Origin of the sequence: Streptomyces sp. NPDC053541, assembly GCF_044544705.1 — a bacterium.
Taxonomy (GTDB): Bacteria; Actinomycetota; Actinomycetes; order Streptomycetales; family Streptomycetaceae; genus Streptomyces.
In genome coordinates this window covers 246,711-300,156 of the sequence record NZ_JBITXM010000012.1, presented here as the reverse complement: position 1 = coordinate 300,156, position 53,446 = coordinate 246,711, and the positions used below count along the sequence as shown (strand labels likewise).

General features: G+C 69.5%; 63 protein-coding genes, 1 tRNA gene and 2 pseudogenes (2 of these 66 only partly in view). 37 read left to right on the top strand and 29 right to left on the bottom strand.

Annotated elements, in window-relative coordinates; translation table 11 throughout:
- The 5 genes from ACIGW2_RS30090 to ACIGW2_RS30070 all read left to right on the top strand — a co-directional run.
- Positions 1-504 carry the 3' end of a peptidoglycan-binding protein gene (locus tag ACIGW2_RS30090; RefSeq protein ID WP_399847090.1) on the top strand. It extends 534 nt beyond the left edge of the window, so only the last 504 of its 1,038 coding nucleotides appear in the window; the start codon falls outside the window, past its left edge; the stop codon is at positions 502-504.
- Positions 505-680: 176 nt separating this feature from the next.
- Positions 681-1,352 (top strand): HAD family hydrolase, encoded by a 672-nt coding sequence (locus ACIGW2_RS30085; RefSeq protein WP_391654359.1) that lies wholly within the window; start codon positions 681-683, stop codon positions 1,350-1,352.
- A gap of 479 nt (positions 1,353-1,831) precedes the next feature.
- A complete protein-coding gene (locus tag ACIGW2_RS30080; RefSeq protein WP_399847089.1) occupies positions 1,832-2,482 on the top strand; it encodes an HNH endonuclease family protein in 651 nt (216 codons plus the stop codon).
- 137 nt (positions 2,483-2,619) lie between these two features.
- Positions 2,620-3,090: a DoxX family protein gene (locus tag ACIGW2_RS30075; protein WP_399847088.1), complete on the top strand. Its 471-nt coding sequence runs from the start codon at positions 2,620-2,622 to the stop codon at positions 3,088-3,090.
- Between the two features lie 94 nt (positions 3,091-3,184).
- Positions 3,185-3,859 carry a DedA family protein gene (locus tag ACIGW2_RS30070; RefSeq protein WP_399847087.1) on the top strand — a complete coding sequence of 225 codons (675 nt, stop codon included), beginning with the start codon at positions 3,185-3,187 and terminating at the stop codon, positions 3,857-3,859.
- A gap of 55 nt (positions 3,860-3,914) precedes the next feature.
- On the opposite strand, the pseudogene ACIGW2_RS30065 reads toward ACIGW2_RS30070, so the two are convergent.
- Positions 3,915-4,121: pseudogene (locus tag ACIGW2_RS30065) on the bottom strand (DUF2277 domain-containing protein); the annotation flags it as partial.
- A 52-nt stretch (positions 4,122-4,173) separates the two neighbouring features.
- The gene (locus ACIGW2_RS30060; RefSeq protein ID WP_361587717.1) at positions 4,174-4,395 is read right to left on the bottom strand and encodes a hypothetical protein; all 222 of its coding nucleotides are present in this window, start codon (positions 4,393-4,395) and stop codon (positions 4,174-4,176) included.
- 389 nt (positions 4,396-4,784) lie between these two features.
- Between ACIGW2_RS30060 and ACIGW2_RS30055 the strand changes: the two genes are divergently transcribed.
- Together ACIGW2_RS30055 and ACIGW2_RS30050 are read left to right on the top strand one after the other, a co-directional pair.
- A complete protein-coding gene (locus tag ACIGW2_RS30055; RefSeq protein ID WP_361587719.1) occupies positions 4,785-5,549 on the top strand; it encodes a GntR family transcriptional regulator in 765 nt (254 codons plus the stop codon).
- A gap of 72 nt (positions 5,550-5,621) precedes the next feature.
- Positions 5,622-6,167: a hypothetical protein gene (locus ACIGW2_RS30050; RefSeq protein ID WP_391654356.1), complete on the top strand. Its 546-nt coding sequence runs from the start codon at positions 5,622-5,624 to the stop codon at positions 6,165-6,167.
- Between the two features lie 24 nt (positions 6,168-6,191).
- Here ACIGW2_RS30050 and ACIGW2_RS30045 read toward each other — a convergent pair whose 3' ends face one another.
- Positions 6,192-6,752 carry a DUF4231 domain-containing protein gene (locus ACIGW2_RS30045; RefSeq protein WP_391654355.1) on the bottom strand — a complete coding sequence of 187 codons (561 nt, stop codon included), beginning with the start codon at positions 6,750-6,752 and terminating at the stop codon, positions 6,192-6,194.
- 71 nt (positions 6,753-6,823) lie between these two features.
- Here ACIGW2_RS30045 and ACIGW2_RS30040 point away from each other — a divergent pair, with 71 nt between their 5' ends.
- On the top strand, positions 6,824-7,552 hold the full coding sequence (locus ACIGW2_RS30040) for a DUF4253 domain-containing protein (RefSeq protein ID WP_399847086.1): 729 nt from the start codon (positions 6,824-6,826) through the stop codon (positions 7,550-7,552).
- Here ACIGW2_RS30040 and ACIGW2_RS30035 read toward each other — a convergent pair.
- Positions 7,549-7,998 (bottom strand): hypothetical protein, encoded by a 450-nt coding sequence (locus ACIGW2_RS30035; protein ID WP_399847085.1) that lies wholly within the window; start codon positions 7,996-7,998, stop codon positions 7,549-7,551. The genes ACIGW2_RS30040 and ACIGW2_RS30035 overlap by 4 nt on opposite strands.
- A gap of 283 nt (positions 7,999-8,281) precedes the next feature.
- Between ACIGW2_RS30035 and ACIGW2_RS30030 the strand changes: the two genes are divergently transcribed.
- The gene (locus ACIGW2_RS30030) at positions 8,282-8,755 is read left to right on the top strand and encodes a DUF4240 domain-containing protein (RefSeq protein ID WP_391654352.1); all 474 of its coding nucleotides are present in this window, start codon (positions 8,282-8,284) and stop codon (positions 8,753-8,755) included.
- 68 nt (positions 8,756-8,823) lie between these two features.
- On the opposite strand, the gene ACIGW2_RS30025 is transcribed toward ACIGW2_RS30030, so the two are convergent.
- The 4 genes from ACIGW2_RS30025 to ACIGW2_RS30010 form a co-directional block, all read right to left on the bottom strand.
- Positions 8,824-9,168: a DUF6578 domain-containing protein gene (locus ACIGW2_RS30025; RefSeq protein WP_399847084.1), complete on the bottom strand. Its 345-nt coding sequence runs from the start codon at positions 9,166-9,168 to the stop codon at positions 8,824-8,826.
- A 125-nt stretch (positions 9,169-9,293) separates the two neighbouring features.
- Positions 9,294-9,584 (bottom strand): hypothetical protein, encoded by a 291-nt coding sequence (locus ACIGW2_RS30020; protein WP_399847083.1) that lies wholly within the window; start codon positions 9,582-9,584, stop codon positions 9,294-9,296.
- Positions 9,585-9,926: 342 nt separating this feature from the next.
- Entirely contained in the window at positions 9,927-10,988 is a 1,062-nt protein-coding gene (locus ACIGW2_RS30015; protein WP_399847082.1) for an HNH endonuclease, read from the bottom strand.
- Between the two features lie 284 nt (positions 10,989-11,272).
- Entirely contained in the window at positions 11,273-11,911 is a 639-nt protein-coding gene (locus ACIGW2_RS30010) for a hypothetical protein (RefSeq protein WP_399847081.1), read from the bottom strand.
- A gap of 752 nt (positions 11,912-12,663) precedes the next feature.
- On the opposite strand from ACIGW2_RS30010, the gene ACIGW2_RS30005 reads away from it, so the two are divergent.
- Entirely contained in the window at positions 12,664-12,933 is a 270-nt protein-coding gene (locus ACIGW2_RS30005; RefSeq protein ID WP_399847079.1) for a hypothetical protein, read from the top strand.
- 196 nt (positions 12,934-13,129) lie between these two features.
- On the opposite strand, the gene ACIGW2_RS30000 is transcribed toward ACIGW2_RS30005, so the two are convergent.
- Positions 13,130-13,543, bottom strand: coding sequence for an Imm10 family immunity protein (locus tag ACIGW2_RS30000; protein WP_399847078.1), 414 nt, complete (start codon positions 13,541-13,543; stop codon positions 13,130-13,132).
- Between the two features lie 77 nt (positions 13,544-13,620).
- Between ACIGW2_RS30000 and ACIGW2_RS29995 the strand changes: the two genes are divergently transcribed.
- The 3 genes from ACIGW2_RS29995 (at position 13,621) to ACIGW2_RS29985 (ending at position 15,875) form a co-directional block, all read left to right on the top strand.
- Entirely contained in the window at positions 13,621-13,830 is a 210-nt protein-coding gene (locus ACIGW2_RS29995) for an excisionase family DNA-binding protein (RefSeq protein ID WP_399847077.1), read from the top strand.
- Positions 13,830-14,969, top strand: coding sequence for a tyrosine-type recombinase/integrase (locus tag ACIGW2_RS29990; protein ID WP_399847076.1), 1,140 nt, complete (start codon positions 13,830-13,832; stop codon positions 14,967-14,969). The genes ACIGW2_RS29995 and ACIGW2_RS29990 overlap by 1 nt, the downstream gene beginning before the upstream one ends.
- Before the next feature lie 348 nt (positions 14,970-15,317).
- Positions 15,318-15,875 (top strand): hypothetical protein, encoded by a 558-nt coding sequence (locus ACIGW2_RS29985; protein ID WP_399847074.1) that lies wholly within the window; start codon positions 15,318-15,320, stop codon positions 15,873-15,875.
- A 52-nt stretch (positions 15,876-15,927) separates the two neighbouring features.
- Here the strand turns inward: ACIGW2_RS29985 and ACIGW2_RS29980 are convergent, their stop codons facing one another.
- Positions 15,928-16,683: a GntR family transcriptional regulator gene (locus ACIGW2_RS29980; protein ID WP_399847072.1), complete on the bottom strand. Its 756-nt coding sequence runs from the start codon at positions 16,681-16,683 to the stop codon at positions 15,928-15,930.
- Positions 16,684-16,760: 77 nt separating this feature from the next.
- Between ACIGW2_RS29980 and ACIGW2_RS29975 the strand changes: the two genes are divergently transcribed.
- The 8 genes from ACIGW2_RS29975 to ACIGW2_RS29940 all read left to right on the top strand — a co-directional run bounded on the left by ACIGW2_RS29975 (position 16,761) and on the right by ACIGW2_RS29940 (position 22,880).
- Positions 16,761-17,039 (top strand): hypothetical protein, encoded by a 279-nt coding sequence (locus ACIGW2_RS29975; protein ID WP_399847070.1) that lies wholly within the window; start codon positions 16,761-16,763, stop codon positions 17,037-17,039.
- 12 nt (positions 17,040-17,051) lie between these two features.
- Positions 17,052-17,348 (top strand): hypothetical protein, encoded by a 297-nt coding sequence (locus ACIGW2_RS29970; RefSeq protein WP_399847069.1) that lies wholly within the window; start codon positions 17,052-17,054, stop codon positions 17,346-17,348.
- 196 nt (positions 17,349-17,544) lie between these two features.
- On the top strand, positions 17,545-17,808 hold the full coding sequence (locus ACIGW2_RS29965; RefSeq protein WP_319013736.1) for a hypothetical protein: 264 nt from the start codon (positions 17,545-17,547) through the stop codon (positions 17,806-17,808).
- On the top strand, positions 17,765-18,472 hold the full coding sequence (locus ACIGW2_RS29960; protein WP_399847068.1) for a GntR family transcriptional regulator: 708 nt from the start codon (positions 17,765-17,767) through the stop codon (positions 18,470-18,472). Before ACIGW2_RS29965 ends, ACIGW2_RS29960 begins: the two co-directional genes overlap by 44 nt.
- Positions 18,469-18,816, top strand: a complete 348-nt coding sequence (locus ACIGW2_RS29955; protein WP_399847066.1) for a hypothetical protein — start codon at positions 18,469-18,471, stop codon at positions 18,814-18,816. Before ACIGW2_RS29960 ends, ACIGW2_RS29955 begins: the two co-directional genes overlap by 4 nt.
- A gap of 193 nt (positions 18,817-19,009) precedes the next feature.
- Positions 19,010-20,389, top strand: a complete 1,380-nt coding sequence (locus ACIGW2_RS29950; RefSeq protein WP_399847064.1) for a hypothetical protein — start codon at positions 19,010-19,012, stop codon at positions 20,387-20,389.
- Positions 20,386-20,958, top strand: a complete 573-nt coding sequence (locus ACIGW2_RS29945; RefSeq protein ID WP_399847063.1) for a hypothetical protein — start codon at positions 20,386-20,388, stop codon at positions 20,956-20,958. Before ACIGW2_RS29950 ends, ACIGW2_RS29945 begins: the two co-directional genes overlap by 4 nt.
- Complete coding sequence (locus ACIGW2_RS29940; protein WP_399847062.1) at positions 20,955-22,880, top strand: AAA family ATPase; 1,926 nt, start codon at positions 20,955-20,957, stop codon at positions 22,878-22,880. The genes ACIGW2_RS29945 and ACIGW2_RS29940 overlap by 4 nt, the downstream gene beginning before the upstream one ends.
- A 117-nt stretch (positions 22,881-22,997) precedes the next feature.
- Here the strand turns inward: ACIGW2_RS29940 and ACIGW2_RS29935 are convergent, their stop codons facing one another.
- The 3 genes from ACIGW2_RS29935 to ACIGW2_RS29925 form a co-directional block, all read right to left on the bottom strand.
- Entirely contained in the window at positions 22,998-23,813 is an 816-nt protein-coding gene (locus ACIGW2_RS29935) for a hypothetical protein (protein WP_399847061.1), read from the bottom strand.
- 534 nt (positions 23,814-24,347) lie between these two features.
- Positions 24,348-24,701 (bottom strand): hypothetical protein, encoded by a 354-nt coding sequence (locus ACIGW2_RS29930; RefSeq protein WP_399847060.1) that lies wholly within the window; start codon positions 24,699-24,701, stop codon positions 24,348-24,350.
- Entirely contained in the window at positions 24,698-25,168 is a 471-nt protein-coding gene (locus ACIGW2_RS29925; protein ID WP_399847058.1) for an NUDIX hydrolase, read from the bottom strand. Before ACIGW2_RS29925 ends, ACIGW2_RS29930 begins: the two co-directional genes overlap by 4 nt.
- Here ACIGW2_RS29925 and ACIGW2_RS29920 point away from each other — a divergent pair, their 5' ends adjacent.
- From ACIGW2_RS29920 to ACIGW2_RS29890, 7 genes are all read left to right on the top strand, one after another.
- Entirely contained in the window at positions 25,169-25,966 is a 798-nt protein-coding gene (locus ACIGW2_RS29920; RefSeq protein ID WP_399847057.1) for a GntR family transcriptional regulator, read from the top strand.
- A gap of 138 nt (positions 25,967-26,104) precedes the next feature.
- Positions 26,105-26,449 (top strand): hypothetical protein, encoded by a 345-nt coding sequence (locus tag ACIGW2_RS29915; protein ID WP_030688073.1) that lies wholly within the window; start codon positions 26,105-26,107, stop codon positions 26,447-26,449.
- Positions 26,450-26,452: 3 nt separating this feature from the next.
- The gene (locus ACIGW2_RS29910) at positions 26,453-27,808 is read left to right on the top strand and encodes an FtsK/SpoIIIE domain-containing protein (protein ID WP_399847055.1); all 1,356 of its coding nucleotides are present in this window, start codon (positions 26,453-26,455) and stop codon (positions 27,806-27,808) included.
- 83 nt (positions 27,809-27,891) lie between these two features.
- Complete coding sequence (locus ACIGW2_RS29905) at positions 27,892-28,587, top strand: DUF2637 domain-containing protein (protein WP_399847054.1); 696 nt, start codon at positions 27,892-27,894, stop codon at positions 28,585-28,587.
- Between the two features lie 14 nt (positions 28,588-28,601).
- Positions 28,602-28,793: a mobile element transfer protein gene (locus ACIGW2_RS29900; RefSeq protein WP_053647146.1), complete on the top strand. Its 192-nt coding sequence runs from the start codon at positions 28,602-28,604 to the stop codon at positions 28,791-28,793.
- Between the two features lie 19 nt (positions 28,794-28,812).
- Complete coding sequence (locus ACIGW2_RS29895) at positions 28,813-28,971, top strand: hypothetical protein (protein ID WP_190103575.1); 159 nt, start codon at positions 28,813-28,815, stop codon at positions 28,969-28,971.
- An 11-nt stretch (positions 28,972-28,982) separates the two neighbouring features.
- Positions 28,983-29,324, top strand: a complete 342-nt coding sequence (locus ACIGW2_RS29890; protein WP_399847053.1) for a SpdD-like protein — start codon at positions 28,983-28,985, stop codon at positions 29,322-29,324.
- Here ACIGW2_RS29890 and ACIGW2_RS29885 read toward each other — a convergent pair.
- On the bottom strand, positions 29,321-29,638 hold the full coding sequence (locus tag ACIGW2_RS29885; protein WP_399847051.1) for an Imm51 family immunity protein: 318 nt from the start codon (positions 29,636-29,638) through the stop codon (positions 29,321-29,323). The two genes, ACIGW2_RS29890 and ACIGW2_RS29885, sit on opposite strands and share 4 nt — an antisense overlap.
- A 193-nt stretch (positions 29,639-29,831) precedes the next feature.
- Here ACIGW2_RS29885 and repSA point away from each other — a divergent pair, with 193 nt between their 5' ends.
- The 3 genes from repSA to ACIGW2_RS29870 are packed head-to-tail and all read left to right on the top strand — an operon-like array spanning position 29,832 to position 32,565.
- Positions 29,832-31,229, top strand: coding sequence for a replication initiator protein RepSA (gene repSA, locus ACIGW2_RS29880; RefSeq protein ID WP_399847050.1), 1,398 nt, complete (start codon positions 29,832-29,834; stop codon positions 31,227-31,229).
- Positions 31,226-31,414 carry an AlpA family transcriptional regulator gene (locus ACIGW2_RS29875; protein ID WP_030688058.1) on the top strand — a complete coding sequence of 63 codons (189 nt, stop codon included), beginning with the start codon at positions 31,226-31,228 and terminating at the stop codon, positions 31,412-31,414. Before repSA ends, ACIGW2_RS29875 begins: the two co-directional genes overlap by 4 nt.
- On the top strand, positions 31,414-32,565 hold the full coding sequence (locus tag ACIGW2_RS29870) for a tyrosine-type recombinase/integrase (RefSeq protein ID WP_399847048.1): 1,152 nt from the start codon (positions 31,414-31,416) through the stop codon (positions 32,563-32,565). Before ACIGW2_RS29875 ends, ACIGW2_RS29870 begins: the two co-directional genes overlap by 1 nt.
- Here the strand turns inward: ACIGW2_RS29870 and ACIGW2_RS29865 are convergent.
- Together ACIGW2_RS29865 and ACIGW2_RS29860 are read right to left on the bottom strand one after the other, a co-directional pair.
- Entirely contained in the window at positions 32,543-32,839 is a 297-nt protein-coding gene (locus ACIGW2_RS29865) for a hypothetical protein (RefSeq protein WP_399847047.1), read from the bottom strand. The genes ACIGW2_RS29870 and ACIGW2_RS29865 overlap by 23 nt on opposite strands.
- 456 nt (positions 32,840-33,295) lie before the next feature.
- Positions 33,296-33,370: transfer RNA gene (locus tag ACIGW2_RS29860), tRNA-Val, on the bottom strand.
- Positions 33,371-33,499: 129 nt separating this feature from the next.
- On the opposite strand from ACIGW2_RS29860, the gene ACIGW2_RS29855 reads away from it, so the two are divergent.
- Positions 33,500-34,852: a hypothetical protein gene (locus ACIGW2_RS29855; RefSeq protein WP_399847046.1), complete on the top strand. Its 1,353-nt coding sequence runs from the start codon at positions 33,500-33,502 to the stop codon at positions 34,850-34,852.
- Positions 34,853-34,875: 23 nt separating this feature from the next.
- Complete coding sequence (locus ACIGW2_RS29850; RefSeq protein ID WP_391654334.1) at positions 34,876-35,100, top strand: zinc ribbon domain-containing protein; 225 nt, start codon at positions 34,876-34,878, stop codon at positions 35,098-35,100.
- 50 nt (positions 35,101-35,150) lie between these two features.
- Here the strand turns inward: ACIGW2_RS29850 and ACIGW2_RS29845 are convergent, their stop codons facing one another.
- Together ACIGW2_RS29845 and ACIGW2_RS29840 are read right to left on the bottom strand one after the other, a co-directional pair.
- A complete protein-coding gene (locus ACIGW2_RS29845) occupies positions 35,151-35,804 on the bottom strand; it encodes a response regulator (protein WP_391654333.1) in 654 nt (217 codons plus the stop codon).
- Positions 35,795-36,898: a sensor histidine kinase gene (locus ACIGW2_RS29840; RefSeq protein ID WP_399847045.1), complete on the bottom strand. Its 1,104-nt coding sequence runs from the start codon at positions 36,896-36,898 to the stop codon at positions 35,795-35,797. The genes ACIGW2_RS29845 and ACIGW2_RS29840 overlap by 10 nt, the downstream gene beginning before the upstream one ends.
- A gap of 109 nt (positions 36,899-37,007) precedes the next feature.
- Here ACIGW2_RS29840 and ACIGW2_RS29835 point away from each other — a divergent pair, with 109 nt between their 5' ends.
- The gene (locus ACIGW2_RS29835) at positions 37,008-37,718 is read left to right on the top strand and encodes a DedA family protein (RefSeq protein WP_399847044.1); all 711 of its coding nucleotides are present in this window, start codon (positions 37,008-37,010) and stop codon (positions 37,716-37,718) included.
- A 163-nt stretch (positions 37,719-37,881) separates the two neighbouring features.
- Here ACIGW2_RS29835 and ACIGW2_RS29830 read toward each other — a convergent pair.
- The 3 genes and pseudogenes from ACIGW2_RS29830 to ACIGW2_RS29820 form a co-directional block, all read right to left on the bottom strand.
- Positions 37,882-38,700: pseudogene (locus ACIGW2_RS29830) on the bottom strand (HAD family hydrolase); the annotation flags it as partial.
- 50 nt (positions 38,701-38,750) lie between these two features.
- The gene (locus tag ACIGW2_RS29825) at positions 38,751-41,381 is read right to left on the bottom strand and encodes a phosphoribosyltransferase (RefSeq protein ID WP_399847043.1); all 2,631 of its coding nucleotides are present in this window, start codon (positions 41,379-41,381) and stop codon (positions 38,751-38,753) included.
- Positions 41,382-41,422: 41 nt separating this feature from the next.
- Entirely contained in the window at positions 41,423-42,643 is a 1,221-nt protein-coding gene (locus tag ACIGW2_RS29820) for an HpcH/HpaI aldolase/citrate lyase family protein (protein ID WP_399847041.1), read from the bottom strand.
- 153 nt (positions 42,644-42,796) lie between these two features.
- Here ACIGW2_RS29820 and ACIGW2_RS29815 point away from each other — a divergent pair, with 153 nt between their 5' ends.
- Entirely contained in the window at positions 42,797-43,669 is an 873-nt protein-coding gene (locus tag ACIGW2_RS29815; protein ID WP_391654328.1) for a TerD family protein, read from the top strand.
- Between the two features lie 54 nt (positions 43,670-43,723).
- On the opposite strand, the gene ACIGW2_RS29810 is transcribed toward ACIGW2_RS29815, so the two are convergent.
- The 6 genes from ACIGW2_RS29810 to ACIGW2_RS29785 form a co-directional block, all read right to left on the bottom strand.
- Positions 43,724-44,461 carry a Tellurium resistance gene (locus ACIGW2_RS29810; RefSeq protein WP_361587747.1) on the bottom strand — a complete coding sequence of 246 codons (738 nt, stop codon included), beginning with the start codon at positions 44,459-44,461 and terminating at the stop codon, positions 43,724-43,726.
- Positions 44,462-44,582: 121 nt separating this feature from the next.
- Positions 44,583-45,731 carry a DUF475 domain-containing protein gene (locus tag ACIGW2_RS29805; protein WP_361587749.1) on the bottom strand — a complete coding sequence of 383 codons (1,149 nt, stop codon included), beginning with the start codon at positions 45,729-45,731 and terminating at the stop codon, positions 44,583-44,585.
- Positions 45,732-45,761: 30 nt separating this feature from the next.
- The gene (locus ACIGW2_RS29800) at positions 45,762-46,343 is read right to left on the bottom strand and encodes a TerD family protein (protein WP_399847040.1); all 582 of its coding nucleotides are present in this window, start codon (positions 46,341-46,343) and stop codon (positions 45,762-45,764) included.
- Positions 46,344-46,444: 101 nt separating this feature from the next.
- Complete coding sequence (locus ACIGW2_RS29795; protein WP_356063160.1) at positions 46,445-47,020, bottom strand: TerD family protein; 576 nt, start codon at positions 47,018-47,020, stop codon at positions 46,445-46,447.
- A gap of 160 nt (positions 47,021-47,180) precedes the next feature.
- Positions 47,181-47,651, bottom strand: coding sequence for a peroxiredoxin (locus tag ACIGW2_RS29790; protein WP_361587752.1), 471 nt, complete (start codon positions 47,649-47,651; stop codon positions 47,181-47,183).
- Positions 47,652-47,790: 139 nt separating this feature from the next.
- Positions 47,791-48,213, bottom strand: coding sequence for a DUF3052 domain-containing protein (locus tag ACIGW2_RS29785; RefSeq protein WP_356063154.1), 423 nt, complete (start codon positions 48,211-48,213; stop codon positions 47,791-47,793).
- A gap of 436 nt (positions 48,214-48,649) precedes the next feature.
- On the opposite strand from ACIGW2_RS29785, the gene aceE reads away from it, so the two are divergent.
- Positions 48,650-51,382 carry a pyruvate dehydrogenase (acetyl-transferring), homodimeric type gene (gene aceE / locus ACIGW2_RS29780; RefSeq protein WP_361587754.1) on the top strand — a complete coding sequence of 911 codons (2,733 nt, stop codon included), beginning with the start codon at positions 48,650-48,652 and terminating at the stop codon, positions 51,380-51,382.
- 102 nt (positions 51,383-51,484) lie between these two features.
- Entirely contained in the window at positions 51,485-52,288 is an 804-nt protein-coding gene (locus ACIGW2_RS29775; protein WP_391654327.1) for a potassium channel family protein, read from the top strand.
- Here the strand turns inward: ACIGW2_RS29775 and ACIGW2_RS29770 are convergent.
- Entirely contained in the window at positions 52,269-52,670 is a 402-nt protein-coding gene (locus ACIGW2_RS29770; protein WP_391654325.1) for a peptidase inhibitor family I36 protein, read from the bottom strand. The two genes, ACIGW2_RS29775 and ACIGW2_RS29770, sit on opposite strands and share 20 nt — an antisense overlap.
- A gap of 156 nt (positions 52,671-52,826) precedes the next feature.
- Positions 52,827-53,446 carry the 3' portion of an MFS transporter gene (locus tag ACIGW2_RS29765; protein WP_399847175.1) on the bottom strand. Its footprint extends 985 nt past the window's final position, so the window shows 620 of its 1,605 coding nt (coding positions 986-1,605); its start codon lies beyond the right edge, outside the window; it ends in the stop codon at positions 52,827-52,829.

Sequence of the window (53,446 nt, the reverse complement as noted above, 5' to 3'; positions counted from 1 at the left end):
CCCGAGGTGACCGCCAGCGCCTCCGAGAACGTGGCCGTGTCCGAGGCCCCGACGCCCACGCCCTCGGAGTCGGCGAGCACCTCGGCGACCCCGAGCCCGACCCGTACCACCGCGTCCGCCTCGCCGTCCCCGGCGGCCACCCGGACCGCACCCGCCACGACCGCTCCGGCGGCCCCGGCCCCCACCACCCGGCCGGCCCGCCCGAGCGGCACGCCCTCCTCGGCCCCCGCGGCGGGCACCACCCTGCGCCTCGGCTCGACCGGCGACGACGTGCGGGACCTCCAGGTCCGGCTGCGGGAGCTGGGCCTCTACAGCGGGCGGCTCGACGGCTCGTACGGGCGGAAGGTCGAGCACGCGGTCGCCGTCTTCCAGTCGTACATGTACATCGAGGAGGACCCCGAGGGGGTCTACGGGCCGGCCACGCGCAGCGCCCTGGAGGGCGTGACGAGCGGCCGGGACGGCGGCTCGGGCGGCGACGGCTGGAGCGACGGCGGCTGGGGGTAGCCCGAACGGCCCCTCCGAGGCGGTGGGGGCCCGGCATGTGGACGGGGTTTGGCGGAGGGGGGCTCGTTTTGTATCGTGGAGGAACAAAGTGGCCCCGCTCGCACACCCTGACCGGCGGGCGGGACCGCTTCGTACCGGCACGCCTCATCTCCGACACCCCCTCCTGGAGATCCCCGATGACCGCCACCACCCCGGCGTCTCTCACCGCCCGCGCCCTCCTGCTCGACATGGACGGCACGCTCGTCAACTCCGACGCCGTGGTGGAGCGCTGCTGGCGCCGCTGGGCCGAGCGGCACGGGCTGGACCCGGAGGAGGCCCTGAAGGTGGTGCACGGCCGCCAGGGCTACGCCACGATGGCGGTCCTGCTCCCGGACCGCCCGATGGCCGAGAACCACGCGGACAACCGGGCGATGCTCGCCGAGGAGACCGCCGACCTGGACGGGGTCGTGCCGGTGCCGGGCGCACCCGCGTTCCTCGCCGCGCTCGCCGGCCTGCCGCACGCCCTGGTGACCTCCGCCGACCGGGCGCTCTCCGAGGCCCGGATGGGCGCGGCCGGGCTGCCGATGCCGCAGACCCGGATCACCGCCGAGTCGGTCGGCGCGAGCAAGCCGGACCCCGAGGGCTTCCTGAAGGGCGCGGCGGCGCTCGGCTTCGAGCCGGCGGACTGCGTGGTCTTCGAGGACTCCGAGGCCGGCATCCGGGCCGGCCGCGCGGCGGGCATGCGGGTGGTGGGCGTGGGCCCGCGCGCCGCCGCCTTCGCGCCCGACGTCCACGTCGAGGACCTGACCGGCGTCCGGATCGAGCCGGCCGCCGACGGCACGCTCACGCTGCGCTTCGCGCGCCCCTGACACCGCACCACCTCCCGCGCCCGCGCCCGCACCCGCGCACCCGCAGGGACACTGGCGCGCACGCCTCCAGGGCGGCCCGTACTCCGGTACGGGCCGCCCTTGCCGTACCCGTAGGGGCGATGCACCGGACGGGGCCACCCTTCCCGTAGGAGTCACCCTGCCCGTACGGGCCCGGGCCGGGGCCCGTACGGGCAACGCGGCCCGCCGGGGTCCGGCCCGGGGTCCGGCCCCGCCGGCGGGTCCGGACCTCCGGACGGCCCGCCCGCTCCCGCCCCCTTCGTCACACTCCCTCCCGAACTCCCGCGCAGTGAGGGCACGTCACACCCCTTGATGTGACGTGTTCATGTCGCCACGCTGTTACCTGGCGCACCCCTCACGGAAACCACGCGCCGCCACGATGACCGGGCCGCCCGGCACCCGGGGTCGCGCCCCGGGCAGCCCGGACGCGGCCAAGGTCCCCCCACACCAAGGGAGTTCGCATGACCGCCGCCAGTGTCTACGCGCGTCGAACCGCCGTCCTCGCCGCCTCCGCCGCCCTGACCGTGACCGGCCTGCTCGCCACCGCGCCGGCCGCCCAGGCCTCCCCGCCCACCCCGGTCAGCGCCGCCACCGCGCGCACCTACCTCGCCGCGCTGACCGTGAAGGCGGAAGGTTCCTCCACCGGCTACAGCCGGGACCTCTTCCCGCACTGGATCACCCAGTCCGGCACCTGCAACACCCGCGAGGTGGTCCTCAAGCGCGACGGCGTGAACGTCGTGACCGACTCCAACTGCGTCGCCGTGAGCGGCAGCTGGTACTCCGAGTACGACGGCGCCACCTGGACGCTCGCCTCGGACCTCGACATCGACCACGTGGTCCCGCTCGCCGAGGCCTGGCGCTCGGGCGCCAACTCCTGGACCACCAGCCGCCGTCAGTCCTTCGCCAACGACCTGACCCGCCCGCAGCTCATCGCCGTCACCGACAACGTCAACCAGGCCAAGGGCGACCAGGACCCGGCGGAGTGGCTGCCGTCGCGCACCGCGTACCGCTGCACCTACGTCCGGATGTGGGTGGAGGTGAAGTACGCCTACGGCCTCAGCGTCGACTCGGCCGAGAAGAGCGCCCTGCAGTCGGTGCTCAACGGCTGCTGAGCTCGCCCGTCTTCCACAAGGTCGTTGTTGAACTTGCAAGCATTGGTGAGGGCTGCCTAACCTGAGGGCTCGTCGGTTCCGTCCCCACGACCCGCGCCGCCCCCGGTGCGGGCCAGACCGAAGGAGTCCCTCCCCCCATGAACGCTCTCGCGAGCCGTCTCCAGCAGGCCCAGCCCTACGCGCTCGGTCTCTTCCGGATCGTCGTCGGCCTGCTCTTCGCCTGCCACGGCGCCGCCTCCCTCTTCGGCTGGCTCGGCGGCGCCGCCGGCACCGGCGGCACCATCCCCGGCGGCTCCTGGCCGGGCTGGTACGCGGCGGTCATCCAGCTCGTCGCGGGCGGCCTGGTGCTGCTCGGCCTGGGCACCCGCGGCGCGGCCTTCATCGCCTCGGGCTCGATGGCGTACGCGTACTTCGACGTGCACCAGGCGGAGGCGCTGTTCCCGATCCAGAACGGCGGCGAGGCCTCGGCCATGTTCTGCTGGGCCTTCCTGCTGCTCGTCTTCACCGGCCCGGGCGCGCTCGCGCTCGACGGCCTCTTCGGCGCCCGCGGCAGCCGTGGCACGGCGGCCGCGCGCGACGAGGAGAAGTCCGCTCCCGTGACGGCGTAGCCGACCCGTCGCCCCGACCGGGGCCGGGAACCGCCGGACGGTTCCCGGCCCCGGTCGGCGTTCGGGCGGGGGCCTGCGCGTAGGCTCTGGCCCCGTGAACGTGCTCGACGGCACGGGGTGGTCACTGCAGTCGCTGACCTCGGGCCCGTGGATCTACGCGGCGGTGACGACGTCGATCCTGCTCGACGTCTTCCTGCCGGTGCTGCCGAGCGGGATCCTCGTGGTCACGGCCGCCACCGCCGCCTCGGCGGCCTCGGCCTCCGCGGCCGGCACCCTGGGCGCGGCCGGCACCGCCGCCGGCGTGCCGTACGCCCCCGCACTGCTCCCCCTGCTGCTCTGCGCGGCCTCCGCCTCGGTGCTCGGCGACCTCGCCGCGTACCGCCTGGCCCGGCGCGGCGGCGACAGCCGCCTGGGCCGCGCCGTGGCCCGCTCGCGCCGCCTGAGCGCGGCGCAGGAACGTCTCGGCGAGACCCTGGAGCGCGGCGGCGGACTGCTCGTCGTGCTCGCCCGCTTCGCCCCCGCCGGGCGCTCCGTGGTCTCCCTCGGCGCGGGCGCGACGGGGCGGCGGCTGCGCGACTTCCTGCCCTGGTCGGCACTGGCGGCGGCGATCTGGGCCACGTACGGCGTGGGACTCGGCTGGCTCGGCGGCCGCTGGCTGGGCGCGACCTGGCTGGGCGCCTGCGTCCCGGTGCTCGCGCTCTTCCTGGCGGGCTCGCTGGCGGCCTACGTCATACGGCGTCCGGCTGCGGCTCCGGCGCCTGCGGGCTGACCGGGCGGGCGCCGGAAGGATGTGGGCCGGCCGAGTGAGGGCCGGCCGGGTGCGCCCCGCGGACGTGCAGGTCCGCGAGCAGGTGGGCGGTGGCCTCGGCGACCTGGTCGACGGCGCGGTCGAAGACCTCGCGGTTGTGGGCGGCGGGCGCGCGGAAGCCGGAGACCTTGCGGACGAACTGCAACGCGGCGGCGCGGATGTCCTCCTCGGTGGCCTCGTGGGGCAGGGCGGGCGGACGGAGGGTCTTGATGCTGCGGCACATGCCTCCAGTGTGACGCGCCCCACTGACAACGGTCGCGGCCCGGGCGCCGCCGTCAGTTCAGTCCCCGCCGGCTCCGGGCGTTGATCTCGGCGGCCCGGGCGCGCAGCTCCCGCATGGGCGTCGCGGGCTGCACGTCCTCGGGCTCGGCCTCCCACTCGGGGCCTCCGTGCACGGGCCGGATCAGGAAGCGCCCGGCGACCTCGGCGGCGTAGAAGCCGACCCGGCCGGTGGCCGTGTCCCGTACGAGGTCACCGACCTCGGGCTGTGACGTCACGCATCCTCCCGTCCGTCGTCTCCGTCGCGTCCGCCGCGCCTGTCGTGCCTAACGCGCCTGTCGCGTCCGTCGCGTCCGTTTTGCCGGACGAGCCGACTCGTCCGCCTCTTCCACCTCGCCTGCCCCGACCCGAGCGTCCCATCCGGAGTGCCATCCGAATGCCATCCGGCGTGCCATCCGCATTGCCATCCGCATTGCCATCCGGCTCGTACGACGTGCGGAGACCAGATGGATACACCCAGCGAAGCCCCGGAGTCGCGCTCTGTCAACGCATCTCTAGAGATGTCCCCCGAAGGATGGATCACCCGCGCGGGGCGCCCCACCGCTGCTCACCGGCTCGCGGAGGCTCGCCGTAGGGTGTCCCGCAGACGGAAGGGAGTGGTCCACGCATGACTGACCCGGACAGCGGTCGTCGGCCCAAGTACCAGCGGATCGCCGACGAGTTGAGAGCCGCGATCCAGTCGGGCACCTTCGCGCCCGGCGACCGGCTCCCCGGCGAGAACGACCTCATGTCCACCTACGAGGTGGCCCGGATGACCGCCCGCCAGGCCCTGTCCGTCCTGCGCAACGAGGGCCTCGCGGAGGCCCGCAAGGGCGCCGGGGTCTTCGTGCGCTCCTTCCGCCCGCTGCGCCGCCGGGGCATCCCCCGGCTGGCACACAGCCACTGGGGCAGCGGCCGCTCGGTGTGGTCCGCGGACGTCGAGGACCGCGCGCTGGTGATCGACCAGCTGGAGGTGACCCCGTCCGCCCCGGCGGGCGCGCGGGTGGCCCGGGTGCTCGGCCTGGACTCCCCGGACGCGCCGGTGTGCGTCCGCAGCCGCCGCTTCGTGCTCGACGAGCGCCCGGTGCTGCTCTCCGTCTCGTACCTCCCGGCCGCCCTCACCGAGGGCACGGCGATCACCGAACCGGAAACGGGCCCGGGCGGCACCTACGCCCGCCTCTCCGAACTGGGCCACCGCCCCGTCCACTTCCGCGAGGAGATCCGCTGCCGCATGCCGACGGCCGAGGAATCCACCCGCCTCGCCCTGGAGTTCGGCACCCCGGTCATCCTGATCAGCCGCACGGCCCTGACGGAGTCGGGGGCGCCGGTGGAGCTGAACGAGATGACGCTGGATTCGGCGTCGTACGTCCTGGAGTACGACTTCGACGCGTAGACGGCCGCCGGCAGACGGCGCAGGGGAGCAATCGTCGGATGATCCGAATTCCGCGGGCTTACCATCCTCGCCATGGGCACAGTGATCATGACCGTCGGTCTGGCCTTCGTGGGCTACCTGGCGACGTACGTGAACGGGCTGCGGCTCGCTCAGCGACAGGCCCGACTCACCCGGGTGAACCAGCAGTTGAGCGACTTCTACGGCCCCCTCTTCGCGCTCATGGAGGCCAACAGCCGGGCCTACGACGCCTTCTGCGAGCGGTACGCCCGCCCGGACGGCGTCCACCCCTTCGACCACGACGTGCCCCCGACCGAGGAGGAGCTCGCCGAGTGGCGCGTCTGGGCCACGACGGTGTTCCTGCCCAACATCCAGAAGATGCGCGACGTGATCGTCACCAAGGCCGACCTCCTCATCGAGGAGGAGATGCCGCCCGTCCTGCTCGCCCTGTGCGCCCACGTGTCCGGCTACGAGATCACCGCGGCGCGCTGGGCGGCGGGCGAGTTCGCGGCGTACAAGTCCGTCATCCAGTACCCGGGCCCTGAGCTGCGGGAGTACACGACCACGCGCTTCGCCCGGCTCAAGAAGCAGCAGGCGTCCCTGCTCGGCCGCCGCCGCTGAGCCGGGCTGCGCTGCACCGGGCGCCTAGGAGCCGACGGCGGCGCCGGCCCCGGCGGCACTGCCGGACGCCTCGCGCTGCGCGGGGAGCCCGTACTGCTGCAGCTCGGAATTGACCTGCCCGCCGAGCGTCATGACGTTGAGCGTGGCGGAGTTCTCGCTGGCGATGGCCTTCTCCACGCGCGCGACCAGGGTCGTGAAGGCGTCGCGCTCGGACTGCCCGTGGTACGGGCCGACCCGGGCGGCGAAATAGACCCGCTCGTGGCCCAGGAGCTGCTCGGTGGAGCGGTAGTTCTTCCACTGCTCGCGGTAGCGGTAGACGCTCTCCAGCGAGACGGAGGCGACCACGACGAGGCTGAGCACGGTCGCGGTGATCCGCGCGAAGCCCAGGTCGAGATTGACCAGCACGGGCACGAGCGCACCACCGACGACGGACACGGTCCGCATCCGCAGGTGCATCGCCTTCATCTTCGTGGCCTTGCGGTCGTACCACTCCTGGTACTGCCCGAGCCGCTCGGCGACGTACGCCTGCGGCGTCATCTCCCCACCGGGCGCCTGCACTTCGGGCCCGTCCCCCATGTCGTCCATGCGGCGAGTAGACCGGCCTGTACGCGCACACGTCAAGCCGGGTTGTCAGACCCCGCCCCTACGGTACGTCCATGACGCTCACGATCCCCGAACTGCGGCAGCTCTGCGACGAGCGGGCCGTCCCACTGCCCGCGCTGCGCGAGGCGGCGACCTCGACGGACGGTGCGCCGGTGTACGTCGGAGAGGTGGCCGGAGTCGACGCGTTCCGGCTCTGGTGCGCGCTGCGCGATCTGCACGGGCACACCGGGTGGTGGCCGGTGCTCGCCGGGGACCCGGAGGAGCTGGGCAGCGTACTGGTCGGCCTCCGGGAGGACTTCGGGCCAGGCCCGGCGGAGCCGACGCAGCCGGAGATCCTTTCGGAGGGCGTCACGGACGAGGCGGTGCGGCAGCTGGCCAAGCACGTGGCGGCGGAGGTGGACCTGGCGCGGGTCGGCGGCCTGCACGTCTCGGCGGTGCGCCAGGTCCGCACCGCGCTCTGCCTGGTCCGCGCCTCGGCGGGCCACGAGGTCCCGGCCCTCCTGAACTGGCTGGGCGCCTGCAACCACGACCTGGCCGGCACGGACCACGCGCTGGTGCTCCGCACGTACCACGAACGCTTCGGCGCGGAGCTCGTCACCCTGGAGTCCGACATCCTCGAACTCCTGGTCCCGCGCCGCCCCACCACCCCGGAGACCGTCGCCCGCACGGCCCTGGAGCACTACGCCTACTGCCCGGACATCGTCGACCAGGGAGTCGACTCCGTCGAGGCACTGGCCGCGACCCAACTCCTGGCCGGGACCTGGCACTTCTGGTGGGACTAGCCGGCGGCCAGGGCCTCGGCCAGCGCGCGCAGGGTCCGCTGCCGCACGTCCTCGGAGACCGGCGGCAGCAGCTCCTCCCACAGGGGCAGCAGGGTGCCCCGCAGCTGGAGCATCCCGGCGGGCCGGGCGAGCAGCCAGAAGTGCAGGTGGGCAGCGCCGTCGCCCCAGCGGTTCACGTGCACCCGCGCGACCCCGCCGAGCCCGAGCATCGCCCGCTCGACCCGCTGCAGCATCGGCCCCAGCTCGACGGCCCGTTCGGCGGGCAGATCGGTCAGGTCGTAGTGCCCGCGCGGCTGCAGCATCACGACGGCGGGCAGCCGCAACTCACTTCCGACGGCGTCGACCCGCCAGTGCTCGTCCGCCCACAGCGCCTCCTCGACGGGCTTCCGGCACGTGGGACACTCCTCGGCCCCGCCTTCCCCGCTCCGCGCGGGCTCGGGCCACACGGGCGCCTGCAATTCCTTGCCCCGCACGTCCCCGTCGAACTCGAACGGAAACGACGCCCACCCGGCGATCCCCCCATCGGGCACCCGCACCCGCTCCCCTACGGGCAACCCCGCGACGAACTCCCCAGGCCCTTCTTCCCCCTGCGTCATCCCCACAGTCTCCCACGCCCCCTCTGCCGCCCCGCCCTCAACCGCGGCCGAAATCAGCCCACTTGAGGGCCCCAAACCCCCGTAGACGGGTGGCTTTCGGAGAGATGTCAGACCATCCTGACACCCTGCGTCCATGAGAATGACCTGGGCCGATTTCTGGGCACTGATCGCCACACTCGACGGCGAAGCGACCAACGAGAGCTGCCGGCGCCTCGCCGAGGAGCTGAGCCACCGCCCCGTCCCCGACATCATCGGCTTCGCGGAACGCCACGCCGAGGCCCTCTATCGCCTGGACCAGGAGAAGTTCGGCGCCCTCCCCGTGGCCGACCTGACGGTCCGGGACGGCAGCCCGTTCCCACAGTCGTCCGATGTGTTCCTGTACTCACGGTGCGCTGTGGTCGCAGCAGGCCGAGAGGTGTGGGAGAGCGTCTTCTTCGACGTCGACAGATTCGCGCCGTACACCTCCACCGAGTACGACGGCGAATGGCTGCTGTACGTGCCGGACAAGGCGTACGAGCTGGCCACAGGCAAGGAGTGGGACCGCCGCACCCGGTACTGCTTCGAAAGCTACTCCAACCGTGACGGCTGGCCGCACCTACGGCACTGACCGGCCGCGAGCATCGGCGCCTTCCGCCAGGTCCACGGGCCGCGCGGTCACCAGATACCCCCCGAACCTCACCCCCGGCCGCGCCTTGCCCACCCGTCCGCCTCCTGGACCGGCACCAGCTCGGTGGTCCCCGGAACGGGGTGGTTCACCTTGTCCGTGGCACCTTCCGGTACCGCGTAACGGCAATGAACCTCGGCGATCGACACCACCTTCACCGAGGTGGGCGTGCGCCCCTCCTCTTGACCGTGATGCTCCTCGCGAAAGTCGATCTCATCGGCACGTTCGCCACCGACGATGTCGACGTACTCCTCCGGGTCGGCCTCCAACAGCGTCCACGAGACAACGTCGCCCGGCGCGAATCGCTCTCCGCAGCACTGCGTCTGCCAGTCGTCGACCCAAATGGTGAGCGTCATGCCGCCATTGTCCGCAGGGGCCACACTCCGCGGTGCCACCGGGGCTCAGGACGACAGCCGAGCCTCCGTCGGTGGGCGCCGCACCGATCGATGAGCGCCTCAGCCCGGCCCTCGCGGTGCCCCGGTCACTCTTCGCCGCTGCGCTCCAAGACCAGGCCGACGGAGCCGCCTTCCAGCCCAGTGCCGTCTTCGAGGTGCAGATGGGATCCATCGGGAACTCCTTCGCCGGCCAGCACCAGAAGATGCCCTGCAAGCGTCCTGAGACCCGCGGCGTTCGCCTCGATGACGACCTCGGTCCCGAGGTTCCGCACCTCGATCCGAGCGTCGGCGTCCCAGGAGAAGCGGAGCCCCGTACCCTCGGCGACGGCCGTGACATGAGTGCGCTCGATCGGCGCTGAGCCGGTTCCGGAAGTCATGGACCCCATGGTGGCGCCTGCACGAACCGGATCAAGGGACCAGGGCACTCGCTCGTCTGGGGGCTCGCCCATGCGGTTGCAGCTCGGGAAGGCCACCGGAGCGGGTACCAGTTCCTTCGACGACCAGATCAGAAAGGCCCAGGTTCCCGGTTCATACCGGTGACCTGGGCCTTTGTCTAACTACCTACTGGTGGGCGCGGACGGTTTCGAACCGCCGACATCTGCTTTGTAAGTTCGCCCGATGGCGGCTGAGCACCCTGGCGGCCCTGGCGATGGCTGCCGCCCACCGTCCTGGGGGACTGCCTCCGTACACCGCCGTTGATGTCAGCAGTGGATGTCAGATCACGGATTCAGCATCTGCTCGTCAGCCGCCCTACGCGGTCGGGCGATGACTTCCGCGGCACGCCTGTCAGCTGCATGCTTCCGCTCGATGGAGGCCCGCAGCTCCGCAGGGGTCGGCCATGGCGCACGCCGATGGACCATACGGTGACAGTTGGCACATATGAGGGCTAGGTCGCTGAGTTTGGTCCGCCCCTCGCCTGCTTCGTGCAACGGCACGACGTGATGGCACTCGATGTACCCAGCACCGCGGTCGCCGTAGACCTCCTCGAAGTCGAACCCACACGCCTCACACGCCAGCCACCCACCCCGCTGAATCACAGAAGCGATCTTCTTCTTCCGCAGACTCTTGTTCCGCTCGCGGGCCTGGTGTCGGCGCATGAGGAGCCGTCCCTCGGGAGCGCTGTAGTCGTCGAACTCCTCGTCCTCGGTCGGCGCAAGACTCTGCAGCTCGCCGGCCGCAATGCCCTGCCGAATGAGCCGAGCAACTTCGGTCATCTCATCGGGCCGGGCAAGGAACTCCACCAGCACCTCCACGTCGAGGGCGCCGCCGTTGGTGGGCTTGCCCTGGTACTCGGGATGTCGCGTGGCGATGTCGAACGTCTTGCGCGCCACTCCGTTGGGGTTGCGGAACTTCTCGTTGCGCTCCGCCTCGGCGTGGATGGGAAGCAACTGGAGCAGGCCGGACAGCTCGACCACCCTGGCGTCCTGAGCGTCCAGCCCCTTCCAGCCGTTCTCCATCACGAGCTGACAGGCAAGGATGATCTCGTCCCGGGCCCAGTCAGGATTCTTGACGGCTTTGACCTGGAAGCCAGCCCGTTTCAGCCACGCCGCGGCGTGCTCCTTGCCTCCGCTGAATTCATCAGGTCTGAGGGCTCGCCCCTGCTCCCACTGATGCGCCACGCCCGCTATGGCCTTGGAGTCGTACTCCCGCCCGTCGTGCACCACAACGTACGAGCGAGCCTCGCCGAAGCCGTACTTCGCCAGGAACTCAGTCTGTCCCAACTCGTCGTACTCAGCGATGGCCTTGAGTACGGATGCTTGTGTGATCGCTCCTCTGTGCATGGCGGCAGGGTACGGCCCGCACGCCGACCATGATTACGCCCTTCGCACGCGACTCCGGAGGCCCCATGTGTCTCACACGCTTCTGCAGGCCAGACGCCAAGTGGCGGCCCACTCGTGTACGTCTGTCCGCGAATAGGCCGCAACTCGCGGACGGCCATTACGTGGAGGGCATGTGGACACATTGGCTCCTGCGGTTGCAGAAGCCCTTGGGCTCGGCGAGGTAGCCGTACAGAGCGGTGCCGTGCCGGGCTGGGATCTCGATCCGCAGCGAGGCCAGCCGAATTTTAGCCGCATCCTGTCAAATCTTCATACTCAGGTGTAATCCCCCACTCCGCGATTTTATCCTTCTTCCTGAGGTCTTCAATCTCGAAACTCCAACCCTTTTCGGTCAAATTGATGAGCCCCCCGTCATACCCGGTGCGCCACCAATTGCGAAGCGTGTCTCTAAAGTACATTCGCCCCAGGAGACCGGACCGAACCCCCTTCCCTTGACTTTCCGTAAGCCTATAAATTGTCCGCGTGCACGGCGAGTTCGTGTCGTCAATATAGAAGGCTTGCTCGGCTTTCCGCCCGTCCTCGCTGTAAAGAACGACTATGGCATCGTAAACCGGGCGTAAGCTTCTATTCTCAAGCGCGATCACCTTGGCAGTGTCGGCCGAGTCCGACAACTCGTACCAACTCACTTGAGCGGCCTCCTTAACGTCACCTTCTTCCTTATCGTCCTTGGTGTCGATGTATGCCAGAAGGGCCAAAATCAATGCTGGGATTGCGATGATTGCGCCAATTCCAGCAGATACGGCGTTAATCCAACTTACGCCCTTACTTTCACCGCCCTGAGCGGGTGCCGATGTTTCGTTTAGGCGTCCGCCTCGGCGTTGGCGAATTCTTGGATGGGCGTAATCACTTCGTTTGGTGCGCGGCATAGCCGAACTTTGGCGCCGACGCCACTTGGGTGCATCGCCGTTCGCTACGAGCTGAGAACAGCTCTCGACGAAGTCGGGCGGCACGGCCGAGCGACGCTCCTCACGGGGCTGGCGTCGCGCCCCGCACCGTAGTGGAGATCCTCTGGGGCAGCTAGATCGGCTTGACCATGGACGAGGCCATCAGCCACATGGGCTGGCGCTTCAACCGGCGGAGGGCTGACTGCAGCCGTTGATGTCAAAGACGGTCAAACCGCGACCGGTTGGGGTCTTCACCCTTGAGCCCCTGTCGGGTTCGAACCGGCAGGGGGCCCGCTTCAGGAGAGCGGGAGGGCGAACCTCCGCCTGACCTGCACAGAGGTTGCGAGCGCCGATCGACACCCCAGAGTCCGACAACACCCCTCGTTCCCTGTGGTTCCCCGCACGATCTGGCACGGATGTGGCACGGTCCTGGCCCGCGCCTGTCAGTCCCTCGGGATCGCGTCCATTCGCGCGCGGTCGGCTTCCGAGGTGTCCAGCTCTGTAGTGCAGCTGCATCCCTGGCCTTGTCTGGGGGTGGCCCGGTGCAAGCCCGGGACCCAACCGACGGCCAGGCTCCGCCGATGGCCAAGAGTGCCCTACCAGCGCCGGCCGCGCGCAGCCTCGGCTGTTTCGAGAGTTAACTGCACGATCCCACCTGCATCGGGTTGCCCAGCCGCTACTCTCCCTCCACGTCTGTGAGTCCAGTCACCTGACTGGGGATCCATGGGGGGATCATGGAAGACAGAGAACCACCCGCCTGGGTGGCGGCGCTGACGGTCCTGCTCGCTGCTGCTGTGGGCGTCTGGGGTCTGTGGTGTGTGGTGATCGGGTTCGTTGGCGGCACGATGCCTCTCATCGGCGTCGAGGTCGACGGAAGCGTCCTTCTGGGGCTCTTCATGCTCTTCGTGGGCGAACCCATCCTTCTGGCTGTCGCGCGCCTCGCTGCCACGGCCCTGGTGCTCCCGATCGTCTTGGTGACGACGAAGCGGCCAAGCCGAGGTTAGCCAGGTCCCGTTCGGCGATCGTGAAACCGTCGTGGCGCGGGTCACCGTGGGTTCAAATCCCACACCACTGCGCACGTCGATGGCCCCTGACCAGGTAAATCGGCCGGGGGCCGTCGTGCTGTGTGCTCTCCGTGAGTGACCGCCGTTCCCTGGTGTTCCCCGCTCGATCGGGCACGCATGGGGCACGAAGCTCTCGCTACGCGCTGATCAATATGGGACGGGCCTCTGGGCGTCCGTATCGAAGGATGCGCGGGAGGACTTCGCGCATCCGCGCCAAGTCTTCTACTGGGGCACGAAGCAATGCCTCGACGACTGTGTCAGTCAGTCCAAGGGCGTCCAGCGACTCAGGATCCAAGGTCACCCACAGCACGTCGTTGTCCAATTGCACTTCGCGTACGCAGCCGTAGGCAGTGCCCTGATCGGCTGTGACAAGGCAGTGCGTGTCCATGCCTAGGGATACCTCTTGCGCGTCGGGCTCGTCGAATTCGCATATGAACATGAGCGAGAAGACATCCTCGTCGCCCGACTCGGCCGCGCCTGCCATCAGGCAGTCGTCCATTTCCGGATCATCGAGTCCGCAAGCAAACAACGCCGTGAACCTGTATGTCATGCAGGTGTTCTAACACCGAGGCCTGACGGTGCCCGCGAAGCCCTACGCGACCAAATCGCCCTGAAAGGAGCAAGCGCATGACCGACCGACTGCTGACCGTGGGCCAGGCCGCCGAACTCCTCGGCACCACCGAGAGGTTCCCGCGTCGCCTCATCGCCGAGCGCCGGATCGTCTTCATCAAGGTGGGACGGCATGTCCGCATCCCTGAGCGGGCCTTGGAGGAATGGGTCGCTGCCCACACCGTCCAGCCGATCACCACTCCTCGCCGATTCGCGGCGGTGGCCTGATGGCGAACACCAAGGGAAAGCGGCGACGCTTCGGTGCCGTGCGCAAGCTGCCGTCAGGACGGTTCCAGGCTCGCTATCAGGGGCCCGACGGGATCACGCGATCGGCCCCCGAGACGTTCGCCTCGCAGACCGATGCCGATCGGTGGCTCGTCCGCAAGGAAGCGGAGATCTTCGACGGCAAGTGGAAGAACCCGGACGACAAGGTTCTCTTCGGGGTCTACGCCGACGCCTGGTTCAAGGAACGCGACTACGCGGCGACCACCCGCGAACGCAACGGCAGCGCGCTGCGGCTCCACATCCTGCCGACCTTCGCGGACGTGGTTCTGAGCGAGATCACCACACCGCAGATCCGTCGCTGGCGTGCCGGCCTCCTGGAGTCGGGCGTCGGTGAACCTACTGTGGCCAAGGCGTACCAGATCCTCCGCGCCATCATGAACACCGCGGTCGACGACGAGCTGATCCAGCGCAACCCCTGCCGCATCAAGGGCGCCGGAGCGGCCAAGACGGCCGAGCGGCCGTTCCTCGACGTCACTGAGGTCTTCCGGCTCGCCGACGCCGTGCCGGCACGGTTCCGGGTGCTCATCCTGCTGGCGGCCTTCACCGGCCTCCGCTTCGGGGAACTCGCCGCGCTTCAGCGTCACGACGTCGACCTCGACCGGCGGACCGTCGCCGTACGGCGGTTTCTGGCCGAGACCCGTACCGACGGCATCCTGGTCAAGACGCCCAAGAGCGCCGCCGGTGTGCGGACCGTCGCCTTCCCCGCCTCACTGGCGGAGAGCCTGGCCACTCACCTCGCCGTCTACGCCGAGCCCGGTCGGACCGGGCTGGTCTTCACCGGAGCTCGCGGTGGGCAGCTGCGCCGGAACAACTTCCGCCGACTGTGGTTGAGGGCCCTGAAGACCGCCGGCCTCCGAGACGTCCACTTCCACGATCTGCGCCACACCGGGAACACCCTCGCCGCGACCGGCGGCGCCACGACGCGTGAGCTGATGCAGCGGATGGGGCACTCGTCGGTGCGGGCCGCGCTGATCTATCAGCACCTGGTGAACGGGCGTGACCACGCCATCGCCGCCCACGTCGACGAGCAGATCAGGAAGGTCCGGCCAGCGGAGTCCGGCGACGATCCATCTGGCACGTAACTGGCACGACGCCTCTCCCCCGCCTCCGCGGCCGGGAACGGACAAGGCCCAGGTTCCCGGTTCAGTACCGGTGACCTGGGCCTTTGTCTATCTACCTGCTGGTGGGCGCGGACGGTTTCGAACCGCCGACATCTGCTTTGTAAGCTCGTGCGGACGGGGCCTACCAGGCTCCCAAGCTGGCACCGACCTACCGCCTATGACCGCCTGACACCGCCCTCGTCCGGTGCCGTTGATGTCACCTTTGGATGTCAGGCTTCCCCTCGACGGGGATGCCTTGTTGCCGTACAGCTCACTGCTGAACGGACCAATCAGCTGCGCTCGCTGCACCGCGTTTGGTGGGATCTGACTGTGAGCGAAGCACTGATAACTGCTGCCTTAACTGCCGCTGCTGCCTTCGCCGCAGCAGGGCTCGCCTCCTGGCTCGCGTTGCGGGGCGTGCGTCACCAGACCAAGACTCAACGCGAGCTGGCCGCAGCCGACCGCGTGGACCGCCGGGAGATCGAAGCTCGCGCGGTCAGACGGGAGGCCTATACGCAGTTCATCGCTGCCGCCATCCGATGTGCTGGCTTGATCCGTGAGGCGAAGGACGCCCACATCGACGATGCCGAGTATCGAGAGCGTCACTCGGCCGTGCAGCGTGCTCTGTCCGACCTGATCCTCGCCCAGGCCATCGTGAGTGTGGAAGGCCCCGAGGAAGTCTCCGCCGCAGCCGTTCATGCGCGTCGAAGCCTTGATCGAGAGCTAGAAGCCATGCATGCACACCGCTCAGGTAGCGGGTCTGCCCAGAGCGTGGTTGACGCTGGACACGCGAGGCTTCAGGCAGTGGGATTCATGTCGAACGCTGCCCGAAGAGCCTTGAACGGCGAAACCGAGCCACCTGTAGCAGCACCCTGCGTCGCTCACTGAGGCGCCACCGTCGTTCACCCGGTATGGGAATCACCGTCCAGCGGGACTCCCGCTAACGATTGATCGGGATCTCATAGACGATCTCGCAAAGGGCGGCGGGGACGACGATGTCCGCCGTCTCCACGGGCCGCCCCTGGTCGCTGTAGTACGTCCGCCGGATGTGCGTGACGAGCGCGGCTTTTTGGATCCCGAGGAGTGAGGCTTCCTCGGCAGTGGCCTGCCGGGGTTCGGGCTGCTCGACGGCATGGCTGACCGTGACGCCGATCTCGGCCATCCGGTTCACGATGCCGGCCCCGGCGTGCGGCCCGCCCTCGGGCAGGACGACAAGAGTCCCGCCAGTGAGGTCGTACGGTTCCCAGCTCATCGACAACTGCACGGGCCGCCCGTCAGCAAGGAACTCGTACACGGTCCGGACGCACAGGGCCCCCTCGGCGATACCGAGCCGCGACGCAATCTCAGCCGGCGCCGGGACCTTGGCCTCCGTGCGGCTCTCCCAGTCCCCCTGCTTCCCCACGGCCTTCATGTCAGCCCGGAATGGAGAACCGCCGGGCTGCTCGCGCGCCGAGGACCGAACCACCCGAACGCGCTGACGAGGTTCGGCGACGTACGTGCCCGAACCCGCACGGCCCTCCAGGACCCCCTGGGAGATCAGTAGCTCCTGTGCCCGGCGAACCACGTTCTCACCGACGCCGCACTCCTGGGCGATCTGAGCGCGGGAGGGAAGCCGGTCGCCAGCCGTCCACTCATGCTCCGCGATCCGCTGTCGAAGGACATCCGCGATGCGGAGATAAGGCGGCTGCTCAGACATATGGAAAATCTAGTCCACTAGCCCTAATCTAGTTAACTAGCTTCACGTAAAGTGATCACGCCGCGACGGAGGCTCCTGTGCCTGCTCCGGAAGTAAGCGCGGAGGCCATCGCCGCCCGGTTGTCCGCCCTTGGACTCACCACACGCGTGGAGCCGCACGCCCGACACACGTCGATCGAAGCGGAGGTGCCGGAATCCCTCCCGGCCGAGACATGGCGGGAGGCCCTGGAAGTGGTGGTGGAGGCCGATCAGTTCGGGCTTCTCGCCAGCAGTGTGAGCGGCCGCACGTTATGGGCCGCCGTACACAAAGCGGTCCCCGCGACGGGCGATGTCCGGGGACCTGGCCGTCAGCGATAGGAGCTGATCAGCATGTTCAACCGTATCCGCCGCGCGGTCTCGCGCACCAGAGAGCAGCACCCGTCGAAGGGCAGGCACCGCAGCCCCTTAACGCCCAACCGACCGAGGATCGTTCACTACGACCTCTACGACTGGCCGAAGCTGCTCACGGCGCCGCACCACAACCGCACGGACGTCTTCGCGGGCGAGGACAGCGCGCTCGTCCGCCCATACGTACTGGCCAGCGAGGAGCGTGCGTTGCGGCGCTCGACGCCCCTGCCTCACGACCTCCTCACGCACACATGGTTCGCGTCAACGGAGGCCCTCTGATGCCTCGTCGTCACCAACCGCGAGTGACAGACTCCGCAGCTGCCTACCAGTCGAGCGCGTGCCGGATCGGCACACATCACGAATGCGCCCACTCCACCCCCACCGCGGCGCCGGTCGACATCCCCGTGGTCTACGAAACGTGCGACTGCTCCTGCCATCCGGCCGGCGACCGGAGCACACCGAAGGAGGTGCCCCAGTGAGGGGATGGGCACCCAGCGGTGCCCTTGCCTCCAACGTCGAGATCACCTCGGCCACCGTGCAACTGGGAGACGTCATCCAGATCGGCGGTCAGCCGTGCCGGGTCGCCGACCTCTTCCAACTCCCCGGCGGCGCCAAACGCCTCCTGTTCGAATCCGGCGAGCTGCTGACGATGCACTCCCGGACTCGGCTCATCGCATTGCGAATGCTGAGAGGCGGTGACTCACGCCGTGCCTTCCCGCCGTCACACCATCGCCGCTGACCTACGAACCCAGATCTCGACGGGCCGCCTCAAGGCCGGCGACCGCCTCCCCTCGGAGCCCCAGCTCGCCGTCCACTACAAGGTCAGCACAGCAACACTGCGGCACGCCCTCGCACTCCTCCAGGCCGAGGGACTCATCGAAAAGGTCCACGGCAAGGGGAACTTCGTCCGTCCCCCACTCCGCCGCATCACGTACGCCGGCGGTGGCCGCACACCCTTCGACCCCGCACTCCAGGTCAGCATCCGCACGACCAACCTCCGGGCGCGCGGGCACATCAGAACCCTACTGAGGGTCTCGCCCAACAGCCCTTTGACCGAGTTCCTCTGCATCACCCACGAGGAAAAGTCACCCCACAGCCTGGCCCGCATCTATGTCCCCGGCGACCTGGCGCCGGCCATCCAACTCGGCTCGTCGCCGTGGCCCCAGAGAGCGGAGCCGATACCAACGGAGATCCGAGAGACGGTCACCGCCCGCCTCCCCACCCCAGAGGAAGCGACAACTCTCCGGATCAGCTCCACCCTGGCCGTCCTCGCGATCACGAGCGTGGCAACCGATACCACCGGCCGCGTAGTGGAAGCCGCGCTCCTGGTGCTCCCCGGCGACCGCGCGGACGCAGTCTTCACCGCACACCCCACGATCGAAGAGAGGAAGACGGAAGGATGACGCGCAACAACGAACTGCGACTCCTCCCCTGGTCGGGCCCCGACGGCAAGCCCTGCTTCCTGAGCACCGACGACGCCAACGGCCACCTGTCCCGCCTGGCCGACAACACCGAGGCGATCCAGCTCGACCTAGCGGCCGAACTACTGGACCACGCATCCGACGTACTCAGCGCCACTGACGCCGCCCCGGACGAGCTGTGCGCCCTGGCGCAGGACCTCGCGGAATCCTTGAGAGACACACTGCGCGTGGCGGAGAGCCGCGGCCACCGCCTGCCGCTGCTCAGCCCGGACACCCATCGCAACGACGCCGAGGGCCCGACGCTGTCGGCGTCTGCCTTCGGCTAACGAACAACACACTCGCAGCGATGTCGAGAAGCCCCGGCCTCAGACCGGGGCTTTTCTGCATGCTGTTCCGGAGACGGACTCTTGGCGGATGTTAGATGCACGGGCATGGCCGAAATGCGACCACTGCTGCGCGAACAGGCCCCGTCATGCCACCATCTAGCAACAGTTCAGAGCCAGACAGGGTGGGGACACGTTGCCTGAACAGTTGGAGCTGACGGCTGCCGAGCTAGTCGTGACGACGCCGCAACCCGACGATGCCGGCGCCGATACGCTAGACCGCTACGACTGGCAGGCGTCTATGGCGGCCGCGGATGGCCTGCAGATGTATCACGACGCCCTGGGGTCGGAGAAGACTCTTCAGGATGACGCGAACCGTCGAATCCTTTGCGAATTCCACGAGGACTGGGTTGCACTCAAGGGAGACGCCGCAGAGCTCGTTTCCGCCAAGCATCGCGACCCATCAGTGGACGCATATAGAACCGTAAATCAGCTTGCCGATGCGGGCGGCCTTGCCCATCTATTTCTACGCTGGCGCGCCCTTAGAGAAAAGCCTACGTGCCGACTCGTTACTACCGGCGGGATCGCTAGCGGAGATCCGCAAGACCTCGTTGCCGCCATGAAGTCGATGCGGGACTTGCGCCTCACCAAGCAAGAAACCACCCCTGAAGGGGATGTCGTCCAGCTAGTCGAAAAGCTCCACTCGGCGATTATCACTCATGGCGGAAAGCATCTACCCAGAGAATGGACTGAAGATAGCACTAATAGAATCCCGGAGGAAATTCAGCGGCACCAGGTAGCGCGATTTCTCTCCATGCTGGATATCCAGCACAGCCTAACCAGGCGGGCCGACATCGGCTTCGCCGCTCCTGCAAAATTCGCAAAACCGATCATTGAGCACCTAGGGTACGACATACCTCCCGAAGCTGTATGGAATGCAGTTTATGGGCTCTTCTTCACACGAATGCGAGCCGCTGGCCCAAGGCCGGATGCGATCATCTCTCCCGTGTTGGCATTCGCCAACGGATCTCAACCTCCCACGGCGGGAGACCGGGAACGATCCCTCGCCAGCCGCATCGTCACGATGCAAGACATCGATGTAGCAGTTATGACTGCAATGGCCAATCCCGCCGCCTACGGCTCGCTGGACTCACCCCTAAGATTGAGCCGATCAGCGGTTAAGATGCGAAAAGGGGATTGTTCAGAAAACAGCATCGAGCGCAGCGAGCAACTCAGAAAAGACTACCTTCGCTACTGGCGCGACCGCCTGACAGGCGATCCGACGGCTATGGCCGAGCGCGAGAGACTGCGTCGCCTCCTTCTTCGCGTAAGCGATAGGGCGGATACACCTGCCTTGCGTTCGAACGGAGTATGGGGAGCGGATTTCTGGAACTCTATTCAAGACTCCCTGGATGAAATCCCAGAGGACAGAATTCCACTAGGCATGGACGCCGACCTGATGCTGGGTGGAATCAGTGACCTGGCAAACGCTTGCCAGATTTGGTTCACCGAGCGGTTCGACGTAGGAGAAGAAATCACCCGCCTCCGCGAGGAGAACCGCGGAAGTGCCGCATGAAGGCCAGCTATGAAAACCTAGAGCTACAGCTCTTGAGGGAAGACTCGGCATACCATCAAGCCAGGGTCCTCTTGCTAGTAGACGCCGTAGTCAGATCATCTGGACACTCGAAGAAGCTGGATGGACTTACCAAACTCGCAAAGCTCGATTTCCTTTTGCGGTATCCAGCCCTTGCCCCGCAGGTACTCGACGCTCTATCCGAATCTGACCCTCGCCTCAACCTTTCACAGGAGGACATCTCAGCTCCGACTGAAGTCGAATCACCAATGATTCGATACAAATACGGGCCCTGGGATGACCGCTACTATTCTGTCATTGGCGCTCTGATCGGCCGCGGGCTCCTGCGGTACGCCAAAGGAAGGAAAGGAAGTGTAGCACTATCCACAACAAAAGAGGGCAGACGCCTCGCACAAGACTTGAGTGTGGCGTCTGAGTGGAAAGCACTGAGCGAGCGTAGCGAGGCCATTGCCGATGCTTCATCGGGCATGACCGGAAATGCCATCAAAGAGCTCATCTATCAAAGGCTAGAAGAACTGATGGACCGTCCGCATCGGCAGGTAATCAGATGACGATCAAGTTTCGCCTGAATGCAGTTGTCCTTCATACAACCGAGGGCGAGGTGCGGCACGAGTTCTCATCTGACCTGACCGTGCTCGAAGGGCCAACCGGAGCCGGCAAGACGACGTTGCTTGAGCTGATCAAGTATGGTTTTGCTGCTGGTGAAGCTCGCCTCGCTTCGGTCGCTACAGAGTCGGTCAACGATGTAGCGCTTGACGTGAGTATCTCTGACGAACACTTCCTGTTTCTTCGCAGCCTCGATGCAGCGAAGAGCAAAAACGTGCGTATCGTGGATCTCCGCACAGGGGAGCGCCTTCCTGATCACACAATCGGTGATGGGGAGCTGAGCTTCAATGGTTTCCTTTTGGGGAAGCTAGGACTCCCGGACGACATCAAGGCCGCAGCACAGAAGAGCCGGAGCAGCAAAGCCGGAAGTCGGGTGACCTTTGGTGATGTCTTCAAGTATCTCTACGTTCCGCAATACGCCGTCAACAGAGACATCGCAGACAGTCGCGACGGGTACTACGACCCCAAAAGAAAGGCCGTATTCGAGCTTCTGTTCAAGCTGACAGATCCGGAAATTCTCGCAATGCAGTCGAATGTCAATATCCTTAACGGAAAGATTGACAGCGAGGGGGCGAATCTGGAGGCAGTCCTAACATTCCTGAATGACAGCAACACGAGCAGCCGGGAAGAAGTAGAACAGGCACTCGGGGAATCCGTTTCGGAACAAGAAAATGCCCAGGAAGAGCTCAACTCGCTCCGTGAGGAGCTCGACCCCGTGGTGGACCGCCAAACGCAGGTGTATCGAGATCTCCTGACGGATGCAGAAAGGACGCTTGCCGAAGCACGTTCCGCAGTACAAGACTTGCTTCGCGAACGCGGGGAAATCTCGCTAGAAAAGAGGCGCGTCAAGGCGGACAGCGCACGCCTTGAGCGGATGCGTGATGCTGGAGCGAGGCTTGCAAATATCGAGTTTGCAGCATGTCCACGCTGTATGCAGTCACTCAACAATAGGGACGCAGGACACGATGTATGTCGACTCTGCCTGCAGCCCGACCCCGTTGCATCCAATCAGCCAACAGGCAGCTACGAACTTCAGCAGCTTGAGTTGCAGATGGATGAGATGGAAGCACAACTAGAGGTGACGGAAGAACATCTCCAGCGGGCATATCGAGCGGTCGATGATCGCGAATCGTTGGTGAAGAATCTAACCGAGACGCTTGAGTCGCGAACTGCAAATCGAATTACCCCACGGCTACAGGCATTCAGTGATGCCTCGGATCGCCTGGCTACCGCTCGCACTCGCCAGGAGGCCTATGAGCTGGCGCTACAGCAGTGGGATCGCGTGGCCGACATCGAGCGCGAGGTTCAGGGCCATCGCACTGAACAGGAACGCCTCAAGGCGGAAATTGCAGCACGCAAGACCGCATTGGCTGAGCATAAAGACTCCGTCCTTAGCCGCATCGAGGAAGAGTTTAGGAAGACCGTTGCGGGACTGAAGATTGCCACAGTTGAATCCTGTGGGTTCGATCGCGAGAACTACCTCCCTCTAATCAATGGGAAGGTTTTCACCAAAACACTGATGAGTGGCGGGGGATCGATGACCGCAACTCAAATCGCCTATTGGACATCTCTTATTACCGTCGCGCGAGAAGTCGATTGCCGGTATCCGTCTATCCTTGTGATCGATGGACCTCGCCTGGCCCTGAACACTGCCACTGAGACCTGTGCTGCGATCTACAAACGCCTCGTAGAGTTGGCAAACGGGGCTCCGGGCACAGTGCAACTCATCATCTCGGACAATGAACTCCCTGACGACTACCAGGGTGAATTTGCGCGAATTAGGGTCGACTATCACCATCCGACGGTCACCACAGTTCCGCATCCCGGAGAGGGTCTCGTCGACCCCATTGCGTCAGTCGATGAATAGTTGTTGGGCTGAAACCCGCTGAAGAAGAAGGCCAGCGGCGCAGTTTGGGCTGGAGTTGCTTGGGGCTAGTGCTCATGGGCCCGCAAACTTCCGGCGCATCGAACAGTCTGGTTTCACCTAGTCTGCGGCTGCACCATGGCCGTCTTCTTCGGCGTCCTCGTTCCACATGTCGATCTGCTCCTCGATCAGGTGCCACTCGTGCTCCGCGAGCAGCGAGACCATGAGCACGATCGCGACAATGCAGTGCCCGTCGTTCATGTGCTCCAAAGGCAACCGATGCATGACCGCGTGTCGGGACAGGTTCTGAGGGATCGGATCGTTCTTCTCCGGGAAATACCGACTGAACAGGGTCTCGATCGGCGTCAAGACAACCTGCTCATGCGGCCACCATTGCGGGTGCGGCTCACGAGCTGCTGCGCTTGTGAGCCCAGGGTATTTTTTGCTTCGGTCAACACGAGAAACGATGAACATCAGGTCTTCAGCTGCCGCCAGAGCGAGACATGCGGCAGCAAGAAGGTGACCGTCATCCCACGCGGCAAGCACCCGCCTGGCTGTTTCGGGATAGTCGGTACGCCAGCCGTCAGAGTCGCTCGGGACTTCGTGCCGGCATGCGGTGCGTATCCGCTCCTGGTGCCGTACGAGGACATCAAGCTTCGCTTCGTGCTCATCGTCAGCCTGAACAAGCTCGCGGAGAACATCGGCAGGCAGGACCCGGGCGACGGGTATGCCATGATCCCTGGCAAGTGCGTGAAGCTGGCTCAGGGTTGCACCAGAACCCCACCAGTTTCGGTGTCGAATCGAGTGGTACCAACTAGGGACGGGCTGAGGGCCATCGGTGCTGGCGTCGTACTTGTCCCACAGATCGCCCCACTCCGCCAGCTCTTCAAAACGTACGGATGTTCTCCCGGCCGACGGGTCACCGCTGTAAGTCATACCAGGTATGGTCCCCCAGCCCCGGCTCAAGACGCCTCGATTTTAGCGAACCGAAAGCACGAGCAAAGTCCTCTGGCGCCGGATCGTATTAGCTAAGGCACCGTCGGCCTCCGCCCCCAACTCCCATCCCGTCTGCCGTCGACCCACACACCGTGGAGCAGGCGCGGTGCCGGGCGTCCAGGTGGAGCGCGCCACTGTACGAACGACCTGGACGCCCGGTGCCGTGTCTGCTCGGCTCTGCCTGGGTCGACGGCAGACGGGATGGGAGTCCCCACCGCAACACCCCACCGGCCGGCACCTGCGCACGGGCCCCCTCCATCCCGGAGCCTGAGCGCCCCCGCCGGAGGCATCGCCTTGAGCCGCACTCGCGTTCCGCCTCGGCCGCGTCGTGGTTCGCCGCCCATCAACCCATGCTGTTAGGCGTGCGGACGGCGGCCGGGCTGGAGCGGGGCGCAGACAGGAGCGCAGGCCCGGACGCCGGGCCGCGCGCACCGCGCCGTGCGCGGTGGGTGCCTTGATGAAGTAGAGAAAGTCTTACCGCGCTTCCGGGCTTCCCTCAGCCTTGAACTCGCTCAGCAGGTCGAAGAACAGGTCGATGCCTGCCCTGCTGCTTGCTTCCGCAGCCTTCGTGATCTCGATCGCCCACCCCAAGGGGCTGGCGTAGGCATGGCCAAGTCGCGGCCACAACCACTCAGCGAACGGACCCTGATGCTCGAAGTCCGTCATGGCCTGGGGGCCGTGGATCTCGGATGCGACTCGGTAGCCGTACAGCATCGCCTGGAGCTCCAGGAGGGAACCGCCGCGTACGAACATCCCTGGCCGCAAGCGGACCTGGTCCAGGAAGTCATAGACGTCGCGCCACTCGCTGACGGGCTTCGCACCGGTCATGCGGACGTGCCCAAAAGGCGGCGGCCGTCGTGGCTCCGGACATGGGGGCCATTTCCATCCAGGGCGTCCAGCAGGCGGATCGCGTAGACCTCGGCCATGCGCTCCTCGACCTCGGCCGGCGTCAGCCAGTCGACCGCGGTGGACTCCTCCGAGGTTCGCTCGGTGCCGCCTGCGGGCTTGCAGCGGAAGACCAGGGCCACGATGCCGCGGGTGGTGTTCTTGTAGACGCCCGTCAGTTGGTCCACCTCGACGTGGATGCCCGTCTCCTCCAGGACCTCGCGGGCGACGCCCGCTTCCGGTGCTTCGGTGAGTTCGAGGACTCCGCCTGGGAGCTCCCACGTGCCGTTGTCCGCTCGGCGGATGGCCAGGAGGCGGCCGTCTTCGCGCACTACCGCTCCGGCCACGGACACCGAGTGGAGTGGCGTTGACTTTGTTCCCGCGCTCCCGTTACTCATGTACAGGAGCATATGAGAGTGGGTAGGACTGTGGGAACTCCAGCAGGAGCTGGCAGGGCCGTACCTCGGTACGTACAGATCGCTGACGAGATCATCCAGCAGATCCGATCCGGCGTACTGAAGCCCGGCGACATGGTGCCCAGCGAGTCCGAACTCGTCGAGCGCTACGGGGTCGCCGGCGGGACCATCCGTAAGGCCATGGTGGAGGTGCGGGCCAGTGGGCTCGTCGAGACCCGGCACGGCAAGGGTTCGATCGTGAAGGACCGGCCTCCCGTACGGCTTCGGTCTTCGGACCGGTTCCGCGCTTCTCACCGGCGGGGCGGCAAGGCTGCCTACCTCGCCGAGTCCGAGCAGTCCGGCGCCACGGCCAAGGTGAGCGTCCTCTACATCGGGCCCATGGAAGCGCCGGCGGACGTCGCCGAACGGCTTGGTGTCGAGGTGGGGACGCAGGTGCTCGCGCGGCGTCGGCTGTACTTCCGGAACGGGACGCCCGTCGAGACCGCCTCGTCGTACCTGCCTTGGGACGTCGTGAAGGACATCCCCGAGCTGTTCGCCGAGAACCCTGGCCCCGGTGGCATCTACGCCCGGCTCGAAGACCACGGCCACACCTTCGCCGAGTTCGTGGAGACCCTTCAGGCTCGGCCGGCCGCGAAGGCGGAGGCGTCCGAGTTGGCTCTGAGTCCTGGCGCCCCCGTGATTCAGCTGGTGCGGGACGCGGTGACCACGAAGGGCCGCGTCGTGGAGGTCTGCGACACTCTCATGGCTGCTGACCAGTTCGTCTTCCAGTACCGGATCCCCGCGACCGACTGACGCTCGCTCAACTCCCCTCAGCCCGCTGCGGTTTCTTTCCGTGGCGGGTTGACTCATGTACAGGAGTGATGCACTCTTATTCATGTCACTCCTATACAGGAGTGAAGGAGCCCAACCTCTATAGAGGAGTGATCCACTGTGCGTCAGATCCCCGTCGACACCTCCGCCGCGATGGTGATGGTGGCCCAGCCCCCGGCCCCGAAGATCGCCAACCGCCAGACCGGTGAGATCGCCACCGACCGGGACACCGGTGCCCCGCTGATGACGGTCGACGTCATGTTCGTCATGGACGGTAACGCCGAGATCCTCAACCTGACCGTGCCCAAGACCGGCATCTCCGAGGAGCTCTCCATGGGCACCCCGGTCGCCCTGACCGGCGTCGTCGCCCGGCCGTGGGAGAACGAGTTCAACGGCCAGAAGCGCCACGGCATCAGCTTCCGCGCCGTCGCCGTCACCTCGCTCGCCGCCGCGAAGGTCGGCTGACCCATGACCGCCTTAACGGTCACCCTCTCGTTGGTCGCCACGGTCGCGCTGCTGCTGCGGTGGCAGCGTCCGGCCTGGTACTGGATGAGCTTCGGCGTCGTCTTCGCCGTGGTGCGGATCCTCGCCCGGTACGCGTCGGTCATGGACGCGTGCGGGCTGACCGTCCCGCCCTCGCGCTGGCGCCTGGCGCTGGCCCGGATGACCGGCCGACCCATTCCCGACTCGCGGGCGCCCCGGATTCTGCGGCTGCGGCCGACGCGTACTGGGCTTGTATTGCGGGTGAAGCTGCGGCCCGGTCAGGACGCGTTCGACTTCTCCGCTGCCTCGGACCGGCTCCGGCACTCGTTCGTCATGCCAAACGTCACCGCCCGGGAGGTCCGCTCGGGTGTCGTCGAACTGCGGATGACCGGGTACGACGTCCTCAAGCGGGTCCAGATGCCCGCGGCTGCCCGCGGTGGGGTGATGCGGGTTCCGGTCGCCATGCGGGAGGACGGAGAGGTCTACTACCGCGACTACCGCCAGACCCCGCACGCCCTGAACGTCGGTGCCACCCAGTCCGGGAAGTCCGTCTATCAGCGCAACCTCGTCGCTGCGCTCGCCACGCTGAATGTCGCCCTCGTCGGGATCGACTGCAAGCAGGGAGTCGAACTCGCCCCGCTCGCCCGACGGTTCACCGCCCTGGCCGACAACCCTGATGCCGCCGCCGACCTCCTCGACACCCTCGTCGAGCACATGGAGGACGTCTACCAGCTGATCCGACGCGAGCAGAGATTGAGTGCTGATCTGCCGGATGCGGAGATCACCGCCGACATCTGGGACCTGCCCGATCACCTGCGACCGACCCCGATCGTGCTCTTGGTTGATGAGGTCGCCGAGCTCGCCCTCTTCGCCACGAAGGAGGAGGAGAAGCGGCGGGATCGGATCATCACCTCCCTCGTTCGGCTCGCCCAGCTCGGCCGTGCCGCCGGCATCTACCTGGAGATCTGCGGGCAGCGCTTCGGCTCCGAGCTCGGCAAGGGCATCACCATGCTCCGCGCCCAGCTCACCGGCCGGACCGCTCACCGCGTCAACGACGAGACCTCCGCCAACATGGCCTTCGGCGACATCGCCCCGGACGCCGTCCTCGCCACGGTCCAGATCCGCACCGACCGGCCCGGTACCGCCGTCGCCGGCGACTCCTCCGGTGGGTGGGTCCGCATCCGTACTCCCCACCTCACGCTCCGGCGGGCCGTGAACATCGCGAACTCCCACGCTCACCGCACGCCCGAGATCCCCGCGCTGGACGCCTTCCGGCCCGTCCTGCCGCCCCTGGGCAAAGCCGCGGCGCCCTCGACCGTCACGGCTCCTGCGATCGCCTGAATCCCCTCGCTCCACGGCGGCGTGACCGCTTCACGCCAGGTCCTTACCCCACCCATGCCCGAAACCGGAAGGAGGACCCTCCGATGCGTCCCATCCGCCGACCGGACGCCGTCCTCGTACAAGCCGTGATCGCCGGCGCCCTGTCCTTCGCTCACCTCCACGACCTGGCTGCGGCTGCCGGACAGTCCGGTTGGAAGGCTTGGGCCTACCCCGTCTCCGTGGATCTCCTGCTCGTCGCCGCCTGGCATCGGCTGCGGACCTCGCGGGCCGCCGGTGAACCTGCCCGCTCCGCCTGGACGTGGTTCATGGTCGCCCTGACCGCGTCGCTCGGTGCGAACGTCGCCACCGCCGGACTCCTCGACCTCGGCCACGTCCCCGCCTGGCTGCGCATCCTCGTCGCGGGCTGGCCTGCCCTCGCGTTCCTCGGCGGGACCCTTCTTGTCCACTCCCCTGGACATCCGGCGGTCGCCCAGCCTGCCGAACCCGACACGGACTCCGGGCAACTCTCGGCCGTGGAAGCGGTCATCGAGCGGGATGACGTGGTCGAGCCGGAGCCCGAGATCGCCGCCGCCCTGTTCCTCCCCTCTCCGGAGCCGGAGCCAGTCCCGGAGCCCGAACCCGCTCCCGTGGCCGTACCGCCGGCGCTCGTCGCTCACGCCCGGAAGGTCGCCGACGACTACCGCGCCCGCACCGGCTACCCGATCGACACCGACACCCTCCGCGCCCGCCTCGGTGTCCCGCCCCTGATGGCCAACGCCATCGCCGCCCAGCTCGCCTGAAGGGAGACCCTCCTATGGCCGCTCGCGACCACTTCCACTCCGTGATGCGGATCGGTCCAGTGCAGATCGGCACCCACCGTGACCGCCACGGCCGCACCAAGTACGCCGCCGTATGTACGGCCGACGGCTGCGGCTGGTCCGCCGAGTACTCCAGCTCCTCGGCCGCCCAGCTCGCCGCCCGCACCCACCGCTGCAAGCCCCGCTGACCTCGAAGGAAACCCCGTCATGGACGTCCCGCTCTGGCTCGCCCTGATCGTCGTCGGCGGCCTCGGCATCAAGCTCATCCGCCCGCCCTGGTGGCTCGTCGCCGTGATCCTCCTCGGCGGCTACCTCCTCGCCGACAGCGTCCTCGCCCCGCTCATCGACAACACGATCAACAAGTAGGGAGAACCGTCATGTTCCAGCCGCGCATCCCGGTCAACCCGCTTCCGACCAGCCTCGTCACCCCGCTCGTCCAGCCAGCCGTCACCGCCGACATCGCGCCCCACCACACCGTCGACGCGGGGGCCTGCCACCACTACGCCCCGGCCCCTGCTCCGGTCCCGGCACCGTCCTCGGCTCTGCGCCTCACACCGGCTGGTCTGGCTGTGGTCGTCGCCGGCGGCGCTGGTGCCGTCCTGGTCGTGGGCACGGTCCTGGTCTCCATGCTCCTCGCCGTCGCCGTCAGCACCGTCTCGGTCGCCGTGTGCGCCGTCGTCCTGCGCTCGCTCCTCAACGGCCAGCGCCGACAGCGCTAGTCGTCGAACTCGAAGCCCGACGCCTCCGCACGGGCAATGATGTCGCGAACTGCCTCAGGGCTCGTGATGACGGGTTCAAGAGCCGCCTTGAGTCGTGCGAGATCGCTCGGATTCCCGACCGTGCAGAACATGCCAGCCTCGCTGTCGAATTCGAGGTCCTCGGCAATGTCCGGCCAGGCGAACTGCACGAGACCTTCCCAGAAGTACCCGTTCGGCTCGTGCCCGGCAGCGGCTACAGCGGCATCGGCAGCCAAGCCACCGGCATTGAAGGTCAGCGAGTGCTCGCCGTCGAAGTCATGCAGGTTGATCGTCACGGCGTGATCGTCTCACCGCCCTCTGACAGGGCCCCCGATCTCTCGGGGCGCCCGTCCAGTGCCCCACCCACGCCGGTCCGGTACGCCATTCCAGTCACCGCACTAGCCGGCCTCCGGGCGGCTCAACCGCCAAGTCTCCGCCGCCCGGAAGCCCCGCTCCTACCCAGCTCGCAGAACCAGAAGGAAGCACCCCATGATGACCGTCCCAGCCGCCTCGTCGGCGGGATTCGACACTGCCACCCTGGGCGACATGCTCCGGGTCGCCGGATCCCACGACTTCGACCGCTGGAAGGAACAGATCCGCCGAACCGGCGGCTGTTCCCACCCGATCCACCTCCAGGGCTGGACCCTCACCCGGGACAAGACCACCGGCGAGACCCCCCACCGGTACTCCACCGACGCCGAACCGGGCGCCCGGCTCCGGATCGCCTGCGGCAACCGACGGGCCTCCCGCTGCCCCGCCTGCGCCTGGACCTACGCCGGAGACACCTACCACCTCATCCGCGCCGGCCTCGCCGGAGACAGCGCCCGGGACATCCCCGCCTCCGTCCGCGATCACCCCCGCGTGTTCCTGACCCTCACCGCCCCGTCCTTCGGACCGGTCCACAACCGGCCCGGCACCCGGCCCTGCCGCTGCGGGGCCCGCCACGCCGAGGACGACGCCGCCCTCGGCACGCCGCTCGACCCCGAGTCGTACGACTACGCCGCCGCCGTCCTCTTCAACAACCACGCCGGGCAGCTCTGGCAGAGGTTCACGAACCGCCTCCGCCGGGAGATCGCCGCCATAGCCGGCCTCACTCAGAGGGAGCTGAAAGAGGTCGCCCGGATCTCGTACGGGAAGGTCGCCGAGTTCCAGAAGCGGGGCGCCGTCCACTTCCACGCCGTCGTTCGCGTCGACGGCCCGGACGGTCCCGACTCCCCGCCACCGTCGTGGGCGACCACCGAACGCCTCACCGACGCCATCCACGCCGCCGCCACCCACGCATACACGACCGTCACCGTCCCCGCCGCTGGCGACCAGCCGTTACGCCGCCTCCGCTGGGGCACCCAGCTCGACATCCGCCCCGTCAAAGCCTTCGGCGACGGCTCCGACATCACCGAACAGGCCGTCGCCTCGTACATCGCCAAGTACGCCACCAAAGCCGCGGAGACCACCGGCAGCCTCGACCGCCGCATCGGCAACCGTGAGGCCCTGGTCCTCCTCGGCGTCCCCGACCACACCCGCCGCCTCGTCGAAGCCTGCTTCGACCTCGACCCGCTGTACCCGGACCGTCGGCTCCTCGCCTGGGCCCACATGCTCGGCTTCCGCGGCCACTTCTCCACCAAGTCCCGCCAGTACTCCACCACCCTCGGCGAACTCCGCCAGACCCGCGCCGACTACCGCGCCGCCCAGGAGCGCATCGCCCGCGGCCTCGACGACATCGAGCCGGACACCGTCCTTGTCCTCACCTCCTGGTCCTACGTCGGCCAGGGTCACTCCCCCGGCGAGGCCGCCCTCGCCGCCTCGATCGCCCGGGACATCCAGCTCAACCGTGAGACCGCCCGTGAAGCCCTACGCGACCAAATCGCCCTGGAAGGAGCTGCGACATGACCACCGCCACCCCTGAGCTGCTGACCGTGCCGGAGGTCATGGCACGCCTCAAGCTCGGTCGCTCGACCGTCTACGACCTCATCCGGTCCCGCCGCCTGGTCTCCCTCACCATCGGCCGGTCGCGCCGCGTCCCCGCCGACGCCGTCCGGGACTTCATCGACAACCAGATCGAGGAGGCCGCCTGATGGCTATCCAGCGCAAGCGCAACCCCAACGGGGCCGGCACCATCACCCAACGGAAGGACGGCCGCTATCAGGCCGCCGTCTACGTTCTCCAGCCCGACGGCACGACGGCCCGGAAGTTCGCCTACGGCAAGACCTGGGCCGAGTGCGACGCCAAGCGCCGTGCGCTCCTCGACAAAGTCGACAACGGCGTTCCCGTACCCACCCGTTCGATGAAGCTCTCCGAGTGGCTGCCGTACTGGCTCGACAACATCGTCAAGCCTCGCCGCAAGAAGACCACCGCAGCCAAGTACGAGGTGCACATCCGGCTTTACCTCGTCCCGATGATCGGTACCAAGCGGCTGGAATCGCTCAGCGTCGCCGACGTCCGCCGCTTCCTCGTCCAGCTGGAGAAGAAGACCAGCGCCGCCACGGCCAAGGAGTCCCATCGCGTTCTGCGCACCGCCCTCACTGCGGCCTGCCGTGAGGAGCTGGTGAGCCGGAACGTCGCGACGCTCGTCGAGCCGCCTACCGTCGCCGCCCGGGAGCTCTCCCCCTGGTCACTGGACGAGACGCTCGACTTCCTCGCCGCCGCCCGGAAGGACCCGCTGTACGCCGCCTTCGTGTTGGCCATCGCCCTCGGCTTCCGCCGCGGAGAGGTCGTCGGCCTCCGCTGGGAGAACGTCGACCTCGACAAGCGGGAGATCCGGGTCAGGACTCAGCGGCAGCGGGTCGCCGGGGAGGTGTACGAGGACGACCCCAAGGGCCGCCGGCGCAAGCAGACGCTTCCACTCCCCGCCATCTGCGTCGCTCCCCTGCGGTGGCAGCGACTCAAGCAGGCTGCTGCCCGCGAGCGTGCTGGAGAGAAGTGGACGGAGACCGGGTACGTCTTCACCACCCGCACCGGCCAGCCCATCGAGCCGCGCAACCTCTACCGCTCGTTCACCCGAGTCGCGAAGAACGCCGGCCTCCGCGTCGTCCGGCTCCACGATGCCCGGCACGGTACGGCGACGCTCCTCACCGCCGCCGGCGTTCCGCCCCGCGTCGTGATGGAGATCCTCGGTCACAGCCAGATCGCCGTGACGATGAACGTCTACACCCACGTCGTCCAGGACACGCAGCGCGAGGCCGTGAGTCACATGGATCGGCTGCTCAGGAGCCGTCCCCGGCCGTAGGACCTTCGAGGTCACTGCGCCGGCTCGGCTGATCGGCTACCCAGCGGAGGACGGTGTCACGGACCTCCGTCTGGGAAGTCGATCGCGTCCGCTGACGCTCACCGGTCGTATCCGCTTGGTGTTCCACCTCGTAGGTGGCGTCCTCAGCAAGCAGGACCTGGAGGGAGAAGTCGCCTTCATCCTGGTCGGTCAGTCGCTGGAGAACCAGGTACTGCCGCTCCCCCAGCCCGGCAAGCATCGCCTCGACGGCAGCGGCATCAGGGTCGTACGTCATCTGTCCGTCGTCGGTCAGCGCGACGAGCCTGACGGGCCTGAGGCCCCTCCTTCGCCGTCCCTCCTGGGTCCACTGCCTCTCCTGGGCGGTCAGGAGAGACGGCGGAACCGGGGGGCCGTCGGGGTTTTACACGGCTATCGGGTCGTCCGGGTCGGACCATGAGCCCACCGTCCGCAGGCGGTACACGTGGACACCGCCCTCTGACAACGGAACCGACAGCGTGGCCGGCGCGGGCGGGCCGGGGATGCAGCGGCCCACGTCCTCCCCGTACGGACCGCCGTGGAAGACGGCGTGCATCCAGCCTTTCGGCGGTCTCCCGGTCGTGTCGAAGACGTCCTCCACCGCTCCCCCTCGTGGAGTCCCGGTCCTGGAACCCCAGCCACAGTGACCATGGACGTTGATGTCAGAAACAGATGTCAAAGGCCCCTCGCCATGATCGGCGAGGGGCCTTTGTGCTGGTGGGCGCGGACGGTTTCGAACCGCCGACATCTGCTTTGTAAGAGCAGCGCTCTACCCCTGAGCTACGCACCCGTGGAGTGAGGCAACAGCGTACATGGCGGGGCGGTGGGGGTCGCAAACGGCTCGGGGTGGGGGGCGGGGGGTGAATCGGGGGGCGGGTGGGAGAATGGAGCGGCGGGACGGGACGGGGAGAGGGGCGACGTGAGGGCGAGCGAGGGCAGGGCGGGCGGGATCCGTGCGGTGCTCCGGGTGTCGCTCGCGTTGCCGTTGCTGGTCGGGGTGCTGGTGCCGCAGGCCTTCGCCGGGGGCGGGGGCGGCGGGCGGCGCTGGTTCGGGGGGCGGGACGAGAGCCGGCGGGCCGAGGCGCAGGCGGCGAAGGACGCCGCGGCGGCCGCGTTCTACGAGCTGGACACCGCGCAGCGCGGGCTGCGGATCTCCATCGAGACGATCAGCGCCGTGGACGACTCCGCGGACGCCCGCCGGGCCGTCGACGGCTTCGCGGCGCTCGGGCGGCGGATCGACGAGGTCAGCCACACGTACATCACCGCCGTCGACGCCCATGACCTCGACCGGGTCGAGCTGGACGCGGCGACCGCCGGGCGGGCCCGGAGCGAGCTGGAGCGGGCCAAGGACGAGCTCGTACGGGTCAAGGGGGAGCTGGACCGGTTCGAGCAGGGGCTCGCGCCGCTGCTGGAGCGGGCCGAGACGCAGCTCGCCCGGCTCGCGCCCGCCGTGGAGCGGGCGCGGCAGGCGCTCCGGAACGCGAGCACCGCTCTCGACGCGGTCCGCGAGGCCGGGTTCCGGGCCGACGACCTGGCCGCCCGGCTGGCCCGCCTCGGCCCCGAGCTGACCCTGCTCAACGAGGGCGCCGGGCGGCACGGCGTCACCCAGACCCTGCAGCGCGCGGACACCGTGCTGCGCGAGGCCGAGGCCGTGCGCGCCGAGGCCGAGCGGGTGCCCGAGCGGGCCGCCGAGATCGACAAGCGGCTGGTCTCGCTCCGTACCCGCGCGCAGGCGCTCGCGACCCGCGCCGCCGGGGTCGAGCCCGTCCTGTCGGAGCTGCGCCGCCGCTTCTCCGTCGCCTGCTGGCAGGACCTGCAGCACGTGCCGGAGCAGGCCGCCGCCGCCTCGCGGCAGGCCGAGGAGCGGCTCGCGGAGGCCGCGCGGGCGCGCGCCGAGCAGCGCTGGCCCGACGCGACCTCGCTGCTGTCCACCGCCCGCGCCCTGCTCAACACCGCCGACGAGGGCGTCTCGGCCGCCGGTGACCGGCTGCGCCGGCTGAACGCCGTCGCCAAGGACCCGCAGGCCGAGATCGAGCGGGCCCGTTTCGCCGTACGGGACGCCCAGCGGCTCGCGATGGCGGGGCGCACCACCCCCGAGCCCCGGCACGCCGGCCCGCTCGACGAGGCCGTGGGCCGGATCGACCGCGCCGTGGCCGGGCTCGACAGCGGGCGGCACCCCGACTACTGGGCCTTCCTCACCGAGCTGGAGGCGATCCGCGAGACCGCCGGGCAGGTCGTCGAGCGGATTCGCGAGGAGCGCGGCAAGCCGTGAGCGGCACGCCGTAACCTGGGGCCATGCCCCGTTACGAGTACCGCTGCCGCACCTGCGACGACACCTTCGAGCTCAGCCGCCCCATGGCCGAGTCCGGCGACCCCGCCGCCTGCCCCGCGGGACATGACGACACCGTGAAGCTGCTCTCGGCCGTCGCCGTGGGCGGCACGGCCGCCGCCGCTCCGTCCCGGGCCTCCGCCGGTGGTGGTGGCGGTGGCGGGTGCTGCGGCGGAGGCTGCTGCGGCTGACCGGCGCCCCGCCCCCGCCCTCCCCGGCCCGAGCACCCACCCGCGAGCCCCTAGCTGTCCAGGTACCTCAGCACCGCCAGCACCCGCTTGCTGTAGCCCTCGCCGCGGCCGGTCAGTTCCAGTTTGTCGAAGATCGCGTTGATGTGTTTCTCCACCGCGCTCTGCGAGACGTGCAGCCGGGCCGCCAACGCCGCGTTCGTGTGGCCCTGGGCCATCGCCGCCAGGACCTCGGCCTCCCGGGGGGTGAGGCGGGACAGCGGGTCGGTGTGGGTGGAGCGGGCCAGGAGGCGGCGGACGACCTCCGGGTCGAAGGCGGTGCGGCCACGGCCCACCCGGTCCAGGGCGTCAAGGAAGTCGTCGACCTGGGCCACCCGGTCCTTCAGCAGATAGCCCACGCCGCCGGGCCCGCTGCCGTCGGTGAGCAGTTCGGTGGCGTAGCGCTTCTCCACGTACTGCGAGAGCACGAGGACGCCCGTGGCCGGGAACCGTTCCCGGATCTCCAGGGCGGCGCGCAGGCCCTCGTCGGTGTGGGTCGGGGGCATCCGGACGTCGGCGACGACCACCTCCGGCGGCTCGGCGGCGACGGCCGCGAGGAGTTCGACGCCGGTGCCGACGGCGGCCCGCACCTCGTGGCCCTCCTCGGCGAGCAGCCGTACGAGCCCCTCGCGCAGCAGGGTGGAGTCCTCGGCCAGCATCACGCGCACGGCAGCCGCGCTCCGATCTCCGTCGGCCCGCCGGGCGGGCTGTCCACGGTGAGGCGCCCGTCGAGGGCGGCGACCCGGCTGGCGAGGCCGGACAGGCCGCCGCCTCCCGGGTCCGCGCCGCCGGGGCCGTCGTCCCGTACCCGGATCTCCAACTGCCCTTCCTCCCAGTTCACTCGTACGTCCACGGCGCTCGCCCCCGGGGCGTGCTTGACCACGTTCGTGACGGCCTCCGAGACCACGAAGTAGGCCGCTGTCTCCACCGGTTGGGGCAGCGGCCGGGGCACCTCGTAGGCCAGGCGCACCGGCAGCGGGGCGCGTTCGGCGACCGCTTCGAGGGCGGTGCGCAGGTCGGCCCGGTCGAGGACCGTCGGGTGCACGCGCCAGGCCACCTCGCGGAGTTCGGCGAGGGCGAGGCGGGCTTCCTCGTGGGCCTGGAGCAGCAGTTCGGCGGCCCGTTCGGGGTCGCGGCCGCGGCGGGCCCGGCCGATGAGCAGGCCGAGGGCGACGAGCCGCTGCTGGACGCCGTCGTGCAGGTCGCGCTCGATGCGGCGGCGCTCCTCGTGGACGGCCTCCATGATCGCGGCCCGGCTGGCGGCGAGTTCGGCGATCCGCGCCTCCAACGCGTCGGTGTGGCTGGGCCCGAGCATCCGCAGCGCCAACTCGGCCTCCATCCGGGCGACTTGGCCCATGCCCTGGAGCGCGAGGAAGAGCAGGAGCAGTCCGCCGAGGCCGCCGAGCACCACCATGAGCGGTTCGCGCAGATCGACGAACAGCCAGCCGGCGAGGGCGAAGAGGAGGTACGCGAGGCCGACCGCCGCGCAGCCGAGGACCACCCCGCCGAGCAGCCCGAGCGGCCAGCGCGCGGTGACGTACGCGAGGGTGCGGGCCGGCCCGTACGGCGGGAGGCGGACGGCGAGCAGGCGGTCCAGGCGCCGCCGCTCGATCCGCACGAAGCCTTCGGCGGCCCGTGTCGCCGCGCGCCGCCCGGCCGGGCGGGCCGCGAGCGGCAGCAGCAGGAGGCCCACGGCGGCCTCCAGCGGCACGAGGGCGGCGCCGAGGGCGAGCGCGAGGGCGGTCCGGCCGGTCTCCTTCATGATCGTCCACGCTAGCGCGCCGCTCCGCCCGGCACCCTGCGGAAAACCGCACCACTCCGTGTGGCCCGCACCATCCTCCGCCGACCTGCGGGTTTCTAGCGTCGACGGCATGGAGACCTGGATCAACAGCCTCATGGACAGCCTCGGCGCGCCCGGCGCGGGCCTCGCCGTCGCCCTGGAGAACCTCTTCCCGCCCATTCCGAGCGAGGTGATCCTGCCGCTCGCCGGCTTCGCCGCCTCGACGGGGCGCCTCGACCTGCTCGCCGCGCTGCTGTGGACCACGGCCGGTTCGGTGCTCGGCGCGCTCGCGCTGTACGGGGCGGGCGCGCTGTTCGGCCGGGAGCGGGTGCTCGCGGTCGCCGCGCGGCTGCCGCTGGTGAAGGTCGCGGACGTCGAGCGGACGGAGGCGTGGTTCGCCCGGCACGGCACCAAGGCGGTGCTGTTCGGGCGGATGGTGCCGATCTTCCGCAGCCTGATCTCGGTGCCGGCCGGGGTGGAGCGGATGCGGCTGCCGGTCTTCCTGGCCCTGACGACCCTGGGCAGCGCGCTGTGGAACACCGCCTTCGTCCTCGCCGGGTACGTCCTGGGCGAGAACTGGGAGCAGGTCACCGGCTATGTGTCGGTGTACTCGAAGGCGGTGCTCGGCGTGGCCGCCGCGGCCGTGGCGCTCTTCGTCGCCGTCCGGCTGCGGCGGGCGGTCAGGCCGGGTCGGGGAGCGCGGCGGGCGGGGACCCGGGAGACGGAGGGACGGCGGACGGGGGCGCGGGAGACGGAGGGTCGGCGGACGGGGGCGCGGGTACGGGCGCGGGCGCGCCGTTGACCGCCGGTACGGCGTCGACCGGCAGTGCGGCGTCGACCGCCGGCGCGCCGTCGACCGGCAGTGCGGCGTCGACCGCCAGTGCGCCGTCGACCGGCAGTGCGCCGTTGACCGCCGGTACGGCGCCTTCCCCTGCGGGCATCGCCTCGTGGCCTCCCGTGTGCTCCCGGGCCGCCGCCCGGAAGGCGCGCACGATCCGCTCGCCCGCGGTGACGCCGCGCGCGGGCAGTGCGGTGACGTGCGGCGCGGTCCACTCGGTGTCGGCGAGCTCGCCGTGGCCCGGGCGCCAGCCGCGGTCCGCGGCGAGCAGCAGGTCGGCGTCGAGCAGGGAGTCGCCGGCGGCCAGGGTGAGGGTGGCGCCGGTGCGGCGGGCGACCTCGCGCACGGCCGCGCTCTTGGTGAGCGGCCGGGGCACCGCGTACACCTTGCGGCCCTGGAGCGAGACGGTCCAGCCGCGTTCGCCCGCCCAGGCGGTGAAGCGGTCGAGCCAGTCCTGCGGGAGGCGTTCGCGCTCGACGACGAGGTAGGCGAACAGGTCCTCGGCGACGCGGTGCTTGCGCACCCAGGACAGGTCGGTGGTGGCGGTGAGGTAGGCGCGGACCTCGGAGAGCGGTGCGCAGGCCTCGGCGACCCGGCGCAGCACGCCGGCGTGCCAGTCGGGGTCGGAGACGCCGTCGACGAGCAGGTGCCCGCCGTTGGCGCAGATGGCGTACTTCGGCGCGGGCGCGTCGCCGAGCAGCCGGATCCGCTGGTACTGCTTGCGGGTGCGGGTGGTGGTCGGCACGAAGACCGTCTCTGCGGCGAGCGCGCGCAGTTCGGCGGCGGCGCGCTCGGTGACGTACGAGAGCGGCTTGGACTCGTGGACCTCTACGCACAGCAGGCGGGGGGCCTGCGGGTCGGGCATGCCGAGGGCGAGGGCGCCGCTGGAGTAGATGAGGGTGCGGTCGAGGTCGCTGGCGACGAGGACGGTGGCGTTCGAGCCCACCGGCGCGCCGACGGCGACGGGGGCGGGGGCCTGGGCGGAGGCGGGGGCGCTCACTGGGACACCACCGCCTTGCCGTCGGCGCCGGTGGCGCCCCGGGTGAACCGGGGGTGGATCAGTCCGACGCAGCTGTACGGCAGGTCGTCGACCTCCTCGACGGGCACCCCTCGCTGTTCGGCGAGCAGCCGGACGTGCGCGAGGTCGGCGCCCGCGCCCCGCTGGGCGAGGATCTTCCAGGGCACCCGGCGCAGCAGCACCCGGGTGGTCTCGCCGACGCCGGGCTTGACCAGGTTCACGTCGTGGATGCCGTACTCCTCGCTGATCCGCTCCACGGCCGCCCAGCCCTCCCAGGTGGGGGTGCGGTCGGCGGAGAGGAGCTCCTTGACCTCGGAGTCGACGGCGTCGGCCACCTCGTCGAAGCGGGCGGTGACGGTGTCGAGGAAGGCGTTGGACACGTCGGCGCCGGCGAGCTCGCGGTAGAACTTGGCGCCGTGGAAGTCGTGCGGGCCGACCAGGTCGGCGCGCAGCACGGTGCGCGAGATCAGGCCGGAGACGGTGGAGTTGAGGCAGGCGGAGGGGATGAGGAAGTCCTCGCGGGTGCCGTAGGTGCGCACGCAGGAGCCGGGGTCGGCGAGCACCGCGATCTCCGGTACGAAGCCGTCGAACTCCCCCAGGGCCTGGGCGAGTTCGCGGGTGATGGCGCCCTTGCCGGTCCAGCCGTCGACGAAGACGACGTCGGCCGGGTCGTGGTGCTCGGCGAGCCAGCGCAGCGCGTTGGCGTCGATGCCGCGGCCGCGGACGATGGAGACGGCGTAGTGCGGGAGGTCCACGCCGTGCCGGTGGCGCGCCCAGCGGCGCATCAGGACGCCGACGGGGGTGCCGGCGCGAGCGAGCGAGACGAGGACGGGGCGCGGGCCCCGCTCGGCCAGGACGGTCTCGGTGACGGTGCCGACGGCGCGGGCGATCCGGGCGGCGGAGGCGTCGAGGGCGGAGGCGTACAGCCGCTGGTAGTGCTCGCTCGGCTGGTACTCGACGGGCAGCGACTCCGCGTAGTGCGCGCCGCCGCTCTGGATGGCCTCCTCGCGCTCCTCGGTCGGAGCCTCGAGCTCCACGTCCGAGAGGTCCTGGAGCAGCCAGCCGACCTCTTCCGGCGCGTAGGAGGAGAAGGCGGGGCCGCGGAGGGGCTCGGGCAGCATGGAGCTCCTTTCGGGAGCTTCGGGAGCTTCGGGGGTGGTGGCCGGGGCCTGGGCGGTGGCCGGGGTCTGGGCCGGGGCCGGGGCCGGCAGCGTGGCCGGCGTCGGGTTGCGCGGGACGTACGAGGGGACGACCGCGAGCACGACGTGCGGGATGTGCGCGGCGAGCCGGTCGAGGAGTCCGCCGGGCGCGTGCAGGGCCGGGGTGTCGGCGACGGAGTCGACGACGGCGACGACCGCGTCGAAGCCGCCGCCCGCGACGTTGTAGGCGTAGCGCTCGCCGGGGCCGTCGGCGGGCTCGTCGTGCGCGGGGAAGACCAGCCGGGTGCGTATCGCGTAGCCGGGGTCGTCGACGGCGAGGACGGGCGAGCGGGTGGTGGTCGAGTAGCGGACGTCGGTGCCGGCCCGCTCCAGGGCGAGCGCGAGCCGCAGCGGCGCGTACATCAGCTCCTCGAAGCCGAGGACCAGGACGCGCCGGGCGTCGCCGAGGGCCGCGGACAGGCGCGCGGCCATGCCCGGCAGGGCCGCGTCCAGCGCCGCCGCGTGAGCGGGGGTGAAGCCGTGCCGCCCGCCGTCGGGCAGGCCCTCGGGCCAGCCGAGGTCGACCCGTACGGGCGTGGGCGCGGGACCCGTACGGGGCCCCCCGGGCTGCTGGGGGACGGACCCGGACGCGGCCCCGGACCAGGACGCGGCGCCCGCCCCCGCCCCTGACCCGGACCCGGACGCGGCCCCCGCCCCCGCCCCGGACCCGGAACCAGACCCGGACCCGGACCCCGCGCCGGCGACGGCCGCCGTCTCGTGAGCCGTGACCAGGGCCTGGCCCTTCTCCAGGACGCCGTCGGGCAGGCGTACGGTGCCGGTGGCGCCGGCCACCAGGTCGATGCGGGCGCCGATCTCGTGGCCGAAGGACTCCAGGCGGCCCAGGTCGGCCGCGGAGCGCATGTCGACGAGGGCGACGATCACGTACCGCTCGCGCGGGTGGCGCGCGTGGAGGTCGCGGATGGTGTTGAGGACCGTGTTGCCGGTGGAGAACTCGTCGTCGACCAGGACGAGCGGGCCGGGTGTGGCGAGGAGCCGCGGGTCCTCGGGCAGCAGCAGGTGGGAGGTGGCGTGGGAGTGGGACTCCTCGAAGCCGCCGGCGGCGGCGACGCCCGCGACGGGGCGCCGGGTGGAGTGCAGGTACGGCGCGGAGCCGAGGCCGTCGGCGACGGAGTGGCCGAGGCCGGTGGCGGTCTCGGCGTAGCCGAGGACCAGGCTGCGGGCGGCCTCCTCGGGGCCGAGCAGCTCGCGGACCCGCCGGCCGAGGGCGTGGCCGTGGCCGTGGACGACGCCGGGGCGCTGCGGCACGTGCTTGCCCAGCACGTTGGAGACCAGCAGGTGGGCCCGCTTGGGGTTGCGGCGCAGCGCCAGGCCCAGCAGGTCGGGCAGCTGATCGTCGCCCTTCAGTTCGACGCCCAGTCGCTCGGCGACCCAGGTTCCGCTCCACACCACGTCGTTGTCGTCCCTTCGTCGGCGGTCGGTCCGGCCGCCGGTCAGCCGGCCAGTCCGGCGGTGAGCAGCTCCACGAAGCCGACGTCCTCGCGGGCCACGCCGAAGACCTCGGCGCGCCGCAGGGTCCGCTCGGCCCACGCGCGGTGGGGCTTCACCTCGTTCATCTTGTTCGTGTACGCGGAGCGGAGCACCCCGCCACCGCCGCGTTCCGGCCGCAGGATGTCCTGGGCGTCGCTGAACTCCTCGTGGGTGACCACGGAGAGGGCGTGCACCGGCACCACGTGGGTGGGGTGGATGCAGGTCTTGCCGAGCAGGCCGTTGGCGCGGTCGAGTTCGATCTCGCGCAGCAGTCCGTCGAGGTCGTGCTGGATGAGCGCGGTGCGCAGGTCCTCGGCGCGGCCCTCCAGGAAGGGGCTGCGGCGCAGCTGTGGCTTGAACATGCGCTCGCCGGGGCGGAAGTACTCCCAGACGGGGCCGGTGATGGTGAAGCCGGTGCCGTCGCAGCGGCCGAGGACGTTGACGACGTCGCCGATGACGGCGGCGACGATCTGCACGTCGTAGGCGGTCATGTCGGGCGAGCGGCGCAGCCCGTAGGGGGAGCAGAAGTCGGTGACGCCGAGGCGGAGGGCGAGGATCCGCTCGCGGTACTTGTCGGTGAGGGCGGCGATGCCGGCCAGGGTCTCGGCGCGGGTCTCCAGGCGGAGCAGTTCGGGGGACTCCAGGACGGGCATGGCGAAGAGGCGGCGGCCGCAGGCGCGCTCGGCTGCGTCGAGGGCTTCGAGGAAGGGGCGGCCGCTGGTCTCGGTGAACTTGGGCAGTACGAATCCGGACAGCAGCCGGACCGTTTCGCCGAGCCGGGAGACCAGGTCGGTGATCTGCTGGGGCTCGCGGACCCGGATGAAGAGCAGGGGCAGTCCGGCGGCGCCCTCGGCGGCTCCGTCGGTGTCCCCGGCGCCCTCGGCTCCCGCAGCCCCCTCGGCGAGCCCGGCGAGCTCGGCGAACTGGCGCACGAGGTTGGCCTCGCCGGCCTCGACCTCGGCGTCGTCGATCGAATCCTCCAGGCAGAGCACCATGGAGACGACGCCGCGGGCGGCCTGCTTGCGCACGTCGGCGGCGAGCCGGGGGCGGGTGGCGGGGCTGTAGAGGGTGGCGCCGAGCGCGGTGGCGAGCGTGGGCGCGGCGGAGTCCGCGGTGAAGGCGGCGGGCTCCCGGTGGAACAGCGCGGCCCGCGCGGCGGCCGGGATGTGCCCGAAATGACGCATTGTTCTCCCCCGACTGCCTGGACGGCCCTGACGACATGTGGCCGGTAATAGTACGTAGGCAAGGGTGTCCATAGTTCCCCACGTGCGTGAAGTTCAGGTAACTCGTCCGCTTCCGGCCCCCCGCGTTGTCCTGGGGGCGGGCGTGCAGGGAAGATGACGGGCATGACGCACGCGATGCTGAAGGGCTCCAACGTCCCTCTCGACACCGCGGCCGTACGGGCCGTGCTCCGCTGGACACCGGGTCCAGGGGTGCCCGACGTGGACGCCTCGGCCCTGCTGCTCGGCGCGGACGGGCGTGTGCGTTCGGACGAGGACTTCGTCTTCTACAACCAGCCCCGGCACCCCTCGGGGCTGGTCCGCCGGCTGGCCAAGAAGCGTGGTCCGGAGGGCCTGACGGACACCGTGGAGGCCGATCTGGGCGCCCTGGAGGCCTCGGTCGACCAGGTGGTGATCGCCGCGTCCTCGGACGGCGGTTCCTTCCGGGCCGTGTCCGATCTGCGGATCCTGCTGTACGACGCGGCGCCCGGCGCGGCGGGCGGTGAGCCGCTCGCGGTGTTCGACGTGTCGGCGGAGACCGGCGAGGAGACCGCGATCATCTGCGGCGAGCTGTACCGGCGCGGCGAGGGCTGGAAGTTCCGGGCGGTCGGGCAGGGCTATCCGACCGGTCTGGTCGGCCTCGCGACGGACTTCGGCGTCTCGGTCGACGACGGGGCCGAGGACGGCCCGGCCGGGGGCGGGGCCGCGGAGGCCGGCACGTCGGCCCCGGCGCACGACCCGGACGCGACGATGGTGCACCCGCCGGTCGACACGGGCGCGAGCACCGCGGGCGCCGCGGGCACCGCGACGGCCCCGCCGCCGCCCACCGCGCCCCCGGTCGTGCCGCCGCAGCCCGCCGCTCCCCCGGGGCCCGCGTACGGCTACCCGCAGCCGGTCGGCGCCCCGCTGCCGGCCCCGGCGTACGGCTATCCGCACGCGGCGCCCGAGTTCCGGATGCCGCCGATGGGCCCGCAGTTCGTCGGGCGCTGAGCCGGCGGGCCGGCCGCGGCGCCGGGCCGGCCGCGGCCGTCGCGTCAGGCCGCGTCAGGTCTTGGACTTGTCGCCGCGGCCCCACTGCAGGCCCCAGCCGTACAGCCGGTCCAGCTCGGCCTGGAAGCCGTACACGAAGCGCACCTCGCGCCGCACCACCAGCTCGCCCTTGGTGTTCTCCAGGCTGAAGATCGCGCAGGACCGGGCCTGCGGGGCGTGCTCGTCCAGCTCGATCTCGATGCGCGGGCCGTTGCTCGGGTAGAGCGTGGCCTTGGCGTGCGTGCGGTCGAAGGCCGGCGTCTGGTCGTAGATGTAGACGAAGAACAGCAGGCGCTTGATCTCGTCGCGGTGGTCGAGGTTGACGAAGATCGTCTCACCGGACGGGGCGCCGAACCGGTCGTCGCCGCTGAGCTTCACGTACGGCGGCTCGTTCAGCTCGCCGAAGAAGCCGCCGAGCGGCTGGACCACGCCCTTGCTGCCGTCGGCCAGCTCGTAGAGGCAGCCAAGGTCCAGGTCGACGTTGACCATGCCCTGGGTGTGCGCCTGCACCTCCTCGGGCTTGAAGAGCCGCAGCGGGTGCCGCAGCAGGCTGCTGGAGCCGCGGGGGCGGGCCTCGATGTCGGAGCTGCGCATCCGCCAGGAGAGGTTGACCCGGAGGTTGCCGGTGGCGGCGCCCTGCTGGGTGAGGGAGACGCTGGGGCGGCGGCGGGTCAGGTCGATCGAGCCGGTGGCGGATCCGCCCGCGTCGAACGGGTCCCCCCGGCCCGGAAAGAGATTGTCGAAGAAGCCCACGGCTCCGCACCCCCCACACTCGGTCCACCTCGGTCCACCCGGCCCGTGCGCGCACACGCCGACGGGGCGGCCGGGTGCTCCCGGCCGCCCCGCAGTGAAGCGTTCCTCATTGTCGGGGGTGTCACACCCCGGACGGCACCTCGGTCTTGTCGTCCGAGGAGTCGGCACCGCCGCCGGCGGCCGCGAGGGCCTTGTTGCGGCGCACCGAGGACCAGAAGGACCAGGCGATGAGGGCGACGCCGATGCCGCCGGTGACGATCTCGGGGATCTCGTACTGGATGGTGATCATGAGGACCACGGCCAGGGCGCCGATCGCGTAGTGGGCGCCGTGCTCCAGGTAGACGTAGTCGTCGAGGGTGCCCTGGCGGACCAGGTAGACGGTCAGGGACCGCACGTACATGGCGCCGACGCCGAGGCCGAGGGCCATCAGGACGATGTCGTTGGTGATGGCGAAGGCGCCGATGACGCCGTCGAAGGAGAAGGAGGCGTCGAGGACCTCCAGGTAGAGGAACATGAAGAAGGCGGCCTTGCCGGCGAGCTGCACGGCGGAGACCTTCTTGCCGGTGCGCTTGGCCTCCTCCTCGGCCTCGTGCTCGCGCTCCTCTTCCTCCTCCAGCTTGTTCTCGAAGTAGCCGGAGAGACCGCCGACGACGAGGTACGTGATGAGGCCGGCGATGCCGGAGATGAGCACCGTCTGCGCCTTGTCGACGTGGGCGCCGCCGTGCTGGTGGGCGTGGGTCGCGAAGGTCATCGAGGTGATGAGCAGGACGATCAGCGCGATGCAGACCGACAGCATGTCGACCTTGCCGAGCTTGGCGAGCGGGCGCTCGATCCAGCGCAGCCACTGGATGTCACGGTCCTCGAAGATGAAGTCGAGGAAGATCATCAGCAGGAACATGCCACCGAAGGCGGCGATCGACGGGTGCGCGTCGGTCACCAGTTCCTGATAGCGGTCGGCGTCGTTGAGCGCGAGGTCGACGGCCTCGATCGGACCGATCTTGGCGCTGACCGCGACGATCACGACGGGGAAGACCAGGCGCATGCCGAACACGGCGATGAGCACGCCGATGGTGAGGAAGATCTTCTGCCAGAAGGCATTCATCTTCTTCAGGATTCCGGCGTTGACCACCGCGTTGTCGAACGAGAGCGAGATCTCGAGGATGCAGAGGATGGCGACGACTCCGAAAGCCTCCCACCCCCCGTAGAGCACCGCGGCGACCAGGCCGAGGGCGGTGATCGCGAACGACCAGCCGAAGGTTTTCAGAACCACTGTCTACCCCATCGTGATATTTACGCGGCTTTACGAAACGTTGACCCCGAAGTCTAGAGCGATGCCCCGCAGGCCGGACGCGTACCCCTGTCCGACCGCCCGGAACTTCCATTCGCCGTTGTAGCGGTACAGCTCGCCGAAGATCATCGCGGTCTCGGAGGAGGCGTCCTCGGAGAGGTCGTACCGCGCGAGTTCCTGTCCGTCTGCCTGGTTCACCACCCGGATGAAGGCATTGCTGACCTGGCCGAAGGTCTGGCCGCGATTGTCCGCCTCGTGAATGGAGACCGGAAAGATGATCTTGTCGCAGTGGGCCGGGACCTTGGTGAGGTCGACGATCAGGGACTCGTCGTCGCCCTCGCCCTCGCCCTCGCCGGTCAGGTTGTCACCGGTGTGCTCGACGGAGCCCTCGGGGCTCTTGAGGTTGTTGTAGAAGACGAAGTACTCGTCGCCGAGCACCCGCCCCGACTGGCACAGCAGGGCGCTGGCGTCCAGGTCGAACGGGGCTCCGGTGGTGGAGCGCGCGTCCCAGCCGAGACCCACGAGCACCTGGGTGAGGTTGGGTGCGGCCTTGGAGAGGGAGACATTGCCTCCCTTGGCGAGCGTGACGCCCATGACGGTGGTTCCTCCCCGGTCAGGTGTTTCTCTCCACTGGCTCTACAGGCACGTCCGGCGCCGCACGAGTGTGCGGCGCCGGACGGTGTCGGGTGCGCGGCTCAGACGTTGACGCCGAAGTCCTGCGCGATGCCGCGCAGGCCGGAGGCGTAGCCCTGGCCGACGGCGCGGAACTTCCACTCGGCGCCGTTGCGGTACAGCTCGCCGAAGACCATGGCGGTCTCGGTCGAGGCGTCCTCCGAGAGGTCGTAGCGGGCGATCTCGGCGCCGCCGGCCTGGTTGACGACGCGGATGAACGCGTTGCGCACCTGGCCGAAGGACTGCTGGCGGTTCTCGGCGTCGTAGATGGACACCGGGAAGACGATCTTGGCGACATCGGCCGGGACCGCGGCCAGGTTGACCTTGACCTGCTCGTCGTCGCCCTCGCCCTCACCGGTGAGGTTGTCACCGGTGTGCTCGACGGAGCCGTCCGCGCTCTTCAGGTTGTTGAAGAAGACGAAGTCCTGGTCGTTGCGGACCTTGCCCGCCTCGTTCACCAGGATGGCGCTGGCGTCGAGGTCGAAGTCCGTACCGGTGGTGGTGCGGACGTCCCAGCCCAGACCGACGGTGACGGCGGTCAGGCCAGGGGCCTCCTTGGTCAGCGAGACGTTGCCGCCCTTGCTGAGGCTGACTCCCACGAGTCCCTCCATTGGTTTCCAGGGGCAGCGCCCCCAGTCGTGCGTTGGCATCGGATCAACGTCTGGATCCTAGTGACGGGTTCCCAGTCGAAACAGACGTTTCGCCCGAGTGTTGGCCCGGGAGCCCCCGGGAGGCCGCTTCCGGCCGCCCGCGGGACCGTCAGAGGGCGGCGAGGGCCTTGGCGCACTCGTCGATGTCGCGGGCGTCCGGCAGGGCGTTGACGACGGACCAGCGGACCGTGCCGGTGCGGTCGACGAGGAAGGTGCCGCGCACCGCGCAGCCCTTGGCCTCGTCGAAGACGCCGTAGGCCCGGGAGACCTCGCCGTGCGGCCAGAAGTCGGAGAGCAGCGGGAACTCCAGGTCCTCCTGCTCGCCGAAGACGCGCAGGGTGTGGATGGAGTCGTTGGAGACGGCGAGCAGCTGGACGTCCTCGTTGACGAACTCGTCGGCGCGGTCGCGCAGCGCGCGCAGCTCGCCGGTGCACACGCCGGTGAAGGCGAAGGGGTAGAAGAACAGGACCACGTTGCGGCCCTCGCCGGGCGCGCCGGCGAAGTCGGAGAGCCGCACGGTGCGGCCGTGGTTGTCCTTCAGCTCGAAGTCGGGGGCCTGTGCGCCGATCTCGATCGCCATCCCGTACGCATCCCTTCGCCGGTGGGCCGGCCCTTGGGCCGAAACGGTGAAACCCACCCTAAGGGTGCGGGGTCCGGGGACGCGCGGAGCCCCCGCCGGAAGGGACCGGCGGGGGCTCCGCGCAGCGTTCGGGGGGTGATCAGCGCTTCGGGGTGCCGAGTCGGGTGCCGACCCAGTCCTTGGCGACGCTGATGCTCTTGGTCTGGGAGAGACCAGCGGTCTGCGCGGCATCGTTGATGTCGCTCGGCTCGATGTAGCCGTCGCGGCCCGTCTTCGGGGTCAGCAGCCAGACGTTGCCGCCGTCCTCCAGAAGACCGATCGCGTCCACCAGGGCGTCGGTGAGGTCACCGTCCTCGTCGCGGAACCACAGCAGCACGACGTCGGCGACGTCGTCGTAGTCCTCGTCCACGAGATCCTGGCCGATCAGGGACTCGATGCCTTCACGGAGATCGAAGTCGACGTCGTCGTCGTAGCCGATCTCCTGGACCACCTGTCCGGGCTCGAACCCCAGCCTCGCTGCCGGGTTGGTCCGCTCCTCCGCGTGGTCCGCGGTCGCGCTCACGGCTTGCCTCCTGCTCATGTATCGGAAAATGCCTCGCCACGCGCGGGCGCGCGGCGCTGGCCGTAGTCCACACGTGCCGGGGCGGATCGCGCAAGTACCCGGCCGATGAGACCGCCGAAACGGTGACGTTTGGGGCCGTCTCGCCGCAACTTCCGGCGAACGCCCGTCGCGCTCCGTGACGATTCCCGCACTCTTCGCCCCGCATTGTGTGTCTCTGAGGCTTCAGTCTGCCGAACGTACTGCCGGAACGCATGCGCGGGATGGGCGTAAGGTTGCGATTTGACCGGACCGGGACCGCCACCGGCGGGCCCGGGGCGCCCCGCGAGGGTTACCGCTCGGTAAAGATGACGTTTGCCGTCGGCGGGGTACACGATGAACATCCCGGCCCCTGCGGGCTCTTCCGCCCCCGGGCTCCACCGACCAGCGAAGGAACAGCGTGGCTTCCGCATCCGATCGCAACCCGATCATCATTGGCGGCCTTCCCAGCCAGGTACCGGACTTCGATCCCGAGGAGACCCAGGAGTGGCTGGACTCCCTGGACGCCGCCGTCGACGAGCGGGGCCGGGAGCGGGCCCGCTACCTCATGCTGCGGCTGATCGAGCGGGCCCGTGAGAAGCGGGTCGCCGTGCCGGAGATGCGCAGCACGGACTACGTGAACACCATCGCGACCCGGGACGAACCCTTCTTCCCGGGCAACGAGGAGATCGAGCGCAAGGTCCTCAACGCCACCCGCTGGAACGCGGCCGTGATGGTCTCGCGCGCCCAGCGCCCGGGCATCGGCGTCGGCGGCCACATCGCCACCTTCGCGTCCTCCGCGTCCCTCTACGACGTCGGCTTCAACCACTTCTTCCGCGGCAAGGACGAGGGCGACGGCGGCGACCAGATCTTCTTCCAGGGGCACGCCTCCCCCGGCATCTACGCCCGCGCCTATCTGCTCGACCGGCTGAACGAGACCCAGCTCGACGCCTTCCGCCAGGAGAAGTCGAAGTTCCCGAACGGGCTGTCCTCCTACCCGCACCCGCGGCTGATGCCGGACTTCTGGGAGTTCCCGACCGTGTCGATGGGCCTCGGCCCGCTCGGCGCGATCTACCAGGCCCGGATGAACCGCTACATGGAGGCGCGCGGCATCGCCGACACGTCGAACTCGCACGTGTGGGCCTTCCTCGGCGACGGCGAGATGGACGAGCCGGAGTCGCTGGGCCAGCTGACCCTCGCGGCCCGGGAGAACCTCGACAACCTCACCTTCGTCGTCAACTGCAACCTGCAGCGCCTCGACGGCCCGGTGCGCGGCAACGGCAAGGTGATCCAGGAGCTGGAGTCGGTCTTCCGCGGCGCCGGCTGGAACGTCATCAAGCTGATCTGGGACCGCTCCTGGGACCCGCTGCTCGCCCAGGACCGGGACGGGATCCTGGTCAACAAGATGAACACGACGCCGGACGGGCAGTTCCAGACGTACGCGACGGAGACCGGCGGCTACATCCGCGAGCACTTCTTCGGCGACGACCAGCGGCTGCGGGCCATGGTCCAGGACATGACCGACGACCAGATCCTGCACCTGGGCCGCGGCGGCCACGACCACAAGAAGATCTTCGCGGCCTTCTCGGCGGCCAAGGCCCACAAGGGCCAGCCGACGGTGATCCTCGCCAAGACGGTCAAGGGCTGGACGCTCGGCCCCAACTTCGAGGGCCGCAACGCCACCCACCAGATGAAGAAGCTGACGGTCGACGACCTGAAGCGCTTCCGCGACCGGCTGCACATCCCGATCACGGACAAGCAGCTGGAGGAGGGCCTGCCGCCCTACTACCACCCGGGCCGGGACTCCGAGGAGATCCAGTACATGCACGACCGCCGCAAGGCGCTCGGCGGGTACGTGCCCACCCGCGTGGTCCGCGCCAAGCCGCTGGTGCTGCCCGACGACAAGGCCTACGCGGCGGTGAAGAAGGGCTCCGGCCAGCAGCAGATCGCCACCACGATGGCCTTCGTGCGGCTGCTGAAGGACCTGATGCGGGACAAGGAGATCGGCCGCCGCTTCGTGCTGATCGCGCCGGACGAGTACCGCACCTTCGGCATGGACTCCTTCTTCCCGAGCGCCAAGATCTACAACCCGCTCGGCCAGCAGTACGAGGCGGTGGACCGCGAACTGCTGCTCGCCTACAAGGAGTCGCCGACCGGCCAGATGCTGCACGACGGCATCTCCGAGGCGGGCTGCACCGCCTCGCTGATCGCCGCCGGCTCGGCCTACGCCACGCACGGCGAGCCGCTCATCCCGGTCTACGTCTTCTACTCGATGTTCGGCTTCCAGCGCACCGGCGACCAGTTCTGGCAGATGGCCGACCAGCTGGCCCGCGGCTTCGTGCTCGGCGCCACCGCCGGCCGCACCACGCTGACCGGCGAGGGCCTCCAGCACGCCGACGGCCACTCCCACCTCCTCGCCTCCACCAACCCGGGCTGCGTCGCCTACGACCCGGCCTTCGGCTTCGAGATCGCGCACATCGTCAAGGACGGTCTGCGCCGCATGTACGGCCCCGACTCCGAGGACGTCTTCTACTACCTGACGGTCTACAACGAGCCGATCCAGCACCCGGCCGAGCCCGAGGACGTGGACGTCGAGGGCATCCTCAAGGGCATCCACCTCTACAAGCGCGGCGAGTCCGGCGCGGTCCCGGCGCAGATCATGGCCTCCGGCGTGGGCGTGCCGTGGGCCCTGGAGGCACAGCGGATCCTCGCCGAGGAGTGGAACGTCCGGGCCGACGTCTGGTCCGCCACGTCCTGGAACGAGCTGCGCCGCGAGGCCGTGGCCGTCGAGGAGCACAACCTGCTGCACCCGGACGAGGAGCAGCGGGTGCCGTGGGTGACCCGCAAGCTCCAGCACGCCCAGGGCCCGTTCGTGGCGGTCTCCGACTGGATGCGCTCGGTGCCGGACCAGATCTCCCGCTGGGTGCCGGGCCGCTACACCTCGCTCGGCGCCGACGGCTTCGGCTTCGCGGACACCCGCGGCGCCGCCCGCCGCTACTTCCACATCGACGCCGAGTCCATCGTGCTGGCCGTGCTGACCGAGCTGGCCCGCGACGGCAAGGTGGACCGCTCGGCGCTGAAGCAGGCGGTGGACCGCTACCGCCTCCTCGACGTCTCGGCCGCCGACCCCGGCACCGCGGGCGGCGACGCGTGACGTCGTGAAGCCGGGCAGCCGTGACGTCGTGCGGCATCCGGCCTGGTGAGGGCGGTGGGACCGTGGTCCCGCCGCCCTTCCGCGTTCCTTACGATTTCGGGCATGAAGGAACGCTGGGAAGAACGCACCCAGACGCCGCTGCTGGTGCTGGCCGTGGCGTTCGGGATCGCCTACGCCGTGCCCATCGTGGCGCCGGACGCCGCCCCCTGGGTGCACCGGCTGTGCACCCACGTGGAGTGGGCGGTGTGGGCCGCGTTCGCCCTGGACTATCTGGTGAGGCTGGCGATCGCACCGTCCCGCTGGGCCTTCGTGCGCGGGCATCCGCTGGACCTGCTCGCGGTGATACTGCCGATGGTGCAGCCGCTGAGGCTGCTCAGGGTGGTCGCCACTCTCCTCCTCGTGGGCCGGCGGGCCCGGATGGCCCCGCAGATAACGCTCACCATGTACGTGGCGGGCTCGGTGGTCGGGCTGATGATGTTCGGCTCGCTCGCGGTGCTGCACGTGGAGCGGGACGCGCCGAACGGCAACATCAAGACGCTCGGGGACGCGGTCTGGTGGTCCTTCACCACGATGACCACGGTCGGCTACGGCGACCACGCCCCGACGACGGGTCTGGGCCGGGTGCTGGCGGTCGGCCTGATGCTGTCCGGGATCGCCCTGCTCGGTGTGGTGACCGCGAACATCGCCGCCTGGTTCATCTCCCGCTTCGACCGGGACGACGAGGTCGAGCGCCGGCAGACCGAGCTCCTGGAGGCGCTGACCGCCGAGGTGCGGGCCCTGCGGGCCGAGGTCGCGCGCCTCTCGCCCCCGCAGCCCGCGCAGGCCCCGCTCCCCGGGGCCCCGGAGGCGCCCGCCGGGCCGGCCGCGCCCGAGGCCGTACCGGCGCCTACCGCTCCCAGAGCTTGAACGCCCGCACCTGGTACGGCGACTGGGGCACCCACACCCCCTTGCCGGGATAGGTCTCGAACTCCCCCGTCTCCGCGCACTCCGCGGACTGGTAGGTGGTGACCGGCCGCCCGGTCCGGTTGGCGAGGGACTGGGCGCTGGTGCCGGGCGGCAGTGCGGTGCAGCTCTCGACGTCGACCGAGGCCAGCTCGTGGACCTGGGCCTTGCCCTTGAAGTCGGTCCTGGGCCACAGGCACAGCTGGCCGGACCCGCAGGCGCCGAGCGCGGTGCCGGCGACGGCGCGGGGGCCGGTGCGGGCTCCGGTCGGGGCGGCCGCCTGGGCCGGGATCGCGAGCAGGGCGGTCAGGACCACGCCCAGGGCGAGCAGCGTCTTCGTATACATGCAGGTGAACCCCCGTTTCGTAACTCTCTGTAACCAAGAGCATGGCGGAGGGTCCGGAGGGATGGAAGAGGGGCCGCCCCCGTTCACGCGAACGGGTTACGGCCCCTTACGGGAACCCCGAGATGTGGGCGTGCCCCTGGACGTGGGCCACGCCCCCTAGATGTGGGCCGCGCCCGCGCCCGCCTCCGCGTTCTCACCGCGCTTGGTGAGGGTGGCCACGAGGGCCGCGACGACCGCGACCGCGCCCGCGACGGTGAACGCGAGGCCCATGCCCTCCAGGAAGGTGTCGTGGATGACCTTGCCGACGACCTGGACGATCTCCGGCGTCATGCCCGGCGCCTTGGCCAGCTCCGGCGGCACCATGCCGAACTCGGCGGCCTGCTCCAGGCGCGGGTCGGCCGGTCCGGGCAGGTGGGCGGCCGTCCAGTTCTCGCCGAAGGCGCTGGACACCTTGGAGGACATGACGGCGCCGAGCACCGCCGTGCCGAGCGCCCCGCCGACCTGCATCGCGGCCTGCTGGAGGCCGCCGGCCACGCCGGACAGCTCCAGCGGCGCGTTGCCCACGATGACCTCGGTGGCGCCGACCATGACCGGGGCGAGGCCCAGGCCGAGCAGCGCGAACCAGAGCGACATGGCGAAGGTGCCCGTGCCGGCGTCCAGCGTGATCATGCCGAACATCGCGACGGCCGTGCACACCATGCCGCCGACCAGCGGGACGCGCGGGCCGAACTTGGTGATCAGCGCGCCGGCCAGCGGCGAGGAGACGATCATCATGC

Excerpts from the sequence above, each read along its gene's own strand:
- ACIGW2_RS29930 (WP_399847060.1), bottom strand. The coding sequence starts at position 24,701 with ATGACCGGTGCGAAGCCCGTCAGCGAGTGGCGCGACGTCTATGACTTC.
- ACIGW2_RS29940 (WP_399847062.1), top strand. The coding sequence starts at position 20,955 with ATGACGATCAAGTTTCGCCTGAATGCAGTTGTCCTTCATACAACCGAG.
- ACIGW2_RS30000 (WP_399847078.1), bottom strand. The coding sequence starts at position 13,543 with ATGACATACAGGTTCACGGCGTTGTTTGCTTGCGGACTCGATGATCCG.
- ACIGW2_RS30085 (WP_391654359.1), top strand. The coding sequence starts at position 681 with ATGACCGCCACCACCCCGGCGTCTCTCACCGCCCGCGCCCTCCTGCTC.
- ACIGW2_RS29815 (WP_391654328.1), top strand. The coding sequence starts at position 42,797 with ATGACGGGCATGACGCACGCGATGCTGAAGGGCTCCAACGTCCCTCTC.
- ACIGW2_RS29895 (WP_190103575.1), top strand. The coding sequence starts at position 28,813 with ATGGACGTCCCGCTCTGGCTCGCCCTGATCGTCGTCGGCGGCCTCGGC.
- ACIGW2_RS30010 (WP_399847081.1), bottom strand. The coding sequence starts at position 11,911 with ATGCCGCGCACCAAACGAAGTGATTACGCCCATCCAAGAATTCGCCAA.
- ACIGW2_RS29925 (WP_399847058.1), bottom strand. The coding sequence starts at position 25,168 with ATGCTCCTGTACATGAGTAACGGGAGCGCGGGAACAAAGTCAACGCCA.
- ACIGW2_RS29820 (WP_399847041.1), bottom strand. The coding sequence starts at position 42,643 with ATGCGTCATTTCGGGCACATCCCGGCCGCCGCGCGGGCCGCGCTGTTC.
- ACIGW2_RS29910 (WP_399847055.1), top strand. The coding sequence starts at position 26,453 with ATGACCGCCTTAACGGTCACCCTCTCGTTGGTCGCCACGGTCGCGCTG.
- ACIGW2_RS30020 (WP_399847083.1), bottom strand. The coding sequence starts at position 9,584 with ATGACTTCCGGAACCGGCTCAGCGCCGATCGAGCGCACTCATGTCACG.
- ACIGW2_RS29890 (WP_399847053.1), top strand. The coding sequence starts at position 28,983 with ATGTTCCAGCCGCGCATCCCGGTCAACCCGCTTCCGACCAGCCTCGTC.
- ACIGW2_RS29990 (WP_399847076.1), top strand. The coding sequence starts at position 13,830 with ATGGCGAACACCAAGGGAAAGCGGCGACGCTTCGGTGCCGTGCGCAAG.
- ACIGW2_RS30015 (WP_399847082.1), bottom strand. The coding sequence starts at position 10,988 with ATGCACAGAGGAGCGATCACACAAGCATCCGTACTCAAGGCCATCGCT.
- ACIGW2_RS30050 (WP_391654356.1), top strand. The coding sequence starts at position 5,622 with ATGGGCACAGTGATCATGACCGTCGGTCTGGCCTTCGTGGGCTACCTG.
- ACIGW2_RS29875 (WP_030688058.1), top strand. The coding sequence starts at position 31,226 with ATGACCACCGCCACCCCTGAGCTGCTGACCGTGCCGGAGGTCATGGCA.
- ACIGW2_RS30030 (WP_391654352.1), top strand. The coding sequence starts at position 8,282 with ATGAGAATGACCTGGGCCGATTTCTGGGCACTGATCGCCACACTCGAC.
- ACIGW2_RS30075 (WP_399847088.1), top strand. The coding sequence starts at position 2,620 with ATGAACGCTCTCGCGAGCCGTCTCCAGCAGGCCCAGCCCTACGCGCTC.
- ACIGW2_RS30005 (WP_399847079.1), top strand. The coding sequence starts at position 12,664 with ATGGAAGACAGAGAACCACCCGCCTGGGTGGCGGCGCTGACGGTCCTG.
- ACIGW2_RS30045 (WP_391654355.1), bottom strand. The coding sequence starts at position 6,752 with ATGGACGACATGGGGGACGGGCCCGAAGTGCAGGCGCCCGGTGGGGAG.
- ACIGW2_RS29980 (WP_399847072.1), bottom strand. The coding sequence starts at position 16,683 with ATGTCTGAGCAGCCGCCTTATCTCCGCATCGCGGATGTCCTTCGACAG.
- ACIGW2_RS29920 (WP_399847057.1), top strand. The coding sequence starts at position 25,169 with ATGAGAGTGGGTAGGACTGTGGGAACTCCAGCAGGAGCTGGCAGGGCC.
- ACIGW2_RS30055 (WP_361587719.1), top strand. The coding sequence starts at position 4,785 with ATGACTGACCCGGACAGCGGTCGTCGGCCCAAGTACCAGCGGATCGCC.
- ACIGW2_RS30040 (WP_399847086.1), top strand. The coding sequence starts at position 6,824 with ATGACGCTCACGATCCCCGAACTGCGGCAGCTCTGCGACGAGCGGGCC.
- ACIGW2_RS29900 (WP_053647146.1), top strand. The coding sequence starts at position 28,602 with ATGGCCGCTCGCGACCACTTCCACTCCGTGATGCGGATCGGTCCAGTG.
- ACIGW2_RS29955 (WP_399847066.1), top strand. The coding sequence starts at position 18,469 with ATGACGCGCAACAACGAACTGCGACTCCTCCCCTGGTCGGGCCCCGAC.
- ACIGW2_RS29770 (WP_391654325.1), bottom strand. The coding sequence starts at position 52,670 with ATGTATACGAAGACGCTGCTCGCCCTGGGCGTGGTCCTGACCGCCCTG.
- ACIGW2_RS29905 (WP_399847054.1), top strand. The coding sequence starts at position 27,892 with ATGCGTCCCATCCGCCGACCGGACGCCGTCCTCGTACAAGCCGTGATC.
- ACIGW2_RS29835 (WP_399847044.1), top strand. The coding sequence starts at position 37,008 with ATGGAGACCTGGATCAACAGCCTCATGGACAGCCTCGGCGCGCCCGGC.
- repSA (WP_399847050.1), top strand. The coding sequence starts at position 29,832 with ATGATGACCGTCCCAGCCGCCTCGTCGGCGGGATTCGACACTGCCACC.
- ACIGW2_RS29775 (WP_391654327.1), top strand. The coding sequence starts at position 51,485 with ATGAAGGAACGCTGGGAAGAACGCACCCAGACGCCGCTGCTGGTGCTG.
- ACIGW2_RS29995 (WP_399847077.1), top strand. The coding sequence starts at position 13,621 with ATGACCGACCGACTGCTGACCGTGGGCCAGGCCGCCGAACTCCTCGGC.
- ACIGW2_RS29935 (WP_399847061.1), bottom strand. The coding sequence starts at position 23,813 with ATGACTTACAGCGGTGACCCGTCGGCCGGGAGAACATCCGTACGTTTT.
- ACIGW2_RS29865 (WP_399847047.1), bottom strand. The coding sequence starts at position 32,839 with ATGACGTACGACCCTGATGCCGCTGCCGTCGAGGCGATGCTTGCCGGG.
- ACIGW2_RS29800 (WP_399847040.1), bottom strand. The coding sequence starts at position 46,343 with ATGGGCGTCACGCTCGCCAAGGGAGGCAATGTCTCCCTCTCCAAGGCC.
- ACIGW2_RS29840 (WP_399847045.1), bottom strand. The coding sequence starts at position 36,898 with ATGAAGGAGACCGGCCGGACCGCCCTCGCGCTCGCCCTCGGCGCCGCC.
- ACIGW2_RS30025 (WP_399847084.1), bottom strand. The coding sequence starts at position 9,168 with ATGACGCTCACCATTTGGGTCGACGACTGGCAGACGCAGTGCTGCGGA.
- ACIGW2_RS29870 (WP_399847048.1), top strand. The coding sequence starts at position 31,414 with ATGGCTATCCAGCGCAAGCGCAACCCCAACGGGGCCGGCACCATCACC.
- ACIGW2_RS29945 (WP_399847063.1), top strand. The coding sequence starts at position 20,386 with ATGAAGGCCAGCTATGAAAACCTAGAGCTACAGCTCTTGAGGGAAGAC.
- ACIGW2_RS29970 (WP_399847069.1), top strand. The coding sequence starts at position 17,052 with ATGTTCAACCGTATCCGCCGCGCGGTCTCGCGCACCAGAGAGCAGCAC.
- ACIGW2_RS30080 (WP_399847089.1), top strand. The coding sequence starts at position 1,832 with ATGACCGCCGCCAGTGTCTACGCGCGTCGAACCGCCGTCCTCGCCGCC.
- ACIGW2_RS29790 (WP_361587752.1), bottom strand. The coding sequence starts at position 47,651 with ATGGCGATCGAGATCGGCGCACAGGCCCCCGACTTCGAGCTGAAGGAC.
- ACIGW2_RS29850 (WP_391654334.1), top strand. The coding sequence starts at position 34,876 with ATGCCCCGTTACGAGTACCGCTGCCGCACCTGCGACGACACCTTCGAG.